Annotated in this window: 57 protein-coding genes, 2 tRNA genes and 2 pseudogenes (2 of these 61 running past the window's edge); 37 read left to right on the forward strand and 24 right to left on the reverse strand. The window is 63.1% G+C overall.

Features of this window, described 5'->3' with window-relative positions:
* Positions 1–542, reverse strand: the 5' portion of a protein-coding gene (gene gpmA / locus LUA85_RS14930) for a 2,3-diphosphoglycerate-dependent phosphoglycerate mutase (RefSeq protein ID WP_231471061.1). It extends 145 nt beyond the left edge of the window; only the first 542 of its 687 coding nucleotides appear in the window; the start codon lies at positions 540–542; its stop codon lies beyond the left edge, outside the window.
* A gap of 43 nt (positions 543–585) precedes the next feature.
* On the reverse strand, positions 586–777 hold the full coding sequence (locus tag LUA85_RS14935) for a hypothetical protein (protein ID WP_231471062.1): 192 nt from the start codon (positions 775–777) through the stop codon (positions 586–588).
* Positions 778–927: 150 nt separating this feature from the next.
* On the opposite strand from LUA85_RS14935, the gene LUA85_RS14940 reads away from it, so the two are divergent.
* A tRNA-Thr gene (locus LUA85_RS14940) sits at positions 928–1,002 on the forward strand.
* 18 nt (positions 1,003–1,020) lie between these two features.
* Here LUA85_RS14940 and LUA85_RS14945 read toward each other — a convergent pair.
* Positions 1,021–1,311, reverse strand: a complete 291-nt coding sequence (locus tag LUA85_RS14945) for a GNAT family N-acetyltransferase (protein ID WP_231471063.1) — start codon at positions 1,309–1,311, stop codon at positions 1,021–1,023.
* Between the two features lie 67 nt (positions 1,312–1,378).
* Here LUA85_RS14945 and LUA85_RS14950 point away from each other — a divergent pair, with 67 nt between their 5' ends.
* Both LUA85_RS14950 and LUA85_RS14955 read left to right on the forward strand, forming a co-directional pair.
* A complete protein-coding gene (locus LUA85_RS14950; RefSeq protein WP_231471064.1) occupies positions 1,379–2,395 on the forward strand; it encodes a low specificity L-threonine aldolase in 1,017 nt (338 codons plus the stop codon).
* On the forward strand, positions 2,392–3,315 hold the full coding sequence (locus tag LUA85_RS14955) for a DMT family transporter (RefSeq protein ID WP_231471065.1): 924 nt from the start codon (positions 2,392–2,394) through the stop codon (positions 3,313–3,315). Before LUA85_RS14950 ends, LUA85_RS14955 begins: the two co-directional genes overlap by 4 nt.
* Here LUA85_RS14955 and LUA85_RS14960 read toward each other — a convergent pair.
* Positions 3,225–4,067: an SDR family NAD(P)-dependent oxidoreductase gene (locus LUA85_RS14960; RefSeq protein ID WP_231471066.1), complete on the reverse strand. Its 843-nt coding sequence runs from the start codon at positions 4,065–4,067 to the stop codon at positions 3,225–3,227. The genes LUA85_RS14955 and LUA85_RS14960 overlap by 91 nt on opposite strands.
* 55 nt (positions 4,068–4,122) lie before the next feature.
* Here LUA85_RS14960 and pepN point away from each other — a divergent pair, with 55 nt between their 5' ends.
* The 3 genes from pepN to LUA85_RS14975 all read left to right on the forward strand — a co-directional run bounded on the left by pepN (position 4,123) and on the right by LUA85_RS14975 (position 8,209).
* Entirely contained in the window at positions 4,123–6,738 is a 2,616-nt protein-coding gene (gene pepN / locus LUA85_RS14965; protein WP_231471067.1) for an aminopeptidase N, read from the forward strand.
* The gene (gene pgeF, locus LUA85_RS14970) at positions 6,735–7,499 is read left to right on the forward strand and encodes a peptidoglycan editing factor PgeF (protein WP_231471068.1); all 765 of its coding nucleotides are present in this window, start codon (positions 6,735–6,737) and stop codon (positions 7,497–7,499) included. Before pepN ends, pgeF begins: the two co-directional genes overlap by 4 nt.
* A gap of 65 nt (positions 7,500–7,564) precedes the next feature.
* Complete coding sequence (locus tag LUA85_RS14975) at positions 7,565–8,209, forward strand: glutathione S-transferase (RefSeq protein WP_231471069.1); 645 nt, start codon at positions 7,565–7,567, stop codon at positions 8,207–8,209.
* Between the two features lie 341 nt (positions 8,210–8,550).
* Here the strand turns inward: LUA85_RS14975 and LUA85_RS14980 are convergent, their stop codons facing one another.
* The 3 genes from LUA85_RS14980 to galE all read right to left on the reverse strand — a co-directional run bounded on the left by LUA85_RS14980 (position 8,551) and on the right by galE (position 10,510).
* The gene (locus LUA85_RS14980) at positions 8,551–9,171 is read right to left on the reverse strand and encodes an HAD family hydrolase (RefSeq protein ID WP_231471070.1); all 621 of its coding nucleotides are present in this window, start codon (positions 9,169–9,171) and stop codon (positions 8,551–8,553) included.
* Between the two features lie 135 nt (positions 9,172–9,306).
* Positions 9,307–9,432: a type B 50S ribosomal protein L36 gene (gene ykgO / locus LUA85_RS14985; protein ID WP_011446910.1), complete on the reverse strand. Its 126-nt coding sequence runs from the start codon at positions 9,430–9,432 to the stop codon at positions 9,307–9,309.
* 73 nt (positions 9,433–9,505) lie between these two features.
* Complete coding sequence (gene galE, locus LUA85_RS14990) at positions 9,506–10,510, reverse strand: UDP-glucose 4-epimerase GalE (RefSeq protein WP_231471071.1); 1,005 nt, start codon at positions 10,508–10,510, stop codon at positions 9,506–9,508.
* A 116-nt stretch (positions 10,511–10,626) separates the two neighbouring features.
* On the opposite strand from galE, the gene LUA85_RS14995 reads away from it, so the two are divergent.
* Genes LUA85_RS14995 through LUA85_RS21620 form a run of 4 tightly spaced genes read left to right on the forward strand, consistent with a single transcriptional unit; the run spans position 10,627 to position 13,199 of the window.
* A complete protein-coding gene (locus tag LUA85_RS14995; protein WP_231471072.1) occupies positions 10,627–11,307 on the forward strand; it encodes a DUF4136 domain-containing protein in 681 nt (226 codons plus the stop codon).
* 10 nt (positions 11,308–11,317) lie between these two features.
* Positions 11,318–11,899: a DUF4136 domain-containing protein gene (locus tag LUA85_RS15000; RefSeq protein ID WP_231471073.1), complete on the forward strand. Its 582-nt coding sequence runs from the start codon at positions 11,318–11,320 to the stop codon at positions 11,897–11,899.
* Complete coding sequence (locus tag LUA85_RS15005; protein WP_231471074.1) at positions 11,896–13,026, forward strand: M14-type cytosolic carboxypeptidase; 1,131 nt, start codon at positions 11,896–11,898, stop codon at positions 13,024–13,026. The genes LUA85_RS15000 and LUA85_RS15005 overlap by 4 nt, the downstream gene beginning before the upstream one ends.
* Positions 13,027–13,070: 44 nt before the next feature.
* On the forward strand, positions 13,071–13,199 hold the full coding sequence (locus LUA85_RS21620) for a hypothetical protein (RefSeq protein WP_256448252.1): 129 nt from the start codon (positions 13,071–13,073) through the stop codon (positions 13,197–13,199).
* A 31-nt stretch (positions 13,200–13,230) separates the two neighbouring features.
* On the opposite strand, the gene arsC is transcribed toward LUA85_RS21620, so the two are convergent.
* Positions 13,231–13,572 (reverse strand): arsenate reductase (glutaredoxin), encoded by a 342-nt coding sequence (arsC, locus tag LUA85_RS15010; protein ID WP_231471075.1) that lies wholly within the window; start codon positions 13,570–13,572, stop codon positions 13,231–13,233.
* Positions 13,573–13,779: 207 nt separating this feature from the next.
* Between arsC and LUA85_RS15015 the strand changes: the two genes are divergently transcribed.
* A complete protein-coding gene (locus LUA85_RS15015; protein ID WP_231471076.1) occupies positions 13,780–15,855 on the forward strand; it encodes a TonB-dependent siderophore receptor in 2,076 nt (691 codons plus the stop codon).
* A gap of 126 nt (positions 15,856–15,981) precedes the next feature.
* On the opposite strand, the gene LUA85_RS15020 is transcribed toward LUA85_RS15015, so the two are convergent.
* The 5 genes from LUA85_RS15020 to LUA85_RS15040 all read right to left on the reverse strand — a co-directional run bounded on the left by LUA85_RS15020 (position 15,982) and on the right by LUA85_RS15040 (position 19,998).
* The gene (locus LUA85_RS15020) at positions 15,982–16,491 is read right to left on the reverse strand and encodes a (2Fe-2S)-binding protein (RefSeq protein ID WP_231471077.1); all 510 of its coding nucleotides are present in this window, start codon (positions 16,489–16,491) and stop codon (positions 15,982–15,984) included.
* An 86-nt stretch (positions 16,492–16,577) separates the two neighbouring features.
* Positions 16,578–17,273: an HPP family protein gene (locus LUA85_RS15025; protein WP_231471078.1), complete on the reverse strand. Its 696-nt coding sequence runs from the start codon at positions 17,271–17,273 to the stop codon at positions 16,578–16,580.
* 138 nt (positions 17,274–17,411) lie between these two features.
* A complete protein-coding gene (rpsI, locus tag LUA85_RS15030; protein WP_231471079.1) occupies positions 17,412–17,960 on the reverse strand; it encodes a 30S ribosomal protein S9 in 549 nt (182 codons plus the stop codon).
* Between the two features lie 2 nt (positions 17,961–17,962).
* Complete coding sequence (gene rplM, locus LUA85_RS15035; protein WP_231471080.1) at positions 17,963–18,442, reverse strand: 50S ribosomal protein L13; 480 nt, start codon at positions 18,440–18,442, stop codon at positions 17,963–17,965.
* Between the two features lie 491 nt (positions 18,443–18,933).
* A complete protein-coding gene (locus LUA85_RS15040) occupies positions 18,934–19,998 on the reverse strand; it encodes a COX15/CtaA family protein (protein WP_231471081.1) in 1,065 nt (354 codons plus the stop codon).
* A gap of 139 nt (positions 19,999–20,137) precedes the next feature.
* Here LUA85_RS15040 and LUA85_RS15045 point away from each other — a divergent pair, with 139 nt between their 5' ends.
* Positions 20,138–20,509, forward strand: a complete 372-nt coding sequence (locus LUA85_RS15045; RefSeq protein ID WP_231471082.1) for a MerC domain-containing protein — start codon at positions 20,138–20,140, stop codon at positions 20,507–20,509.
* Between the two features lie 40 nt (positions 20,510–20,549).
* Positions 20,550–21,542 (forward strand): sulfur carrier protein ThiS, encoded by a 993-nt coding sequence (gene thiS / locus LUA85_RS15055; RefSeq protein ID WP_305799992.1) that lies wholly within the window; start codon positions 20,550–20,552, stop codon positions 21,540–21,542.
* A 121-nt stretch (positions 21,543–21,663) separates the two neighbouring features.
* On the opposite strand, the gene LUA85_RS15060 is transcribed toward thiS, so the two are convergent.
* Both LUA85_RS15060 and LUA85_RS15065 read right to left on the reverse strand, forming a co-directional pair.
* A complete protein-coding gene (locus LUA85_RS15060) occupies positions 21,664–23,928 on the reverse strand; it encodes an NADP-dependent malic enzyme (RefSeq protein WP_231471083.1) in 2,265 nt (754 codons plus the stop codon).
* A 106-nt stretch (positions 23,929–24,034) separates the two neighbouring features.
* A complete protein-coding gene (locus tag LUA85_RS15065; protein WP_231471084.1) occupies positions 24,035–25,654 on the reverse strand; it encodes a hypothetical protein in 1,620 nt (539 codons plus the stop codon).
* A 164-nt stretch (positions 25,655–25,818) separates the two neighbouring features.
* Between LUA85_RS15065 and mutS the strand changes: the two genes are divergently transcribed.
* A complete protein-coding gene (mutS, locus tag LUA85_RS15070) occupies positions 25,819–28,395 on the forward strand; it encodes a DNA mismatch repair protein MutS (RefSeq protein ID WP_231471902.1) in 2,577 nt (858 codons plus the stop codon).
* A 144-nt stretch (positions 28,396–28,539) separates the two neighbouring features.
* Here the strand turns inward: mutS and LUA85_RS15075 are convergent, their stop codons facing one another.
* Positions 28,540–29,796 carry a NupC/NupG family nucleoside CNT transporter gene (locus LUA85_RS15075; protein WP_231471085.1) on the reverse strand — a complete coding sequence of 419 codons (1,257 nt, stop codon included), beginning with the start codon at positions 29,794–29,796 and terminating at the stop codon, positions 28,540–28,542.
* A gap of 87 nt (positions 29,797–29,883) precedes the next feature.
* On the opposite strand from LUA85_RS15075, the gene LUA85_RS15080 reads away from it, so the two are divergent.
* The 7 genes from LUA85_RS15080 (at position 29,884) to LUA85_RS15110 (ending at position 34,960) form a co-directional block, all read left to right on the forward strand.
* Complete coding sequence (locus LUA85_RS15080; protein WP_231471086.1) at positions 29,884–30,549, forward strand: queuosine precursor transporter; 666 nt, start codon at positions 29,884–29,886, stop codon at positions 30,547–30,549.
* A 55-nt stretch (positions 30,550–30,604) separates the two neighbouring features.
* On the forward strand, positions 30,605–31,513 hold the full coding sequence (gene argB, locus LUA85_RS15085) for an acetylglutamate kinase (protein WP_231471087.1): 909 nt from the start codon (positions 30,605–30,607) through the stop codon (positions 31,511–31,513).
* Between the two features lie 63 nt (positions 31,514–31,576).
* A complete protein-coding gene (locus tag LUA85_RS15090; protein ID WP_231471088.1) occupies positions 31,577–32,086 on the forward strand; it encodes a hypothetical protein in 510 nt (169 codons plus the stop codon).
* A gap of 140 nt (positions 32,087–32,226) precedes the next feature.
* Positions 32,227–32,526, forward strand: a complete 300-nt coding sequence (locus tag LUA85_RS15095) for a YggT family protein (protein ID WP_231471089.1) — start codon at positions 32,227–32,229, stop codon at positions 32,524–32,526.
* 27 nt (positions 32,527–32,553) lie between these two features.
* Positions 32,554–33,447 carry a bifunctional methylenetetrahydrofolate dehydrogenase/methenyltetrahydrofolate cyclohydrolase FolD gene (gene folD, locus LUA85_RS15100; RefSeq protein WP_231471090.1) on the forward strand — a complete coding sequence of 298 codons (894 nt, stop codon included), beginning with the start codon at positions 32,554–32,556 and terminating at the stop codon, positions 33,445–33,447.
* Between the two features lie 86 nt (positions 33,448–33,533).
* Complete coding sequence (locus LUA85_RS15105) at positions 33,534–34,334, forward strand: hypothetical protein (RefSeq protein WP_231471091.1); 801 nt, start codon at positions 33,534–33,536, stop codon at positions 34,332–34,334.
* Between the two features lie 5 nt (positions 34,335–34,339).
* Positions 34,340–34,960 (forward strand): MarC family protein, encoded by a 621-nt coding sequence (locus tag LUA85_RS15110; protein ID WP_231471092.1) that lies wholly within the window; start codon positions 34,340–34,342, stop codon positions 34,958–34,960.
* Positions 34,961–34,999: 39 nt separating this feature from the next.
* Here the strand turns inward: LUA85_RS15110 and LUA85_RS15115 are convergent, their stop codons facing one another.
* The gene (locus tag LUA85_RS15115; protein WP_231471093.1) at positions 35,000–35,629 is read right to left on the reverse strand and encodes an LON peptidase substrate-binding domain-containing protein; all 630 of its coding nucleotides are present in this window, start codon (positions 35,627–35,629) and stop codon (positions 35,000–35,002) included.
* 5 nt (positions 35,630–35,634) lie between these two features.
* A complete protein-coding gene (locus tag LUA85_RS15120; protein WP_231471903.1) occupies positions 35,635–36,531 on the reverse strand; it encodes a tetratricopeptide repeat protein in 897 nt (298 codons plus the stop codon).
* Between the two features lie 210 nt (positions 36,532–36,741).
* Between LUA85_RS15120 and LUA85_RS15125 the strand changes: the two genes are divergently transcribed.
* From LUA85_RS15125 to LUA85_RS15145, 5 genes are all read left to right on the forward strand, one after another.
* Positions 36,742–36,816, forward strand: a tRNA-Gly gene (locus LUA85_RS15125).
* Between the two features lie 637 nt (positions 36,817–37,453).
* Positions 37,454–37,618, forward strand: coding sequence for a hypothetical protein (locus LUA85_RS15130; RefSeq protein WP_006964003.1), 165 nt, complete (start codon positions 37,454–37,456; stop codon positions 37,616–37,618).
* 105 nt (positions 37,619–37,723) lie between these two features.
* Positions 37,724–38,203 carry a hypothetical protein gene (locus LUA85_RS15135; protein ID WP_231471094.1) on the forward strand — a complete coding sequence of 160 codons (480 nt, stop codon included), beginning with the start codon at positions 37,724–37,726 and terminating at the stop codon, positions 38,201–38,203.
* A gap of 379 nt (positions 38,204–38,582) precedes the next feature.
* Entirely contained in the window at positions 38,583–38,900 is a 318-nt protein-coding gene (locus tag LUA85_RS15140; protein ID WP_231471095.1) for a DUF736 domain-containing protein, read from the forward strand.
* Between the two features lie 165 nt (positions 38,901–39,065).
* On the forward strand, positions 39,066–39,230 hold the full coding sequence (locus LUA85_RS15145) for a helix-turn-helix domain-containing protein (RefSeq protein WP_231471096.1): 165 nt from the start codon (positions 39,066–39,068) through the stop codon (positions 39,228–39,230).
* A gap of 35 nt (positions 39,231–39,265) precedes the next feature.
* On the opposite strand, the pseudogene LUA85_RS15150 reads toward LUA85_RS15145, so the two are convergent.
* From LUA85_RS15150 to LUA85_RS15170, 5 genes and pseudogenes are all read right to left on the reverse strand, one after another.
* Positions 39,266–39,814: pseudogene (locus tag LUA85_RS15150) on the reverse strand (transposase); the annotation flags it as partial.
* A 67-nt stretch (positions 39,815–39,881) separates the two neighbouring features.
* Positions 39,882–41,411, reverse strand: a complete 1,530-nt coding sequence (gene ltrA / locus LUA85_RS15155; protein WP_008828485.1) for a group II intron reverse transcriptase/maturase — start codon at positions 41,409–41,411, stop codon at positions 39,882–39,884.
* A gap of 637 nt (positions 41,412–42,048) precedes the next feature.
* Positions 42,049–42,869: pseudogene (locus tag LUA85_RS15160) on the reverse strand (helix-turn-helix domain-containing protein); the annotation flags it as partial.
* Positions 42,870–43,163: 294 nt separating this feature from the next.
* A complete protein-coding gene (locus tag LUA85_RS15165) occupies positions 43,164–44,036 on the reverse strand; it encodes a nucleotidyl transferase AbiEii/AbiGii toxin family protein (RefSeq protein WP_231471097.1) in 873 nt (290 codons plus the stop codon).
* Complete coding sequence (locus LUA85_RS15170) at positions 44,029–44,715, reverse strand: hypothetical protein (protein WP_231471904.1); 687 nt, start codon at positions 44,713–44,715, stop codon at positions 44,029–44,031. The genes LUA85_RS15165 and LUA85_RS15170 overlap by 8 nt, the downstream gene beginning before the upstream one ends.
* Before the next feature lie 316 nt (positions 44,716–45,031).
* Here LUA85_RS15170 and trbB point away from each other — a divergent pair, with 316 nt between their 5' ends.
* From trbB to LUA85_RS15225, 11 genes are read left to right on the forward strand one after another with little or no spacing between them, the layout of a single operon-like run.
* Entirely contained in the window at positions 45,032–45,967 is a 936-nt protein-coding gene (trbB, locus tag LUA85_RS15175) for a P-type conjugative transfer ATPase TrbB (protein WP_371823695.1), read from the forward strand.
* The gene (locus LUA85_RS15180; RefSeq protein WP_006964034.1) at positions 45,964–46,296 is read left to right on the forward strand and encodes a TrbC/VirB2 family protein; all 333 of its coding nucleotides are present in this window, start codon (positions 45,964–45,966) and stop codon (positions 46,294–46,296) included. Before trbB ends, LUA85_RS15180 begins: the two co-directional genes overlap by 4 nt.
* A complete protein-coding gene (locus tag LUA85_RS15185; RefSeq protein ID WP_006964035.1) occupies positions 46,296–46,565 on the forward strand; it encodes a VirB3 family type IV secretion system protein in 270 nt (89 codons plus the stop codon). The genes LUA85_RS15180 and LUA85_RS15185 overlap by 1 nt, the downstream gene beginning before the upstream one ends.
* Positions 46,562–49,018, forward strand: a complete 2,457-nt coding sequence (trbE, locus tag LUA85_RS15190) for a conjugal transfer protein TrbE (RefSeq protein ID WP_231471099.1) — start codon at positions 46,562–46,564, stop codon at positions 49,016–49,018. Before LUA85_RS15185 ends, trbE begins: the two co-directional genes overlap by 4 nt.
* A complete protein-coding gene (gene trbJ / locus LUA85_RS15195; RefSeq protein WP_006964039.1) occupies positions 49,015–49,734 on the forward strand; it encodes a P-type conjugative transfer protein TrbJ in 720 nt (239 codons plus the stop codon). The genes trbE and trbJ overlap by 4 nt, the downstream gene beginning before the upstream one ends.
* Before the next feature lies 1 nt (position 49,735).
* Positions 49,736–49,990 carry a putative entry exclusion protein TrbK-alt gene (trbK-alt, locus tag LUA85_RS15200; protein WP_231471100.1) on the forward strand — a complete coding sequence of 85 codons (255 nt, stop codon included), beginning with the start codon at positions 49,736–49,738 and terminating at the stop codon, positions 49,988–49,990.
* Entirely contained in the window at positions 49,987–51,267 is a 1,281-nt protein-coding gene (gene trbL, locus LUA85_RS15205; RefSeq protein ID WP_231471101.1) for a P-type conjugative transfer protein TrbL, read from the forward strand. Before trbK-alt ends, trbL begins: the two co-directional genes overlap by 4 nt.
* 21 nt (positions 51,268–51,288) lie before the next feature.
* Positions 51,289–51,972, forward strand: a complete 684-nt coding sequence (gene trbF / locus LUA85_RS15210; RefSeq protein WP_017183341.1) for a conjugal transfer protein TrbF — start codon at positions 51,289–51,291, stop codon at positions 51,970–51,972.
* On the forward strand, positions 51,969–52,886 hold the full coding sequence (trbG, locus tag LUA85_RS15215) for a P-type conjugative transfer protein TrbG (RefSeq protein ID WP_231471102.1): 918 nt from the start codon (positions 51,969–51,971) through the stop codon (positions 52,884–52,886). The genes trbF and trbG overlap by 4 nt, the downstream gene beginning before the upstream one ends.
* Entirely contained in the window at positions 52,883–54,208 is a 1,326-nt protein-coding gene (locus LUA85_RS15220) for a TrbI/VirB10 family protein (RefSeq protein WP_231471103.1), read from the forward strand. The genes trbG and LUA85_RS15220 overlap by 4 nt, the downstream gene beginning before the upstream one ends.
* Positions 54,205–54,432, forward strand: coding sequence for a DUF2274 domain-containing protein (locus tag LUA85_RS15225; RefSeq protein ID WP_066283704.1), 228 nt, complete (start codon positions 54,205–54,207; stop codon positions 54,430–54,432). Before LUA85_RS15220 ends, LUA85_RS15225 begins: the two co-directional genes overlap by 4 nt.
* On the opposite strand, the gene LUA85_RS15230 is transcribed toward LUA85_RS15225, so the two are convergent.
* Positions 54,420–54,550, reverse strand: the final stretch of a protein-coding gene (locus LUA85_RS15230; protein ID WP_231471104.1) for a LysR family transcriptional regulator. Its footprint extends 766 nt past the window's final position; the window shows 131 of its 897 coding nt (coding positions 767–897); its start codon lies beyond the right edge, outside the window; it ends in the stop codon at positions 54,420–54,422. The genes LUA85_RS15225 and LUA85_RS15230 overlap by 13 nt on opposite strands.

The following is a 54,550-nucleotide window of genomic DNA, read 5'->3' on the forward strand; positions in this document are numbered from 1 at the left end:
TTGCCATGCGCCGATACGATCACGGTTTCCCCGGCTTTCAGCGCAGGCGCGATCTTCTCTTCCCAGCACGGCAGAACACGCGCGATCGTGTCCTTCAGGCTTTCGGTCGCAGGCACTGCAATCCCGGCATAGCGCGGATCGGACGCGAGATCGAATTCGCTGCCCGCTTCCAGCGGCGGCGGCGGAATGTCGAAGCTGCGGCGCCAGACTTTCACCTGATCGTCGCCATGCTTCGCCGCCGTCTCGGCCTTGTCCAGCCCGGTCAGGCCGCCATAGTGGCGCTCGTTCAGGCGCCAGTCCTTGTCCTCGGCCACCCACAGGCGACCGGCCGCTTCCAGCGCCAGATGCAGCGTCTTGATCGCGCGGGTCTGCAAGGAGGTGAACGCCACGGTCGGCAGCATGCCCTTGTCCTTGAGCAACTGGCCCGCGGCAAAGGCTTCGGCAGCGCCCTTTTCGGTCACGTCGACATCCCACCATCCGGTGAAACGATTTTCGAGGTTCCATTGCGACTGGCCGTGACGGATCAGGATCAGGCGGGGCATCGGGTCATCCTGTGCTGTTGATGAATTTCACCGCGCCCTAGCGTCACCCCGCCGACTTGGAAAGGCCGCTTTCCAGCGAACCGGCGGATTCGGCCGACGATTCGGCCTCACCCGGATCGGGGCCGCGCCCGATCTTGTCCAGCGCCCGCGCTTGTGCCTTGCGCCGCTTGAGGTTTTCGCGAAGACGCGCTGCCAGGCGCTCGTCCCGGCTCAATGAAGGTTTGGTCTCGGCCATCTCGCGTGGCACCCTGCCGTCCGCGCCAAAGTCGTGCAAGACTTAACCTTCAACCCCGCTTGACAAAGCATCCCCCCACCGCCATTAGCCCGCCCCTGCCCACCCCGCCCGTTCGCGGCCAACGGGGTCTGGCAGTTTTGGAAATGGTGTGCTGCTGTAGCTCAGTGGTAGAGCGCATCCTTGGTAAGGCTGAGGTCGGGAGTTCAATCCTCCCCAGCAGCACCATTTCCATCCCTCAAAAGTTCACGCCCGCAAGTCCGCCCATTCCGGGTGGCGGCGGAATGCGGCCTCGACGTAGCTGCACTGCGGCACGATCTTGTAACCAAACTTGCGCGCATCCTCGATCAGCGCCTCGACCAGCCTGGCAGCAACCCCGCGCCCACCGATCTCCGGCGGAACCAGCGTGTGGTCGGCGATCACCACATCGCCCTTCTGGCTGTAGGTCAGTCGGCCGATTGCTTCGCTCCCTTCGACTTTCGCGTGGTATTCGCCGCGCGCACCCTGATCGAAGTGGGTGATCACAATATCCGACATCGCTTATTCTCCTTGCCCCAACGTCCCTGCTTGACCCGTAACGCACCCACCGACATTGCGGTTTCCGATGAAATTCTTCTCCGACAATGCCGCCGCTGTCCACCCGCGCGTGTGGGAAGCCATGCACGCCGCCGATACACCCGATTCGGGTTATGACGGCGATGCCTGGTCGCGCGCGCTGGACGATGCCTTTTCCGACCTGTTCGGCACGGAATGCACCGCCCTGTGGGTTGCCACGGGCACCGCCGCCAATTGCCTTGCGCTGGCGGCCATGGTCCCGCCCCATGGTGGCGTGGTTTGCCACCGCGAGGCGCATATCGAAATGGACGAAGGCGGCGCACCGGGCTTCTACACGCATGGGGCCAAGCTGATGCTGGCAGAAGGCGAAGGCGCGAAGCTGTCGCCCGATGCCATCCGCGCCGTGATCGATCCCATCCGCGACGACGTTCACCAGGTCCAGCCCCACGCCATCTCGATCACGCAGGCGACAGAATACGGCCGGGTCTACACGCCGTCGCAAGTCGCCGAGATCGGCTCGCTGGCGCAAGGCCGTGCCCTTGGCCTGCACATGGATGGCGCGCGCTTTGCCAATGCCGTGGCGCATCTGGGCTGCCACCCCGCCGAACTGACCGCGCAGGCCGGCGTCGACGTGCTCAGCTTCGGCTGCGTCAAGAACGGCGGGATGAATGCCGAGGCGCTGGTGTTCTTCGATAGCGAACTGGCTGACGTGGTGCGCTATCGCCGGAAGCGCGCCGGACACCTGCAATCGAAGGGCCGCTACCTCGCCGCGCAGGTCCTCGCCATGATCGAAGGCGATCTGTGGCTGGAAAATGCCCGCGCCGCCAATGCCGCGGCCCAGGAAATCGCCAGCGCCTGCGGATCGCGCGTGTTTCATCCGGTTGAGGCGAACGAAATCTTCATGGTCCTGTCACCCGCGGAACAGGCCAGCTTGCGCCAGCAGGGCTTCGATTTCTACGATTGGACTGCCCCTGCAGGCACCCCCGGCGCGGCCAGGCTCGTCGCCGCATGGAACAGCGATCCGGCACACGTTGCTGCGCTATCCCGCGCGATCGCGGCATTATGAGCGAACAGGAGTTGCCCGGTCAGGCGCGCTTCTGGCAATGGAGCGTTGCGGGGCCGTTCATTCTGGTCGCGCTGATCTGGGGTTCGACCTGGCTGGTCATCAAGGACCAGGTCGGCAGCGTTCCGCCCAGTTGGTCGGTCACATGGCGGTTCATCGTGGCCGCTATCGGCATGGCAGTGCTGGCCTTTGTCCGGCGGGAATCCCTTCGCATAGATCGTGCCGGTCTGCGCATCGCCGCGCTGGTCGGCCTCACGCAGTTCGCGATGAACTTCCAGTTTGTCTATCGTGCCGAACAGCACCTGACATCTGGCATCGTCGCGGTCCTGTTTGCGCTGCTGCTGGTGCCCAATGCACTGCTGGCGTGGGTGTGGCTGAAGCAACCTGTGACGCGCGGATTCGCTGTCGGGTCGGCAATTGCAGGCGCGGGCATTGCCTTGCTTCTGCTGCACGAATATCGCATGGCGCCGCCTGAAGGCAAAGTCATTGTCGGCATTGCGCTTACCACCGCCGCCCTGTTCAGCGCCTCGACCGCAAACGTGCTGCAATCCAGCAACGGCGCGCGGCGCCAACCGATGATCCCGCTGCTCACGTGGGCCATGGTGATGGGAGCGACGCTGGACGGCCTGTTTGCGTGGGCTATCGAAGGCCCGCCGCAGTTCGATACCCGGCCCGGCTACATCCTGGGTGTGCTCTACCTCGGCCTGATCGGTTCGGTCGTCACCTTCCCGCTCTATTTCCGCCTGTTGCAACGTCTCGGAGCCGGTCGCGGCGCCTATAACGGCGTGCTGGTTCCAGTGATCGCGATGGTCCTCTCAACCCTGTTCGAGGGCTATCGCTGGTCGCTGCTGGCAGCCGCGGGGTCGGCGCTGGCGATGGTCGGGCTGGTCCTGGCGCTCAAGGCGCGCAAGCCCTCGCGGTAAGTCGGGAACGCGGGTCTCCAGCCAAGCAGGCGCCTGGCCTTGCCGTTCGCCACCCGCCGGTTCTCGGCATAGAACGCCAGTGCCATCGGGGAAAGGTCCGCCTGCTCCAGCGATTGCATCGGCGGTGGCGCGCGCCCCAGCAACCGCGCCGCTTCCTCGATCACCGTGTTCTGGCTGCATGGCAGGTCATCGGCCAGATTGTAGGCTCCGGCAGAGCCGCCGAACGATGCGATCACACCGCTGGCGATGTCGTCCACATGGAGACGGCTGAACACCTGATCGGGAATGGCAATGCGATGCGCCCTGCCCTCGATCACGCGATCCAGCGCGCTGCGCCCCGGACCGTAGATGCCGGGCAGGCGCAGCACCGTTGCGCCCCGCCCCAGCCACGCCAGGTCCGCAGCGGCGCGCGCCGTCCGGCGGCCCAGCCCGACTGGCGCACCCTCATCCACCCATGCCCCATCCGCATCGCCATACACCCCGGTGGAGGAAAGATAACCCATCCATTGCCCGCTAAATCCTGCGATATCAGCGCCATAGCGATCCAGCACAGGATCGCCCCCGCCGCGCATGGGCGGCACCGAAGACAGAACATGCGTCGCCTCGCCCAGCGCGGCGCGCACTGTCGCCTCATCGGCAAAGGCAATATCGCCCGCGCTTCCGGTTCCGCGCACAAGCCAGCCCATCGCGCGCAGCCGTCCCGCCAGCACTTGCGCCGTATACCCCATTCCGAAAATCAGCATCTGGTTCATCGAAAGACTCATAACCGCGATTGCCGCTTGGCGCACGGGTTCCTAAGTTGGGTACATGAACGATCTGTCCAGCGCACCATTCGCCCCGTCGCCCGTGATTCACCGCGCGGACTATCGCCCGCCCGAATGGCTGGTTCCCGAAATCGCGCTCGATTTCGCGCTTTCACTCGATGCAACGCGCGTCCAATCGGTGTTGAAAGTGCGCCGGAACCCCGCGGGCGCTGGCGCTTCACCGTTGCGCCTGAACGGCGAAGGCATTGAACCGAAGTCCATTTCTGTCGACGGCCACCCGCATAACGACTGGAGGATGGACGGCGCCGACCTCGTGATCGACCTGCCGGGGAACGCGCACGACGTGGGCATCGAGACGCTGGTCAATCCTGCCGCCAACACCCAGCTTTCAGGGCTTTACGCATCCAACGGCCTGTTGTGCACCCAGTGCGAGGCCGAGGGCTTCCGCCGCATCACCTTCTTCCCCGACCGGCCTGACGTGCTCTCGGTCTATTCCGTGCGGATGAGTGGCGAAAAGGCTGCGTTTCCAGTGCTTTTGTCCAACGGCAACCCGATAGCGTCGGGTGACGGCGGCGACGGTACGCACTGGGCGGAATGGCACGACCCCTGGCCCAAGCCGAGCTACCTGTTCGCCCTGGTCGCGGGCGATCTGGTGGCCAATCGCGATAGTTTCACAACGATTTCAGGGCGCAAGGTCAACCTTGCGATCTATGTCCGCGCGGGTGACGAAGGCCGCACCGACCATGCCATGCGCTCGCTCATCGCGTCGATGAAGTGGGACGAGGACGTCTACGGCCGCGAATATGACCTTGATGATTTCAACATCGTCGCGGTCAGCGATTTCAACGCGGGCGCGATGGAGAACAAGGGCCTCAACGTCTTCAACACGCGCTATATTCTGGCCGATCCCGAAACCGCGACCGATGGCGATTACGACGCGGTAGAGGGCGTGGTCGCGCACGAATATTTCCACAACTGGTCGGGCAACCGCGTGACCTGCCGCGACTGGTTCCAGCTAAGCCTCAAGGAAGGCTTCACTGTCCTGAGAGATCAGCAGTTCAGCGCGGATCGCGGGTCTGCGCCGGTCAAGCGAATCGAGGACGTGCGGATTTTGCGCGCGGCGCAGTTCCCTGAGGATTCAGGGCCGCTGGCGCACCCCATCCGGCCCGATTCCTATCAGGAAATCAGCAACTTCTATACGGCCACCGTCTATAACAAGGGCGCTGAAGTCATCCGCATGATGACCGTGCTGACCGGCATGGAGCGCTTCCTGAAAGGCACGACGCTGTACTTCGATCGCCATGACGGCGAAGCAGCGACTTGCGAGGACTTCGTTCAAGCCATTGAAGATGGAGCGGAAATCGACCTCAAGCAGTTCCGCCGCTGGTATGAACAGGCTGGCACCCCCAAGGTGGGCGTCACGATGGGGTATGAGGGAGGTAAGGTAACCCTTACCCTGTCTCAGACGATGAATCCCACCCCCGGCCAGCCGATCAAGCAGCCGATGGTCATCCCGCTGCGCACCGCGCTGTTCGACCGCGCTACCGGCAAGCATCAGGGTGAACAATTGCTGGTCCTCGACCAGCCCCAACAGACCTTCACTTTCGAAGGCTTTTCCGCGCTGCCGGTGCTGTCCATCAATCGTGGATTCTCCGCGCCAGTCGAAGTCACCGCCCCGATCACGGCGGACGATCTGGTGTTCCTCGCCGCGCACGATGACAATCCCTTCGCCCGCTATGAAGCGATGCAGCAGTTGATCGTGCGCCATCTGGTGGCCGCCATTTCAGGCGTCATGTCGGATGCAGAGCGCGCTGCCGGGCGCGGTGCCATCGGCGATGCGATGGGCGCGATTCTGGATGATGCCGCGCTGGACGATCTGATGCGCGGCGAACTGCTGATCCTGCCGGGTGAGGCCTATCTGGCCGAGCAACTGACCCGCGCCGATCCCACGCGTATCTTTGCCGAGCGCGAGGGATTGAAGCGCTGGCTGGGCGAGACATTGCAGGACAAATGGCTGGCGCTGCATGACCGTTGCAGCGCGGTGCCCTACAGCCTTGAGGCTGCCGCGCGGGGGGCGCGAAAATTGAAGACGCAGGCGCTGGTCTATCTTGCGCCCGCCCATCCAGCCGAAGCCGCGCGCCGTGCAAAGGCGCAGTATGACACCGCGACCAACATGACCGACCGCCAATCGGCGCTGATGGTGCTGTGCAGCCTGGATTGCCCGGAGCGCGAGGCTGCGCTGGCCGATTTCCATGCGCGGTTCGATGGCAACATGCTGGTGATCGACAAGTGGTTTTCGCTTCAGGCGGGATCACTGCACCCCCAGGCCACCGAGCACGTCAAGGCCTTGAGCCGGCATGGCGATTTCACCCTGACCAACCCCAACCGCGTCCGCGCGCTGTGGATGGCCTATGCCGTGAATGCACAGGCGTTTCACAAGGAGGGCGGGGAAGGCTATCGTCTGATCGCGGACCTGATCCTTGCGCTCGATCCGATCAACGGCAACGTGGCGGCGCGCTTCGTGCCCCCGCTGGGCCGCTGGAAGAAGGTGGACGAGGGCCGCGCCGCACTTATGCGCGCGGAACTGGAGCGGATTGCGGCTGAGCCTTCGCTTTCGCGCGATGTGCGCGAACAGGTGACCAAGAGTCTGGAGGGATGAGCGTCGAGGCGCTGACGCATCCTCTGCTGGCGGGCGCGGCGCATGGCTTTCTGGGTCGGCGTGGCGGGTTGAGCGCGGGGGGCCTTGCGGGGCTGAATGTCAGCTATAGCGAGGACGATCCGGCGCTGACCGCGCAAAACCGCGCGCTTGCGGTCCAGGCGGTGCTGCCGGGTGGCATTTTGCAAACGTGCTACCAAATCCATTCGGCCGATGTGGTGACAGTGACCGAGCCATGGACCGATATCGACCGCCCCAGGGCCGATGCGCTGGTCACCGATCGTCCCGGCATGGTTCTCGGCGTGTTGACCGCAGACTGCGCGCCGGTGCTGTTCCACGATTCCAGCGCGGGCGTTGTCGGCGCGGCCCATGCAGGATGGAAGGGCGCGTTCACCGGGGTCACCGATGCTACACTGGACGCGATGGAAGCCTTGGGCGCGACCCGCGCGAACATCGCCGCCGTGGTCGGCCCGTGCATCGCGCAGAAAAGCTACGAAGTGGACACGGCGTTTGAGACCCGCTTCCTCGAACAGTCGCCCGAAAACGAACGCTTCTTCCGCGCCGGGTCCGAAGGCCATGCGTGGTTCGACCTCGAAGGCTATGTCGCTTCGCGCCTGCGCGATGCGGGCGTCGGCAAGGTCGGCATGCTGGGCGAGGATACTTATGCGCAAGAAGGCCGCTTCTATTCCTTCCGCCGCGCCACGCACCGCCATGAGGCAAGCTATGGGCGGCAGATCTCGCTGATCGGGCTTGCCGCAGTTTGATGCCCATCCTCTACTCCGCCACCTCATGGCATACTGGGGCGGCGGATCGGGCTTGCCGCAGTTTGATGCCCATCCTCTACAGCTTCCGCCGCTGCCCTTACGCGATGCGCGCAAGACTCGCCTTGGCGGTGAGCAAGACACAATGCGAACTGCGCGAGGTGAAGCTTTCCGCCAAACCCGCCGCCATGCTCGCCGCCTCACCCAAGGGCACCGTGCCGGTGCTGGTCCTGCCAGACGGCACGGTGATCGACCAGAGCCTCGACGTGATGCGCTGGGCACTGGCGCAAAGCGATCCCGAAGGCTGGCTGACCCGCGACGATCCCGCGCTGATCGAACGCAACGACGGCGCGTTCAAGCACGACCTCGACCGCTACAAATACCCTGAGCGGCATGGCTCTGATGCCTTGGCGCACAGGACAAGCGGGCTGACGTTCCTGCGCGATCTGAACGCGCGACTGGCGATTCATGAGCAATTGTGCGGGGCGGCGCGCGGGCTGGCCGACATGGCGGTAATGCCCTTCGTCCGCCAGTTCGCCAGCGTGGATACGGCGTGGTTTGCCGGGCTTGATCTGCCGCATGTGCAGCGCTGGCTGGCGGGGCATGTGAAATCTGCGCTGTTCGCTGCGGTGATGGAGAAGTTCGCGCCTTGGCGGGAGGGTGATGTGGTGGTTTTGTTTGCGCCAAATATCTCGCTTGGAGTGCGCAGTTAAGGGGCGCTCAAAGGCAAAATTGCATTGGACGCGCAGTTAGATGATCCCCTGCTTCACGATGAGCTTGGCGGCTGGACCCCGACTTGAACCAATTGCCGCACCCTCCACCATCGTCGCCCCGGACCTGATCCCGGTGAGGCTGCACACTATCTGACGAACGGAGGTTCGCGCAAAGGCGCAAAGAGAATAAGGCGCAAAAGCTTGCCACTCTCGGCGAAGCGTTGATTTTCAAACCGAAGCTGAGCCGGGTACGAGATCGGAGGGACCTCTTCGCGCCTTCATCCCCTTTGCGCCTTTGCGCGAACCAAGTGCATCAACCCGAAGAACATCCTCCCTCCGGGTCAGCTCCGGGGCGACAGCAACAACCCCAGCCGCACCATCTCGGCCTCAAGCACCCCGGCGTCGCCCGCAAAATGAAATACCTGCCAACCCAGCCGCCGTGCCGTTTCCACGTTCGCCGCGCTGTCGTCGATGAACAGCATCGTTTCCGGGCTGCGGCCAAAGCGCTGCGCTGCCAGATCGAAGATGGCCTCGCCGGGTTTTACCAATCGCTCCACGCCGGAGACGACGATGTCGTGCATGTGGTCGAGGATCGGGAAGGTCGGGCGGAACAGGTGCCATGCTTCCACGCCGAAATTGGTGATCGCATATTGCGGTACACCTTGCGCGGCCAAGCGCTCAATCAGGGTGTGCGTGCCTGCGACAGGGCCGGGCAGGCAATCGAGCCAGTTTTTGGCGTAGAGCGCGATCAGATCGGCATGTTGGGGGAATTCGGCCTGGCGGGCGGCGACCATTTCGGCGAAGGGCACACCGGCGTCGTGCTGCATGTGCCACTGTTCGGTGACGACTTCGGCGACGAATCGCTGGCGCTCCACCGGGTCGGGAATCGCGTCCACATATATCAGCGAGAGGTCCCATTCGACCAGCACGCGGCCAATGTCCCAGACGACGGCTTCGATCATTTTCGTGCCCTGCAAACGACAGCGCCCCCGCGTTTCGGCGGGGGCAACGCGCCTCAACGTGGAGGCTTGCCGTGTTTCCGGTGCAGCCCCGCCGTCGCGAGACTGCACCGAAACTTGTTCGATCAGCGCGTCTGATTAACCTTGGCGCGCCTTGAAGCGCTTCTGGGTCTTGTTGATCACATAGACGCGGCCACGGCGACGGATCACGCGGTTATCGCGATGACGGTCTTTGAGCGACTTCAGGCTGTTGCGAATCTTCATGTCGAATCCCTTTGCCCGAAGCTGACCGGGCTGAAAACTGAAGCGTGGCCGTTAAAGAGGGCATGGACCCAAGTCAACCGCCCTTGCGAATTTCACCAAGCTTGCGCTCCCACGCAAGGGCATGGCTGACGATGGTATCGAGATCGGCATAGGCCGGTTGCCACGGCAGCGTGGCCTTGATCCGGCTGTTATCCGAAATCAACGCATCGGGATCGCCCGCGCGGCGGCCCTGCATGTTGCGCACGATCTTGCGGTTGGTGACGCGGTCCACCGCATCGAGCACTTCGAGGACCGAAAAGCCGCGCCCGTAGCCGCAGTTCATGGTGAGCGAGCGGTCTGGCGCTTCCACCAGCGCTTCGAGCGCGAGGACATGCGCAGCGGCGAGATCGGAGACGTGGATGTAATCGCGCACGCCAGTGCCATCTGGCGTGGCGAAATCGGTGCCGAACACGCCGACCGATTCGCGCTTACCAAGGGCGGCCTCGACCGCAACCTTGATCAGGTGCGTGGCACCAGCGGTGGATTGCCCGGTGCGCGCCTGCGGATCGGCGCCCGCGACGTTGAAATAGCGCAGGACGCAGAAGTTGAGCGGGTGAGCGGCAGAGACATCGGCCAGCATCGCCTCGGTCATCAGCTTGGACATGCCATAGGGATTGATCGGGCGTTGCGCACTGTCTTCACGCACGGGCGAGACTTCGGGGATGCCATACGTGGCGGCGGTAGACGAGAAGATGAAGTGCGGCACGCCCCCCTGCACCGCCGCTTCGATCAGCGCGCGGCTTTTGACGGTGTTGTTGTGATAATACTTGAGCGGGTTTTCGACCGATTCGGGCACGACGACGGACCCGGCGAAATGCATGATCGCCTTCACGCCCTGTTCGGCAATGATCCTTGCCACAAGCGCCGCGTCTTCAATGTCGCCCTGATAGAACGGGACGCCTTCGGGCACGGCAAAACGGAAGCCGGTGACGAGATTGTCGATCACGCAGACCGGCCAGCCTGCGTCCTGAAGCGCCAGTACGGCGTGGCTGCCAATGTAGCCTGCGCCGCCGGTGACGAGAACGGGAACCTTGGTCATCGACGTATTTACTCCGTGAGTTGCAGGGATTCGGGCGCTCGTGCGTTCATACCTGTGACAGCGCGGACCGGCTATTATCAGTCCGGGCCGTTATGGTGCTTAAGGGATAAATACGAATGAACGGCAAACTGCTTTCCTGCGCGGCCCTGATCCTGTCTGTGCCCATGATCACATTGGCGCAGCCTGTGCCCGGTGGCGGTTGGGGCGGCGGAACAATGATGGACCAGCGCTTGCGCGGGGATGACGGGCGGCGCGCCACCGAACCGGCCAGGCGCGTGGAGGTGGAAGCGTTTCGCGCCAGCGATGCAGCGGCGCTGCTGGGCAAGGGACCGATTACGGTGGCGGCGGCGCCGGGCGCGGAAGCCGAATGGAAGCTGCCGGTCTATGAAGCGGCGGTGATCGATCAACTGGCGAAGCTGGGGTACGATACGGCAGTGAACGGTGCGGAAGGCGGGCAGATTGCGCAGATCGGGATCACGCACGACGTGGTCGTGCCCGAAGAGGCCAAGCGAAAGCCGGTTTCCGGCGCGATGGAAGTGGGCGTTTCCAATCGCGGCAATTATACCGCAATGGCGCTGAACGTGGACCTTTCCAAGCCGCGCAAGGCAATCGTTTCCACGCGGCTGGACGTGCGGATTCGCGACAAGGCTTCCGGCCGGGTATTGTGGGAAGGCCATGCCGAAGCGCAGACGCGCGAGGACGATGACGGGCTGAACAATGGCGCGGTGGCGACGCGGCTGGCCTCGGCGTTGTTCGCACGGTTCGAGGATGCGACCGAGGTGGCTCCGGCCGGGTGAAGGATTTTTGATGAAACGCTTTATCTGCGCTTTTGCCACGGTGGCGCTCGCTTCTTCGCCCGCATTGGCGCGCCCTGCGCCAGTGGAGGTGACCCGCTTTCACACCGCGCAGACGCTGCCGCGGCTGAAGGGCGCAGCGGTGATCGTCGAGGCGGGTCCGGCGAGCCTTGAGGATAGCGTATGGCGCGATGCGGTGGCGCGCGAACTGGCCGCAGCAGGTTTTGGCAGCGCCACGCCAGGTGCGGCGGATGGCATCGCCGACGTGATGGTTGAGCGCGAGACGGTGCGGCGCGACAAGGCGCGCGGGCCGGTGAGCGTGGGTGTGGGCGGATCGACCGGAAGCTATGGCGGCGGCGTGGGCGTGGGGCTTGGCTTCAATCTGGGTGGCGGGCCGAAGGAAGTGGTGCTGACGCGGCTGTCCGTGCGCATCCGTGATCGTCTGACCGGCGAAGCGTTGTGGGAAGGCCGCGCCGAATTGCGCGAAAGCGCCAAGGCAAAGGACGCCGCCCCGGCGCTGGCCGCTCCCCGTCTGGCGCATGCACTGTTCGCGGGCTTCCCCGGAACGTCGGGTGAGACTATCACGGTGAAATGACCGACATCCGCATCAACGCCGCATTCGATTCCGGCAATATCGACGTCCTTTCCATCGCTGACACCACCGCACGGCTGGCGATCCGCAAGGACCGCCATTCCGATTTCTTTCAGTGGTTCCACTTCCGCGTCGATGGTGCGGCGGGGCGCGAACTGGTGTTGAAGATCACCGGACTTGGCGCATCGGCCTATCCGGGGGGATGGCCTGCCTATCGCGCGGCATTTTCGGAAGACCGCGAATACTGGGGCCGGACCGACACCACCTATGATGCAAAGGAAGACGACGGTACGCTGACCATCCGCCACACCCCGGCGGCGGGGACCTGCTGGTTCGCCTATTTCGCGCCCTATTCGATGGAGCGGCACCATGATCTGGTGGCGCAGACGGCGGCGTGTGAAGGCGTCGAATATCGCAATCTGGGCCTGAGCATCGAAGGCCAGCCGATCGATTGCCTGTCCATCGGTGAAGGGCCGAAGCAGGTCTGGCTCTATGCCCGCCAGCATCCCGGCGAATCGATGGCGGAATGGTGGATGGAAGGCGCGCTCGACATGCTGACCGACCCTGCCGATCCCCATGCCCGTGCGCTGCGCCAGCGCTGCCGCTTCCACATCGTGCCCAATGCCAACCCGGACGGGTCGTGCCGGGGACACTTGCGCACCAATGCGGCGGGCGTCAACCTCAACAGGGAATGGCATGAGCCAAGCGCCGAACGATCACCCGAAGTGCTGGCGATCCGCAACGCAATGGATGCCACTGGCGTCGATTTCGCGATGGACGTGCATGGAGACGAAGCGATCCCTTATGTATTCACCGCCGGGTTCGAAGGCATTCCTTCGTGGACCGAGACGCAGGGCGCAGGCTATTCCCGCTATCGTCAGATCCTTGAACGCCGCACCCCCGATTTCCAGACGAAGCGCGGATACCCCACCGCCGCTGCGGGCCGCGCGAACCTGACGATGTCCACCAATCAGGTGGCTGAGCGCTTCGGTTGCGTGGCGATGACGCTGGAAATGCCCTTCAAGGACAATGACGACCTGCCCTGCGCGGCGCAAGGGTGGAGCCCGGAACGATCGAAGCTGCTGGCGCGCGAATGCCTGGCGGCGCTGCTGGAATGGCTGGAGAACTGACCGGCTTTACCGCGTGTTAAGGAATTCGGGCGCATGAGACGGCCATGGCTCGCACTTTCGCCCTTTTCCACGCGCCGCCTGCATCACCGATGGTGCAGGACATTGCGCGCAAGCTGATCGTGCTCGGCTGCGCTGCGGCACTGATCCTCGCAGGCAAGCCACTGCCGTTCTGAAGGCGTGTCCAGCCGGGTTACGGCCCGGCGTTCAGAGAATTTCCAGCACCTTTTCCTTGGGACGACACAGGCGCGCGCCCTTGTCCGTTTCGACGAGCGGGCGCTCGATCAGCTTGGGTTCGGCAGCCATTGCGGCAAGCACTGTCGCATCATCGGCCTGTGGCAGCCCGCGTTCCTCGGCATCGGTGCCGCGCAGGCGAAGGCCCTGCTGGGGAGTGATACCGGCATCGCGATAGAGCTGGGCCAACTTCCCGGCGCTTGGCGGGGTCTTGAGATATTCGATCACGGTAACCTCGGCACCGGCTTCCTCCAGCACCGCCAGGGTATTGCGTGACGTGCCGCAGCCGGGATTGTGCCAGATCGTCGCCTTCATTGCTGCTGCTCCTTCATCGCCACTTCAGCCGGAAACCGTTCGCCCGGCTATGTAATGCGATTCGGTTTGACCGCAAGCACAGCCGGATCGGGATGCATTGATCCCTATCAAGGTTAATGCGAAAAATTCGCAATTAAATGCTTGCCTATGAGATTGCCTCGCAATACCGGCATTGTTGAGAATGATAATCGAAACCAGGGATTTGCCGTGAATCGCCCAATGTGCCGCTTTACCTGCCTGCTGCTGGCCGGAACCATGCTGGTCCCCACCGCCGCCGCCGCCGAAAACCTGATTCCCGAAGCCGACGCTTCCGGCACGGTCATTGTCGTTACCGGCACGGCGGATGGCTATCGCCCGGTCGATGCCAATGCCATCAAGACGCCGACTCCGCTGGTAGACGTGCCGCAGACGATCACCGTGCTGACGCGCGAGCAGCTTGACGATCAGGGCGTGACTCAACTGGGTGATGCGTTGCGCTATGTTCCCGGCGTCGTGCTGGGCCAGGGCGAAGGCCACCGTGACCAGATCACGCTGCGCGGCCAGAACACCACCGCCGATTTCTATCTCGACGGGCTTCGCGACGACACGCAATACTACCGCTCGCTTTACAACATCGAACGCGTTGAAGTGCTGAAAGGCGCCAATGCCTTGCTGTTTGGCCGTGGCGGCGGTGGCGGCGTGATCAACCGCGTGAGCAAGACGCCCGATCTTGACCGAGTGAAGGGCGAGGTCAACGCCAATGCAGACAGCTTCGGCGCCTTCGCGCTGGCCGCCGATTACAACCAGCCGCTCACGGAAAAGGTGGCAGGGCGGTTGAACGCGACATACGAAGAATTCGACAATCACCGCCAGAATTTCGAGGGCCGCTTCATCGGGGTGAACCCGACGATGGCGTTCGAGCCGGGCGATGCCACGCGCATCGAGCTGGCCTATAATTACGATGACGATCGCCGCACCACGGACCGCGGTGTGCCTTCGAAGAGCGGCAAGCCATTGACAGGGTTTGACGATACCTTTTTCGGTACGCAGGCGCTGAATGTGGCCACGGTCAAGGCGCACATCGCGCAGGCTCGCCTCGATCACGATCTCGCCGATGGCCTCAGCTTCAATATGCTGGGTCAATATACCCACACCGACAAGCTCTACGGCAATGTGTTCGCCGCAGGTGCGGTGAGCGCTGCCGACACCGTGGCGCTGTCAGGCTATGAAAGCGGTACGCTGCGCGACAGCTGGGTGGGCCAGGCGAATCTCGTGTGGACCGGTAACACCGGCGGCATCGGGCATACGCTGCTGGCAGGCGTGGAAGCGGCAAGCCAGGATACACACGCCACGCGCCGGAACACCAACGGTGCCACGATTGCGCTGGCCGAACGCATCATCATGCCCACCTTCACTTACGGTGCATTGGTGACCAACAGCCGCACCGATGTGCGTACCCTGTCGGCCTATGTGCAGGATCAGGTGGAGCTTGCCCCGTTCCTGCAACTGGTTGCAGGGGTGCGGGTTGACGAGTTCCGCATCGAAGGGCGCAACGCCATCAACGGCGTGGCGGCAAGGCGCACCGACACCAAGTGGTCGCCCCGCTTTGGTCTGGTGGTAAAACCGCGCAAGGAAATATCGTTCTACACCAGCTTCACCCGCAGCTTCCTGCCCCAATCGGGCGACCAGTTCGGCGCACTGGATGCGACGCAGGCAACGCTGGCACCTGAGCAGTTCGAAAACCTTGAGGCAGGCGTGAAGTGGGACATCAACCCCGCCCTCGCCCTCACCGCCGCCGCTTACCGGCTGGATCGCGACAATTCGCGCTTCAATAATCCGGTGACTGGCCTGCCCGAACTATCGGGGAAGACCCGGACCAAGGGCGTCGAACTTTCGCTTGCAGGGCGTATCCTGCCCGATTGGCAGATGAGCCTTGGCTATACCCTGCAAGATGGCGAAGTGCGATCGGCCACGACCGCCGCGCCTGCGGGACGCAAGCTTTCGCAATTGCCGCGCCACCAGTTTGCGGCGTGGACACGTTATGACCTGTCACGCCGGATCGGGCTTGGCCTCGGCGTGACGCATCAATCCGACAGCTTCGCCACGATCAGCAACGGCGTGATCCTGCCCGCATTCACGCGGGTGGATGCGGCGGTTTTCTATGACCTTTCGGATCGTTTCTCGATCCAGCTCAATGTCGAGAACCTGACCGACACCGACTACTTCCCGGCGGCGCACACCGATAACAACATCTCGACCGGAGAGCCGATCAACGCACGGATTTCGATAAAGGCAAAGTTCTGAACGGTCCCCACGGCGTCCTTTTCCGGTCCCCCATCCCTCCTGCCGAAAGAGGGCGCCACCCCCTTGGTGTCAACGATAGTCGCGTTCGTTTCGAGCGGTGCCTTGAAACAACGGGGTGGGCTGGATTCAGCCTGCCCCCGGCGTGACGATAGCCGGCGGCGGGGCCGCGCTGAGCGTTTCCTCGCCGCGCATGACACGGCCGGCGCGCTGGATCGCGCGGATCAGGCGAGGATAAACGCCGCAGCGGCAGATATTGGTGATCGCGCGGGCAATGTCATCGTCCGCAGGGCTGGCATTGCTGGCCAGCAACGCGGCAGCGGCCATGACGATGCCGGGGGTGCAGAACCCGCATTGGACTGCCTGTTCGGCAACCAGCGCCTGCTGCACCGGATGAGATCGATCGGCGGACAGGCCTTCGATGGTGGTGACATTGCGCCCCTCGGCCTCGCCCAGCAGAAGTGTGCAGCTTGGCATCGCCTGACCATCGACGATGACCGTGCAGGCGCCACATTCACCCGTGCCGCAGCCATATTTGGTGCCGGTCAGGTTTGCCGCATCGCGCAGCGCCCACAGCAGCGGCGTATCGTCTTCAAGGCGATACTGGACAGGCTGGTTGTTTACGGTGAGGCGGGCCATCGCCTGGCTCTAGCCCATCGCAGCGCGCAATCAATCCCGGCAAATGGTCAGGACCATCCTGATCGCAGCGCCAGAACCCGCACGGGCTATTTCCGGTCATCGGCCCAGCGGCGCAGCACCCGGCGCTCCACGGCCCGAAACAGCGAATCGAGGTCCTGGCGATTGACGTCGAGGACTTCATCCCATTCCTCCAGCACAGCGTCGAGATCGGCCGTTTCATACATGCCTGCCCAGGTACCGGGGGGCATCGGCGGGGCCTGCGCGGGAACGTGTGGCCATGCGTGGCCGGTGAGGTTGTTGTAAAGCCAGCCCGCTGCGATCAGCGCGATCACATTGAGCAGGAGCGGAAGCAGCAGCGCCAGCCAGCCGCCATCCGGCGCCGTCGCGGCAAGGACACCCACCACCGCGCAGGCACCGCCGGGGGGATGAAGGCAACGGGCAGAGGTCATCACGGCAATGGCCAATGCCACGGCCAGCCCCGCCGCCAGCATCGGTGTTGTGACCAGCTGACCGACCGCAAGGCCGGTCAGCGCAGAAAGCATGTTGCCGCCGAGCACTGACCACGGCTGGGCCAGCGGGCTGGCAGGCACGGCGAACACCAGCACGGCGGACGCGCCGACCGGGGCGACGATCCACGGCCAGTGCCACGCGTGGGGCAACGAAAGCCCCAGCGTTGCGGCCAGTGCGATGCCGACAAGCGCCCCTGCCGCACCGCGCGCCCAGCCCAGCCGTCCCCCGAACCGGAGCTGGCCCAGCGCAGTCGGTCGTGGAAACTTGAACATCGGACGGCATCCTCAAAGTTTGCGCGCTCTTTCAGGCGCGGTTGCTTTGCGGGCAAGGAAAAAGGGGCCAGCCCGAAGGCCAGCCCCTTGATTTCGTTCGACCTTGCGGGTTTCGACACGCCGCTGGCCGAAGTGCGATTAGCGCTTCGAGAACTGGAAGCTCTTGCGCGCCTTGGCCTTGCCGTACTTCTTGCGTTCCACGACGCGCGGATCGCGGGTCAGGAAACCGGCAGCCTTCACGGCGCTGCGCAGTTCGGGTTCGAACTTCGACAGGGCCTGGGCGATGCCGTGCTTTACCGCGCCGGCCTGGCCCGAAAGGCCACCGCCCTTGACGGTGCAGACGATGTCGTACTGCTCTTCGCGACCGGCAACCTGAAACGGCTGGTTGATCACCAGACGCAGGGTTGGGCGGGCGAAGTATACGGCCTGGTCACGGCCATTGACGGTGACCTTGCCCGAACCGGGCTTCAGCCACACACGGGCAACGGCGTCCTTGCGGCGACCGGTTGCATAGGAACGGCCCTGCGCATCGACTTCGCGATCGCGGATCGGTGCGGCTGGACCGGTGCGGATGACCGGAGCGGCAACTTCGCCGTCTTCGGCAGGAGCCGAAGTGACAGCTGGAGCAGCAGCGGTCAGATCCTTGAGATCAGCCAGGCTAGAGACGGTGTTTTCGGTGTCGGCCATGATTATGCACCCACCTTGTTCTTGCGGTTCATCGAAGCGACGTCGAGCGCCACTGGCTGAGTGCCTGCATGCGGGTGTTCAGCGCCGGCATAGAGGTGAAGAGCGCGCATCTGCGCACGGCCCAAGGGACCACGCGGGATCATGCGTTCGACCGCCTTTTCAATCACACGCTCAGGGAAACGACCGCTGAGGACCTTGTCCGCAGTCACTTCCTTGATGCCGCCGGCATAACCGGTGTGCTTGTAGTAGATCTTGTTCTTCAACTTGTTGCCGGTCAGGCGCACCTTGTCGGCATTGATCACCACAACGTGATCGCCGCAATCGACGTGAGGCGTGAAGCTTGGCTTGTGCTTGCCGCGCAGACGATTGGCGATGACGACGGCCAGACGGCCAACCACCAGACCTTCGGCATCGATAAGATGCCACTTCTTCTCCACCTCGGCCGGTTTGATCGACCGGGTGACCTTGCTTAGTGCCTTCATGGCGCTTCGGTTCCCTGGATTTCAGTACACCGGACGCGGCAGGCGGAGACCTGTGCATCACGGCGAGGAAGCGCGCCTCTGTTGCATATGCCCGCCAGAGTCAAGTAAATCGGGGCGTTTTGATGGAGGTAAAATAATACCGTCGTGTTTTACGGTGTGGTTGAGCGGCGCCAAAATCCGATTTTCGGCCGCTATAGTATATCTGGAAAAACCAGAATGGGAGCGTCTTGGAACAGCTACGTCCAGCGGCGGGTAAGGGCCATGACAATCCTCCAGCAAGCGCGCTTTCGCCATCAATGACGCAGTGGCTTGCAATACCCCATCACCACAGCCTTCGTCATCCTGAACTTGTTTCAGGATCCATCTATCAACGCTCACTGCAATTCGTGGAGAGAAATGGATCCTGAAACAAGTTCAGGATGACGGGTTTGTAGTTTTCGATGCCGATCTAGAAATTAGCCGAAAAAATTCAGCATGATCGGTGTCAGCACTCACAGTCCAGCGCGCTCCCGGCCACCCACCACATGCGCGCTCCATACCGTTGCCATCACCAGCAGTGCGCCGACCAACTGATGCAGCACGGCAATCCATAGGGTGACGCCACTCCATACGGTGAGGATGCCGAGGAGGACCTGGGTGCCGAAGACGGAGTGGAGGACCACGGAGGCTTTGCGGTTTATCGGACGCACGGCTCTGGCGAGGACGACCAGCACGGCGACGACCACCCATGCCCACCAGCGGTGGATGAAGTGGACGAGGAACGGGTCTGATAGCAGGGCGTGGGCCGCTCCCTGTGTCCAATCGACGCCTGCGGGGTAGAAACTGCCTTGCATCAGCGGCCAAGCGTCCATGCTGAACCAGCCGGCGCCCGCCGATGTGCCCGCGCGCATGCCCGCGACGAGCGCGCCGTAGAACAGTTGCAGGATGAGCGCAGCGATGGCGAAGGCGCCGAGGCTGGTGAGCCTCGCGCGGCGCTCTCCCTTGGCCAGCGCGAGCAGATCGAGCGCGGTCCACACCAACCCGCCCAGCGTGAACAGCGCGACGAGCAAGTGCGCGGCGAGGCGGAAGTGGCTGACTTTCACATCGTTGACGATGCCCGATTTGACCATCCACCAGCCGACCGCGCCTTGCGCCGCGCCCAGTGCCAGCAGCGCGAGGAGGCGCGGCTTGTAGCCTTGCGGGATGCGGCCCTTGATCCAGAACCATGCCAGCGGGGCGGCGAACACGAGGCCGACCGTGCGGGCGAGCAGGCGGTGGACCCATTCCCAGAAGAAGATGAACTTGTACGTTTCCAGCGTCATGCCCGCCGGACCGTTGATCAACTGGTATTGCGGCGTGGCGCGATAGGCGTCGAATTCAGCCTGCCACTGCGCAGCGGTGATCGGCGGGATCGTGCCTGTCACCGGCTTCCATTCGGTGATCGAAACCCCTGATTCGGTCAGCCGCGTAATGCCGCCGACCGCGACGATGGCCAGGACCATCAGGGCGACGATAAACAGCCAGCGCGCAAGGGCTTTGGCATTGGTTTTCAGGGGCTGCGAAGGGGCATCTGACATGCCGGCGGCACTGCTCCTGCGCCCATAAAAGCGCAAGAGGCATTGTTTGCCGGGGCTGCATGGCTCTTTGGGCAGGGTGCGCGAATTTCAGCATAGGCACCCTTGCGCAATGATACAGTATAACATACATGAGTGCGCGATGAGTGACGCCATGCTTGCCTTGCGCGCCCGGCTGGACCGGATCGGGGTGCTCCTTTCGGGGCTGTGCCTGATTCATTGCGTGGCCGGGCTGTTCCTTGTGGGCCTGCTGGGTGTGGGCGGCGGCGTACTGCTGAACCCGGACATTCACCGTTGGGGCCTGATGTTCGCGCTGGTGATCGGCGCGGCGACCATCGGCATCGGCGCGGTGCGCCACGGGCGGTTCCTGCCGCTGACGATCGGCAGCACCGGGCTGTGCCTGATGGCGGGCGCGGTGGCGGTGGGCCATGGCAATGCCGAAGTCGTGCTGACCGTTATCGGCGTGGTGCTGGTGGCGGGGGCACATATCCTCAACATGCGGCGCGCGCACTAGTTGGCTTGCACCCTGCCCTGCCCTCGTTAAAGCGGGCGGCATGACCATGACACTTTCTCTGACCGTCAATGGCGAACCCCGCCGCGCTGCGCCCGGATCGATTGCCGATCTGGTGCGCAGCCTTGAACTGGACCCGACCAAAGTGGCAGTGGAACGCAACGGCGAGATCGTGCCGCGTTCCACGCTGGCAAACGTCCAGATTGCGGAGGGCGACGTTCTGGAAATCGTGCATTTCGTGGGTGGAGGACAAACCGACGTGACGACTAATGACACTTGGACGGTTGCGGGCCGGACTTTCACTTCGCGGCTGATCGTGGGCACCGGCAAGTACAAGGACTTCGAGCAGAATGCGGCGGCTGTGGCGGCTTCGGGCGCGGAAATCGTGACCGTGGCGGTGCGCCGGGTGAACGTGTCCGATCCCAAAGCGCCGATGCTGACCGATTTCATCGATCCCAAAAAGATCACCTACCTGCCCAACACCGCCGGGTGCTTTACCGCCGAAGACGCGATCCGCACTTTGCGGCTAGCGCGTGAGGCGGGCGGCTGGGATCTGGTGAAACTGGAAGTGCTGGGCGAGGCGCGCACACTGTACCCCAACATGATCGAGACGATCCGCGCGACCGAAGTTCTGGCGAAGGAAGGCTTCGCGCCGATGGTCTATTGCACCGACGATCCGATTGCGGCCAGGCAACTGGAAGATGCCGGCGCCGTGGCGGTGATGCCGCTGGGCGCGCCAATCGGGTCGGGCCTTGGCATCCAGAACCGCGTGACCATTCGCCTGATCGTGGAAGGGGCCAAAGTGCCGGTGCTGGTCGATGCGGGCGTGGGCACCGCGTCCGATGCCGCCGTGGCGATGGAACTGGGCTGCGACGGGGTGCTGATGAACACCGCGATTGCCGAAGCCAAGGACCCGATCCGCATGGCCCGCGCGATGAAACTGGCTGTGGAAGCGGGGCGCCACGCCTATCTTTCGGGCCGGATGGGCACGCGCAAATATGCCGATCCGAGCAGTCCGCTGGCGGGGTTGATTTAATTTAGGGATAGAAGTGCCCGCCCCTAGCCCCTCCCGCAAGCGGGAGGGGGGAAGAAAAGGGGCGATGTCACTCCCCTCCCGCTTGCGGGAGGGGTTGGGGGTGGGCCTTCGGGGCCTTAACTCAGCCCACGATCCCTGCAGCCGCCAGCACTGCCAGCGTCAGGATGTCCGGCGCGATCGAGGTCATCGCGGCGATCTGGACGGGCTTTTCCATCCCGATCAGCATCGGGCCGATCACGGCATTGCCCGCCAGTTCGCGCAGCAGTTTGGCCGAGATGTTGGCTGATTGCAGGCCGGGCATGATCAGCACGTTGGCAGGCCCGGACAGACGGCTGAACGGATAGTTGGCCATGACCTTTGGATTCAGCGCCGCGTCGGGGGCCATTTCGCCTTCGTATTCGAAGCCGGGATCTTCGGCATCGAGGATGGCGACGGCACCGCGAATGGTATCGAGCCAGCGACCGTAAGGGTTGCCGAAGGTCGAGTACGACAGGAACGCAACGCGTGGTTCGTGGCCCATGCGGCGGGCCACGGCAGCGGTTTCCCTGGCGATGTGCGCAAGATCTTCCGCAGAAGGACGTTCGTTCACGGTCGTATCGGCCAGGAACACGGTATAGTTCTTGGCGACCATCAGGTGAATGCCGAACGGCAGATGGCCGGGCTTGGGTTCAAGCACCCGGCGCACTTCCTTCATCGACTGCGCAAACGTGCGCGTCATCCCGGTGATCAAGGCATCGCCGTGGCCCAGCGCCACCAGCAGCGACGCGAAGACATTGCGGTCCTGATTGACCATGCGCTTGACGTCACGCTCCATATACCCGCGACGCTTGAGCTTTTCGTAAAGGTAGGAAACCATTTCGGGCACCAGCGGCGACACCGCCGAATTGTGAATCTCGTAGGATTCAGGCTTGCTAACGCCCAATTCGGTGAGCAGATCGAGAACGCCCTGGGTACGGCCGACAAGCACGGGTGTACCATAGCCGAAATCCTTGAACTGGATTGCGGCGCGCAGCACCACTTCGTTCTCAGCCTCGGCAAAGACGACGCGCTTGGGATTGTCCTTGGCCGTGGCGAAGACATTGGTCAGCACCGAGGTGGTCGGGTTGAGCCGGGCCTTGAGGCTGTTGCGATAGGCGTCGAAATCCTCGATCGGCTTCTGCGCGACGCCTGAATCCATCGCGGCCTTGGCAACGGCGGAGGAGACGACTTCCATCAGGCGCGGATCGAACGGCGCGGGGATGATGTAATCGAGACCGAAGGTGTGGTTCATGCCATAGGCGGCGGCCACTTCCTCTGGCACGGGTTCGCGCGCCAACTGGGCGATCGCCTGCGCGGCGGCAATCTTCATTTCCTCGTTGATCGCGGTGGCGCGCACGTCGAGCGCGCCGCGGAAGATGAACGGGAAACCAAGGACATTGTTGACCTGGTTGGGATAATCCGACCGGCCCGTGGCGACGACGCAATCGGGACGAATGGCCTTGGCATCCGGCGGCGTGATTTCCGGGTCCGGGTTGGCCATGGCAAAAATGATCGGCTGGGGAGCCATCTTCGTGACCCATTCGGGCTTCAGCGCACCAGCGGCGGACAGGCCGAGGAAGATGTCTGCACCATTGAGCGCATCTTCAAGGCTGCGCGCTTCGGTATCCACCGCATGCGCGCTCTTCCATTGATCTAGGCCACCTTCGCGACCGCGATAGATCACGCCCGAACGATCGCACATGATCACATTGTCATGGCGGACGCCCATCGCCTTGATCAGCGCGGTGCAGGCGATGGCAGCGGCGCCCGCGCCATTGACCACGACCTTCACGTCTTTCAGTTCGCGCCCGGTCAGATAGCAGGCATTGAGCAGGCCGGCGGCGGAAATGATCGCGGTGCCGTGCTGGTCATCGTGCATGATCGGAATCTTGAGGCGTTCCTTCAGCGCCTGCTCGATGATGAAGCATTCGGGGGCCTTGATATCTTCAAGGTTGATGCCGCCGAAGCTGGGTTCCATCAGGGCCACGGCTTCGATGAACTTGTCGGCATCTTCGGTATCGAGTTCGATATCGATCGAATCGACATCGGCAAAGCGCTTGAACAGCACCGCCTTGCCTTCCATCACCGGCTTGGAGGCCAGCGCGCCAAGATTGCCCAGACCCAGGATGGCCGTGCCATTGGAGATGACCGCAACAAGGTTGCCCTTGGCGGTATATTCATAGGCATCCGACGGATTATCGGCGATGGCGCGAACCGGCACGGCAACGCCGGGCGAATAGGCCAGCGACAGATCGCGCTGTGTTGCCATCGGCTTCGATGCGATGATCTCGATCTTACCGGGGCGGATCGTGTTGTGGTAGAACAGCGCCTCGCGCTCGGTGAAGCGGACGTTGCTTTCCTCAGACATGGTATCCCCCGTCAATCTTGCGCAATCTGCGTTCGGCAGTGTCCGACCTTGGCCGCTACGTCAAGGCAGGTAAGGGCCTGGTTGACGATAGGGTCCCATCAGCTTCTCAGAAATCGCGGGGCTTCCACGTGGGAATGCCGAGGCGTCGCACCTTGAACAGCAGGCTGCGGTCCTCCTGCCAGACGAGTTGCAGGCGTGGATCTGCCCGGCGCGGCAGACCCGTATCGATCAGCCAGACGTAATCGACGCGTTCGATCGGCGCGAACTTCAAAGCATTGTCGACCGTGCGCCGCCAGCCACCGGAGCAACGGGCGGACCATACGAATTCCGAAGGGTCGGCCGTGAAATTGCGGCCCGGACGGAAGCGCGGCACGACCATGTGCAGGCCGGGGACGGCCCAGTTGTCGTTGACCCAGGCCTGGCGGTACAGGCTGGCAAGGCTGGCAAGGTGATCGCGGCGGGTATTGCGCCACGATTCATCAAGACAGGTATGTTCGACGAAGGCGAGCACACGGCTGCCGGGTTCGACGTGAGTCAGCGCGGAAAGCTGCTTTTTGTAGTCATCGGCGTAGCCGGCAAAACTCCACGCCGTAACCGACAGGCGCACCGCGAGCAGGCCCATGCCGCTATAGGCCACCCACCTGGCCCATTCGGGCTTGCGCGCGCGGCTCCAGTCCTGAAGGCCGAGGCCGAGCATGGCGGCGACCGGAAGCAGGCGAATGTCGACGAAGGACGATCCGTTGATATCGCTGGGAATGGCAAGGAACAGCACGAAAACCGCCAGCGCAGGCAGACCCTGCCGCCAGCGCCAGCGCGCACCAAGCAGCGGGCCGACAAGGACCAGCAGACCGGCGATGATCGATGTGCCGAAATCGAGCAGTTTGGACTGATCGCGCAGGGTCAGCACGAACGACCATGCCTTCTGATCCCAGCGCCAGATGTTGATCGATTTGGTTTCGGGCGAGAATGCCTTCCACAATACGATGGTAACGACCGTGGCAAGCAACGGCCAGCAGGCCTGCCACAGGCGCAAGCCGATGGCTTTCCAATCGAGCGTTTTCAGCCATTCACGATTGGTGAGATCGCGCCAGCGCCAGCCTTCGGGCAGTTCGTCCATCGCGCGGCCAAATGCGTAAGCGCCGACCAGCAGCGCCAGCAACAGCCCGCCGATGGCGTGGCACAGCATCGCGACCGGCTGCGCCACGATCAGCATCGCGGCGCGAGCGCGCGGGTTGCGCTTTTCCAGCCAGAGCGAGGCCCCGAACGCGGTCAGCGCCAGGCCGGTGGCGAGAATGTAGTTGAGGAAGCCGGTCAGCAACGGGAAACTGAACACGAACATCAGCGACCATGCCGCCGCGTGTCCGCCCCTGGGATTCAGCATGCGGATGGTCCACAGGCAACCGCCCGCGAACAGCCCGGTGGCCAGCACCGTGCTCCACCACCCGGCAGCAAGGATGCCGAACTGCGCGCCCAGCACCTTCATCAGCACACCACCGCCGATGTTCAGCGTGAACACCCATTTCCAGGTGAAATACTTTTCGAGCGGGTTGCCGGGGCCGGCCGCTTCGATGGCGGCGGCGCCCATGTGGCCGGGAATGTCGATCAAGGGCGGGACATCGACCAGCGCAAAGGGCAGGCAAACCAGCAACACGCCAATGATGATGCCGGGGCCGGACAGCCACGGCAGCGCCCCGGCGCGCGCCCACAGGGCCTTGATACCCTGCACCCAATCCTTTTCGCGGACTTGCGTCAAACCGACTATACCCCCCACAAGACCGGACCCGTCTCCAGCCCTGTAGCGCGGAGTTGCGGATATCCGGTGTTGATGGTTTGAGAAACACGCGAGGCTGGTCTAGCCACAGCTTCGTGACCCTTAATGCCCCAACTCCGATGATGGCGCAATATCTTGCGCTGAAACAGCAGGCCAGCGACTGTCTGCTGTTCTATCGCATGGGCGATTTCTTCGAACTGTTCTTCGACGATGCAAAAGTGGCGGCGCAAGTGCTCGACATCGCGCTGACCAGCCGGGGCGAACATGGCGGTGTGCCGATTCCGATGTGCGGGGTGCCAGTCCATTCGGCCGAGGGCTATCTTGCCCGGCTGATCCGCGCAGGCTGCCGCGTGGCCATTGCCGAACAGGTGGAAACGCCCGAAGAAGCGAAGAAACGCGGCGGTTCCAAGACGCTGGTAGCGCGCGATATCGTGCGCTTCGTGACAGCGGGAACCCTGACCGAGGAAGCGCTGCTGGAGCCGCGCCGGGCCAACGTGCTGGCGGCGGTCTGCGAGGTGCGCGGTGCCATCGGGGTGGCGGCTTGCGATATTTCGACCGGACGGATGGAACTGGAGGAATGTGCCCCCGACCAGATGGGTGCGGCGCTGGCACGATTGGGGGCTACAGAGATTGTCGCGCCCGAAAACTGGGACCAGGCCCCTGCGGGTTGTGTTTACAGGCCGAATCGGTCTTTCGGCAGCGATGAGGGCGAGGCGCGGCTGAAAGCGGTACACGGCGTGACCACGCTGGATGGTTTCGGCCAGTTCAGCCGCGCGATGCTGGCAGCGGCGGGCGGGCTGATCGGCTATCTCGATCATGTGGGCAGGGGCACTTTGCCGCTGCTGCTGCCGCCGGTGGCCCGTGAGACGGGCACGCACATGGCCATGGACGAGGCCACGCGGGCGAGCCTTGAAATCCTGACCAGCACTGGCGGCACACGGCGCGGCAGTCTGGTGGAGGCGATCGATCGCTGCGTTACCGGCGCGGGCGCACGGCTGCTGGCCGAAGACTTGTCCGCGCCATTGACCGATTCCCGCAGCATCTACCGGCGGCTGGAACTGGTCAGCTGGCTGCATGACGATCCGCTGCTGCGCGGCGATATTCGCGCCGTGTTGCGATCCCTGCCCGATGTGGGCCGCGCGCTTGGGCGGGTTGTGGCAGGGCGGGGAAGCCCGCGCGATCTGGGGCAATTGCGCGACGGGCTGGCCGAAGCACGGCGGCTGCATGACATGCTGCGGGCGCGGGCAGACCGCCCTGCCCCGCTCGATGAATTGCTGCCTGCGCTTTCGGGCCATGGGGCGCTGGTCGATCTTTATGCCCGCGCGCTGGTGCCTGCGCCGCCCACCGAACGATCGCAGGGTGGCTTTATTGCCGAGGGCTATGACGCGGGGCTGGACGAATTGCGCCGCGTTTCAGGCAATTCGCGCCGGGCCATTGCGGCGCTGGAGGCGAAATACCGCGACGAGACCGGGGTGGCCGCGCTGAAGATCCGGCACAACGGTGTGCTGGGATACTTCATCGAGGTGCCGGCAAAACATGCCGACCGGCTGATGGCGCCCGATTCGGGCTTTACTCACCGCCAGACGATGGCGGGCGCGGTGCGGTTCAATGCGCTGGCGCTGCATGAGGAGGCCAGCCGCATCGCCGAGAGCGGCGGGCATTCGCTGGCGGCGGAAGAGGCGCATTTCGAAGACCTTGTCGGCCACGCGGTGCGCGCGAAGGAAGCGATTGCGACGACCGCTGCGGCGCTGGCGCGGATCGACGTGGCAGCGGGACAGGCCGAGCGCGCCGCCGAGGGCGGCTGGGCACTGCCGCGCGTAGTGGATGAGCCGTGCCTTGAGATTACGGGCGGGCGGCATCCGGTGGTGGAAGCCGCGCTGGCCAGCCGGGGCGAACGGTTTGTGGCCAATGACTGCCGACTCGCGCCACAAGACCGACTCTGGCTGATCGGCGGGCCGAACATGGGCGGTAAATCGACCTTCCTGCGCCAGAACGCGCTGATCGTGCTGCTGGCGCAGGCAGGCGGGTTCGTGCCTGCCCAGACCGCGACGATCGGCATGGTGGACCGCCTGTTCAGCCGCGTGGGCGCTTCGGACAATCTGGCGCGCGGGCGTTCGACCTTCATGGTCGAGATGGTCGAGACTGCCGCGATCCTTGCGCAAGCGACCGAACGCAGCTTCGTGATTCTTGACGAGGTGGGGCGCGGAACTTCGACTTATGATGGTCTGGCGCTGGCTTGGGCGGTGGCCGAAGCAGTGCATTCGATCAACCGCAGCCGGTGCCTGTTTGCCACGCACTATCACGAACTCGCGCGGCTGGCGGAAAGCTGTGATTCGCTGTCTTTGCACCATGTTCGCGCGCGTGAGTGGAAAGGCGATCTGGTGCTGCTGCACGAACTGGCGGAAGGTCCGGCAGACAAGTCCTATGGCCTTGCCGTAGCGCGGCTGGCGGGTGTGCCCGCACCCGTGGTGAAGCGCGCCAAGTCTGTGCTGGATAAGCTGGAAAAGGGCCGCGCGGCGACCGGAGGCCTCGCCGCCGGGCTGGACGACCTGCCCCTGTTCGCCGCCGCCATCGAGGCTGCCGAGGAGAAGGTCGATGCCTTGCGCGAACGGCTGAACGGGCTGGATATCGACGCGCTTTCGCCGCGCGAGGCTTTGGATTTGCTCTATCAGTTGAAGGCGCAGGCGAACGGGTAGCGCTTTGGCAATTCGACGTTGCAAGCTCACCCCCACCTCCTACCGCTTGCGGGAGGGGAGCGAGACTTGGGTCACGAAGTGGCCTTAGTCGCAGCGGGGTGGGCGTGCTCCGGCCGCTTTTGTGAACAGAAGCAAGCGCCAAGCCTAGAGACTCAGGAACATCCCCGCCAAGGCGGCGCTCATCAGATTGCTGAGCGCGCCTGCGGTCAGAGCGCGAAGGCCCAACTTGGCGATGATCGGGCGCTGGTTGGGGGCAAGTCCGCCGGTGACCGCCATCTGGATCGCGATCGAGCTGAAATTGGCGAAGCCGCAGAGCGCGAAAGTGACGATGGCGACGGTGTGGGGTGAAAGCCCGGTGTCCTTGCCCAGTTCGATGAAAGCGACGAATTCGTTGAGCACGATCTTGGAGCCGAACAATCCGCCCGCCTGCATCGCTTCGGCCCAGCCATCCGCGCCAAGCAGATAGAACACCGGGGCGAAGACATAACCCAGGATCATCTGGAATGAGAGGTCCGGCGCACCGAACCAGCCGCCGAGCCAGCCGAGAATGCCGTTGGCCAATGCCACCAGCGCGACGAAAGCGAGCACCATCGCACCGACCGCGACGGCAAGTTTGACGCCGGTCTGCGCGCCCTGGCTCGCCGCCATGATGATGTTGGCGGGGCGTTCTTCGTCATCGGAGGCAAGCCGCGGCGCGACATGCGGGTTGGGCAAGGCTTCGTCGGCCACTTCCGTTGGCACGGGCGGTTCATCGGGCATGATCAGCTTGGCCATGAGGATGCCGCCGGGGGCCGACATGAACGCGGCGGCGACCAGATAATCGATGCGGATGCCCATGCTGGCATAGGCCGCTAGGATCGTTCCCGCCACGCCTGCCATGCCCACGGTCATCACGCAGAACAGTTGCGAGGGATTGAGCGCGGCCAGATAGGGCCGGATCACCAGCGGGGATTCGCTTTGCCCCACAAAGATATTGCTGGCCGCGCACAGCGATTCCACCTTGCTGATGCCGGTGACTTTTTCCAGCGCGCCGCCGATCCAGCGGATCACCAGCTGCATCACGCCGAGGTAATAGAGGATCGAGATGAGCGCGGCGAAGAACACGATCACCGGCAGCGCCGATATGGCAAAGCTGGTGCCGCCGATGGCAGGGTCCGCCAATGGACCGAACAGGAACGATACCCCCGCACGGGCAAAGCCGAGCAGGCCTTCGACGCCGCTGGCCGCGCCTTGCAGCATGCGGTTGCCGAACGGCACATAAAGCACGAGCGCGGCAAAGCCTGCCTGAAGCGCAAAGGCGGCAGCCACCACGCGCAGCCGGATCGCGCCGCGATTGGAGGACAGGGCAAAAGCGATTGCAAGAATGAGGAGCATGCCCAGAAGGCTGAAAACGACACGCATCGGGTGGGACGGCTCCGCAAGTGAAATGGTTTCAGCCGAATCTAATAGCGAATTGGCGCGGGGTTAAAAGCGCGCTATCGGCCCTTGATGCACGATAACGCCGCTTCAGCGCCCGCAATCCCCCGTTCCCTGTTTGCCGTATCGCTGCTTTATGGCGGAATGTGCGTGTTGGCAGGTGTGCTGGGGGTGAAACTCGCCGCGCTTGGCACCTGGCCACTGCTGGGCGATCTTGCGGTGGAATCGGGGATTTTCGCGTTCCTGCTGCTGGTGGTGATGGCAAGCGCGACCGCCGAACTGTTCGGCCAGGATGTGGCGAACAGGCTGGTGCGTTTCGGCTTCGTGCCGCTGATCGTTTCGATGATCCTGCTGACGCTGGTGATCCGCGTGGTGCCCCCCGCCCCGTTCTGGAGCGATCAGGACGCTTTTGCGCGCCTGCTTGGCCAGGGCGCGCGGATGCAGTTCGCCGGGCTGATTTCCTATGGCACTTCGCAGACGCTTAACGTCTTCCTGTTTTCGCGCATTGCGGGCGGGCGCGGGCGCTTGCTGATGCTGCGGGCATGGCTCGCCTCCATGCTGTCGCAAGTGGTCGATACGGTGCTGTTCATCACCATATCGTTCTACGGACAGGATCTGCCGATCGTTTCGATCATGGAAGGGCAGATCATTTCCAAGCTGGTACTCTCGACGATCATGGTGCCCCCGCTGATCTGGGTGTTCGTGAAAGCGGGCCAATGGCTGGACCGCCCGGCCTGACATTGAAGCACCACGAATATTGGATTCCGCACACTTTGCGCGTAAGGGCGCGGCCATGACTCAGAACCACGATCCCGCGATGCTCGCCAAGGCGGAAACGCTGACCGAAGCGCTGCCCTATCTCCAGCGCTATGCCGGCAAGACCTTCGTGGTGAAGTATGGTGGCCATGCGATGGGCGATCCCGAACTCGCGCAGGACTTTGCCGAAGACATCGTGCTGCTGAAGGCGGTGGGCATCAATCCGGTGGTGGTCCACGGCGGCGGCCCGCAGATCGGGCGGATGCTGAAGGCGCTGGGCATCGAATCGCAGTTCGTGGATGGGCTTCGCGTCACCGACAAGCAGACCGCGGAAGTGGCCGAAATGGTGCTGGCGGGCGCGATCAACAAGGAACTGGTCGGCTGGATCGCCAAGGCGGGCGGCAAGGCCATCGGCATTTCGGGCAAGGACGGCGGCATGGTCATTGCCCGCAAGGTCCAGTCGAAGAAGGCTCCCAAGGCGATTGCAGGCGACGATGGCGAAGCGCTGGTCGTCGATCTCGGCTTCGTGGGCGAACCGGCGCGGATCGATACCACGGTGATCGACACCATCGTCAACGCAGGGATGATCCCGGTGATCGCCCCGATCGGCGTGGGCGAAGACGGCGAGACCTACAACATCAACGCCGATACCATGGCTGGAGCCATCGCCGCTGCACTGGGTGCCGCGCGCATGTTCCTGCTGACCGACGTGCCGGGCGTGCTCGACAAGGACAAGAACCTGCTGACCGACTTGCGCCCCGCGGACATCAAGCGGCTGGCCGAGGACGGCACGATCAGCGGCGGGATGATCCCCAAGCTGGAAACCTGCGTTCACGCGGTAGAGGCCGGGTGCGAGGCGACGGTCGTGCTGGATGGCCGCGTACCGCACGCCATGCTGCTGGAGATCTTCACGGCGCAGGGCGCGGGAACGCTGATCCGGGCCTGATGACTTTGGTCTGACTATTCGGGGAACCGAAGGAACCGATGGGCGTGGCGATCGTCAGTGCCCATGATCCGTTTCCGTGTTGTTGTGCTGGCATCCAGCCTCGTTTCCCTGGGCGCCTGCCAGCAGGGTCCATCCTCCACCGCCCCGGAAGTGGCCGCCAGCGATGCGCCGACGACCGTGGCTGTGGCAAAGCCCGTGCCCCGCATCGCCGGGCCGGGGCTGCCGTCGTTCTCGCGCGACCCCGCCGAAGCGCTGGCCGGTTTTGCTTCGTCCATCGAAGCGCGCGACTGGAAGGCCGTGCGGGCCTACTGGGGCGAAAAAGGCACCGGCAGCGGGCTGGATGAAGCGGCCTTTGCCCGAAAGTGGGACGTGCTGGCATCGCCGATAGTGACCATTGGCGAAGGTGTGCAGGAAGGCGCGGCGGGATCGCTGTTCTACACCGCGCCGGTCACCATCGTCGATGGTGACCGGACCATCCGGGGCGGCATCACGATCCGCCGGGTCAATGACGTGGACGGCGCATCGCCGGAGCAATTGCGCTGGCACATCGAGAGCGCGACGCTCGACTTCTGAACACCCGCTGCGCTTGCCATAATCGGAGGCAAGGCATACGAAGCGCGCGGAACCGCATGGCGCATTCCCCCGCGGCCCCTTGTGGCCTTGGGAGAGGGTCGGCTAGGAGCGTAGGTTCCCGACTTTAAGGATGACGCGCCATGTTTCTCTACACATTGATTTCGATGATCAATTACCTTGTGAACATCATCGTCATCGTGGTGATCGTGCAGTTCGTGCTGAGCCTGCTGATCTCGTTCAACGTGGTGAACATGCATAACAATGCCGTGGCAGCGATCTGGAAGGCGCTGAACGCGATCCTCGAACCGCTGCTGCGCCCCATCCGCAAGATCATGCCCGATACCGGCGCGATCGATTTTTCGCCGATGGTGCTGATCATCGGGCTTAACCTGCTGATGATCCTGTTGAGCGGCATCGCCGCCTCCAGCGCGGGCATTTGAGATAATTCTTCGGGACGGGATGAACTGATGACTGCTGCCGTGATCGACGGAAAGGCCTTTGCCGCGGGCCTGCGGGCGCGTGTGGGCGATCTTGCCGCCACCTTCGAAGCCAAGGCCGGGCGCAAGGCGGGGCTGGCCGTAGTGCTGGTGGGGGAAGACCCGGCAAGCCAGGTCTATGTCCGGTCCAAGGGCAAGAGCACGGTCGAGGCGGGAATGAACAGCTTCGAGCACAAGTTGCCCGTCGATACGTCAGAGGCCGATCTGCTGGCCGTGGTCGAGGCGCTGAACGCTGATCCGGCGGTGGACGGCATCCTCGTCCAGTTGCCCCTGCCCGCACATATCGACGAGCAGAAGGTGATTGCCACGATCACCCCGGACAAGGACGTGGACGGCTTCCACGTTATCAACGCAGGTCGTCTCGCGGTGGGCCAGCCGGGCTTTGTGCCCTGCACCCCGCTGGGCTGCCTGATGTTGCTGAAGGACCGGCTGGGCGACCTTTCGGGCCTCGACGCAGTGGTGATCGGGCGGTCGAACATCGTCGGCAAGCCGATGGCACAATTGCTGCTGGCCGAAAGCTGCACCGTGACCGTGGCGCACAGCCGCACGAAGAACCTTCCCGAAGTGGTGAAGCGCGCCGACATCGTGGTGGCTGCCGTGGGTCGCCCGGAGATGGTCAAGGGCGACTGGATCAAGCCCGGTGCCGTGGTGATCGACGTGGGCATCAACCGCGTGCCAAGCGCCGTGGAGGGCAAGACGAAACTGGTGGGCGATGTGGACTATGCTTCGGCGGCGCAAGTCGCTTCGGCGATAACCCCGGTGCCGGGCGGCGTCGGTCCGATGACGATTGCGGTGCTGCTGCGCAATGCACTGGTTGCAGCCTATCGCAACGCCGGGATGGAACTGGCCGCAGACGCGATCTGACCTGCGCGGTTCCGCCCATTTCATCCTTGTGGCGGCAGGGCGGGTCCGGGGTGGGCATCGCGCTGCGGCTCGGTTAGACAGGGCCGATGAAGCGCCTGATCCCCCCCGCCCTGATCCTCCTTGCAGTGTTCTGCCTGTCGGCTCCTGCCCTTGCCCAGCCCGCGCCTGGCGCGGGGCAACGTCCGCAGCGGGCCTATGCCAATCCCAGCGCGCTGATTGCCGCCGACATCGCCTTTGCGCGTCTCGCGCGGGAAAAGGGGCAGTGGACCGCATTTCGCGAAACGGCGGATGAAGCGGCAGAGATAATCGAGGGCCAGCGGCAATTTGCGAAGGTTGCACTCAAGGACCGCAGGAACCCGCCTGCGCCGATCCGGTGGGCACCCCAGTCCGCCTGGATCAGTTGCGATGGCAGCGCGGGGCTGACCTATGGCGGCTGGCAAGGGCCTTCGGGCGGAAACGGCGAATATGTCACCGTGTGGCAGCGCCAGTTCAAGGGCAAGATCGACTGGAAATGGGTGCTGGAAGATGGGCAGGACCTGTCCGAACCGCTGCGCGCAGTCGATTGGGCCGAGGGCAAGGTTGCCGATTGCGCCGCACGTCGCCGTCCAGATGGCGAAATTCCCCCGCAGCCGGGAAGCAAGCGTGAACGCAAGGAAGACAGCAAGCTGCCGCCGATGCGTCCGCTTGCCGGGCCGATACCGGCAGCCGAAGCGCCAGCCGGTTCCGACAGCAAGGACGGCCAGTCACGCGATGGCACACTGGCATGGCGTTCCATCGTAATGCCCGATGGCAGCCACCGCTTTGCCGCATGGCTGTGGAAAGACGGCGCGATGCAGCAAGTCGTCTCGCGCACGTTTTCGCCCTCTGGCAAGCCCGCAGGAGCCTGATCGCCATGTGGCAGCTGTTTCTATCCGCCTTCGTCACGCTGTTCGTGGTGATTGATCCGCCGGGCTGCGCCCCGATCTATGCGGGCCTTACCGCCAACGCGACCGCCAAGCAGGCGTTCAGCATGGCTCTGCGCGCCTGCCTGATCGCCACCGGCATCCTGCTGGTTTTCGCGCTGTTCGGCGAGGACCTGCTGGGCGCGCTGCATATCGAACTCGACAGCTTCCGCATCGCTGGCGGGATCATGCTGTTCCTGATCGCGCTCGACATGGTGTTCGAAAAGCGCACCGAACGGCGTGAGGAACGCGCGGAAAAGGTCCGCACCGCCCAGCCGCAGGTGGAGGACGTTTCCGTCTTCCCGATGGCCATGCCGATGCTGGCAGGCCCCGGATCGATCGCGTCGGTCATGCTGCTCACCGCGCGCGCCAATGGCACCACCGAAACGGCGGTGATCCTCGGTGCACTGGCGGTGGTGATGGTCCTGAGCTTCGTGGCGCTGGTCGGCGCCCGCCCGATCATCCGTGCGTTGGGATCGCAGGTAGAGGCGGTAATCACCCGCCTGTTGGGCGTATTGCTGGCAGCGCTTGCCGCGCAATTCGTGATCGACGGGATTCAGGCGCAGTTCTGATAGCGACCAAGCCCTTGGCCGATGCCAGGGGCCGCACCATTACTGAAGCGTCACCCGCCCGCCATCGTCATTGTCGCGCTTGCCGAAGAACTGCATCAGCTGGACCAGCAATTCGCAGCGCGCGGCCAGTGTATCGGCTTCGAGCAGCGCCTGCTTGGCGGCGGCATCGAACGGCGCGATCTGCGATACGCCATTTATCAACGACATGTCATCGAGCCGCCCGACCGAATCCCAATCGACCGAATAGCCCTGCGCATCAGCAAATTTGCGCGATTCCTGTTCGAAAGAGGCGCGTTCGACAGCGCTCAGCGCTTCATCCATGTCATCGGCCAGCAATTCCGCCTCGACCTGCCGGAAAGGCGTGGTCACATCCAGTTCGCGAATGATGCGGAAGCGCGAAATGCCTTCGAGAACCACATTGTAACGGCCATCGTCGAGGGCTTCGACATCGACGATCTTGCCCACGCAGCCGATGTGGAACAGCGGTGCCCCTTCGACCGGAGCCTGCGGCTGGATCATCGCAATGCGTCGATCGCGCGCGAGCGAATCGCTGACCAGCGCGCGATAGCGCGGCTCGAAAAAGTGCAGCGGCAATTGCAGGCCGGGATAAAGCACGGCGCCGGTCAGCGGGAAGATCGAAAGGCGCGTGGTGTTTGCAGGAGCGCCCATCTGGCTTATCCGAACAGCACGGTGGAAAGCTTGCGACGGGTGGCTGAAACCCATGAATCTTCGAGACCGACCGCCTCGAAGATCTGGAGAAGCCGGGCCTTGGCTGCACCATCGTTCCATTCGCGATCGGCGGCGATCATCGCCAGCAGCTTTGTCGCCGCATCATCGCGTTGACCGCTGGCGTAGAGCGCATTGGCGAAAGCCAGTTGCGCGTCCATGTCCGCAGGGCGCTCTGCCGCCGCAGCGCGCAACGCAGCCAGTTCTGCCTCCTCAGGCACATCGTCGGCCAGCGCGAGCGCGGAACGGGCCTGCGCAACGGCTGGATCAGCGGCGATCTTCGGATCGAGGGCATCCAGAACGGACTGCGCTTCATCGCGCTGCCCGGCAACGATCAATGCGCGCACCAGCCCCGCATGGGCCGGGGCGCTGTCCGGCGCGATTTCAGTGATCTGGGCGAATATGCTCGCGGCGCGATCGCCATCGCCTTCGCCAAGGACGTCCTCAGCCATGGCCAGCAACGGGGCGATATCCTGCGCAGGCGCAGCCGCCTGAACCGGCAGCTTGGCGAGCAACTGGTCAAGCGTCTGCTTCAGCTGCGATTCGGTACGTGCCGGGGTAAGGTCGGCCACGGGCTGGCCCTGGAACATGGCATAGACCGTGGGGATAGAGCGCACCTGGAATTGCGCGGCGATGAACTGCTCCTCATCGACATTGATCTTGGCCAGGACCACGCCCCTATCGGCATATTCTGCAGCGACTTTTTCAAGGACCGGTGTCAGTGCCTTGCACGGGCCGCACCATTCGGCCCAGAAATCGAGGATGACCAGTTGCGTCATCGAAGGTTCGACAACATCCTTGCGGAAGCGGTCTACCGCCTTCTGTTCATCAAGGTTGAGCCCCATGCTGGCCAAGTCACGTCTCCGGCAAATCTTGCTGCGTTCAGGTTGCCCGCACCATGTGGGATGCAGACGCCGTTCGGCAAGAGCAAACGGGCTTTTGCACGAGAGACTTATGCGCAGTGCATTTTAGCTGTTGCGCTTATCCTGAGTCGCGGTTAGAGGCCCCCACACCCCAGCCGGACGGGGCCTCTCCATCCGGCCAGAAACGCACGAGCGGGCGTAGCTCAGGGGTAGAGCACAACCTTGCCAAGGTTGGGGTCGAGGGTTCGAATCCCTTCGCCCGCTCCAGTTTTCTCCCAGAAAATCAACGATTTCGCCGACCGGCGACCGTTGAAATTCTGGAGACAACGCCCCGCCGAGACCCCCATTGTCTCCATATTGTCTCCAATTTTGGTACAGGTTGGGGCGTCGTGGGGAAAGCCGGTCGTAGCTCGTGAATTTTGAGCCCCCTTTTTGCACCTAAATTGTCGATCGATGTCGCCCGAACTTGCGCCTAGCGTTCGGTGTGAAACGGCTCATCTCGCTGCTAGCAGTCGGGCGCCTTGGCCGAGGGGCAGCGTGCTGCGCCAGAACAGCGCAAGGTAAAGTCTTTTTCGGATCGCCGAAGTCGCACATATCGATATTGCCGGCCGCGTAGTGCCTGACCGATCTTGAGAAACTGGCCGTCAACGGCGGATACCTGAAGAATATGTCACCGCCGGAATCTGACTGGCGCAATTGGCATAACTCGAACCGCCGCAGAACCACTCGCTCGCATTAGCCGCTGATCCCTGGGCTCGAAGCCTGTCCTCCTTCAATCAACCCGTGAAGGGTCCGCTACGCGTGCGCGTGCGGCCGCAGCTTTGCTGCGGTGATTGCGGCCAGCCCCCGGCCTGTGGGGCGACTGTCGAGCGGGGTGGTCCCGCTCCTAGGCAGGAGCCGCAACATGCCACTGGCAACCGCACAATCGCTTGGCTGGAACCTCTCCCGGACGCTGATGACGGTCATCGTCCTCATTGAAACCAATCAAGGCTACTTCGTCATCCCCGCTGACGAATTTGATGGCGACCCCGAACAGGTGGTTCGCGAATATGACCCCTTCAGCCGCTAGTCTCAGGCACATTTCGCCTTTTCGGCCTGCACCCTGCCGTGCTATTCTTGCACCGCAGATTGCGCTGAGGTGGTGGTGGCGAGCGCGTCCAGACAAGGGACGCTTATGACCATTTTTCTCATCCTCGGGGCTGTTGCTGGCCTGTATGTACTCGCGCTACTCTTCCGCCTCGCCAGCTACGCGCTGCCTGTTTATGCCGGGCTCACTTGTGCTTTCCTACTGCTCGGCCATGATGTTGGCTATCTCGGAGCAATCCTGGGCGGACTGGCGGCAGGCATTGCCACGCTTCTGATTGGGCAGGGCCTCATTGCCTTTATCCGCTCCCCCATGCTCCGTGCCGGGATCGCGCTCCTCTTTGCCATACCCGCGGGCTTCGCCGGTTTTCAGGCCGCGCACGCCCTTGGATCACTGGCAACGGACAACAGCATGCTGCTAGCGATCCTTGGATCCATCGCTGCTATGGCGACATCCCTCTCGGCATGGCGAAGCGTGACGATGTCGGAGCGTGATACGCACGTCACCTCAAAGTTTGCCAGTCCCGTGGGTGGGCAAGCCTCTACAGGCCAATCCATGTCGGCCGAGTGATGGCGTGAGGGGCCAATGCCGCCGGTCCAGTCGCTTCCTTTGCTTGGCCGATTTTGCACCGAAGGTTCATGGCCTGCGTTCACCCGAGCCAGTGCATCCGATCAGCATCTGGCGTCCTTCCCGGCAGAACCGACCAGTACGGCCTCTTTCGATCCGCGCCCATGTCAGCCAGACGCTTCGCTTGGCAGGCTTGCCGCAACGGTGCTTGCCGAACTTTCTTCCCCCGGCGTTCCGCCGTTCCTCGCGAGACAAGAAAGCCCGGCCACACCGTCCTTCGCTAACGCTGCGGGCTGACGCTGCGGCGCCTGCCACTGGCTGACCCTTATCCGCGCATCGAGGCCGCACTGGCGCGGTCCCGTCCAACGGAAAGGAAATACCCATGGCAAAGATCGGCAACTTCAAGATGATTTCGGGTGAACTCCGGGGCCAGATCGTTACTCTCGCCCTTCAGGCCAAATCGGTCAGGATCGTCGCGGAAGAGAACACCAGCGGCAATGCCCCCACCCACCGCGTCCTCATCGGCGAAGTCGAAATCGGCGCAGCCTGGAAAAAGCACACCCAGGACGACCGGCCGTACCTCTCGGTGAAGCTCGACGACCCCAGCTTCATGGCGCCCATTTTCGCCCAGCTCTTCGAAGCCGAGGACGGAAGTCACGATCTGGTCTGGAACCGCCCGAGCCGCCGCAACGACCATTGAATCGGCCAAGTCATCGCCCGGGTCACACCGGGCGATGACGAATCCCTAGTATATTGGGTGGCAGTATATTAGGGTTACGCCGACCCACGAAGCATGAGGCTTCGGGAGATTTTTGGGACGAATTTAAGGCGATTGCGACACGCCAGTGGGCTTTCGCAGGAGGAATTGGCGCATCGTGCCGGAATCAACCGAAACTATGTCGGCCTTCTCGAACGCGCAGCCAATTCGCCGACGCTCGACACGATTGAGCGACTCGCACAAGAACTTGCCGTCGATCCCGTGCGATTTTTCTGTCCGTCGTCAGAACATTCGGCACAACTCGCGGCGTAAATTAGCGGAGTGCGGACCTCGTCTGGGGGTTGATGTTAGGCGGCGAGCTTGCGGTGTTGCAAGCGCCGATGTTCGATGGTCTGTCGCTTGATCCTTTCGCGCTGTTTGATGATGGCTGGAGCCCTGCCGAAGTAGGCATCGGCGGGCGTCACGTTGTTCAGGCTCTCGTGGTAACGCTGGTGGTTGTAGTACTCGACGAAGGCCTCGATTTGGGCTTCGAGGTCGCCGGGCAAAAAGTAGTTTTCCAGCAGGATGCGGTTTTTCAGGGTTTGGTGCCAGCGCTCGATCTTGCCCTGGGTTTGCGGGTGCATCGGGGCACCGCGCACGTGGCTCATCTTCCGGGCCTCAATGTATTCAGCCAATTCGCCGGCGATGTAGCTGGGGCCATTATCCGACAACAGCCTGGGCTTGTGCAGCACCGTGGCGCTGTCGCAGCCCGATGCGCCAAGGGCCAGGTCGAGCGTGTCGGTCACATCCTCGGCGCGCATGTTGGTGCACAGTTTCCAGGCGATAATGTAGCGCGAGAAGTCGTCGAGCACGGTCGACAGGTACATCCAGCCCCACCCGATGATCTTGAGTGGAGTAGGAAGCGCATAAGCGCTTCCCCTCCCCGAACCGTACGTGCACCTTTCAGCGCATACGGCTCTCTATTCAACCTTGGTCCAAGGCCATGGCGACATCACGATAGCGGGAGGTGACGGTGTTTCGGAGCTCGTCCCGATAGATGTAGGGATTTCGCTCCGGATTCCGCCACCGGAACTGCATCTTCTGGCTTGTGACCAGTCGTCGCAGCGCCTTGCCGACGGCATTGCCCTGATTGCTTCGACCGTAGACCAGCCACGTCTTCGATTGGCCGGTTTCCGGCATGCGGTACCATTTACGCATCAAAGGCTTGATACGGGACCGGTACTTCTGCGCCAACCAGTGCGCCATTTTCCAGAACACGACGGTGTCGATGCGCCGGAATGTGCGCGCCGTGAAGTCGGTGAACCTGTAGAACGCAGCCCATCCCGCCAGCTGGCGGTTCAGACCGTCGATCATGTCCACCGCGGCAACCTCATGATTGCCGGAGAGAGCCTCGACCAATCGGCGAGCGAAGGTCTTGGCCTTCTCCTTGGGTATCGTTGAGACCACGGACATGCGTCCGCTCGATCCCCGCCTGCGGATAATCCGGTGCCCGAGGAACACGAACCCGTCGTCGACGTGGGTGATATGGCTCTTGTCCATATTCAACGTCAGCTTCAGGTCGTCTTCCAGAAAGGCCCGGCATTCCTCGCGGATGGCCTCGGCATGTGCCTTGGTGCCCTTGACGATGACAACGAAGTCATCGGCGTAACGGCAGTAGGCGACAGCAGGTTTCCATTGCCGGTTCTCGCGAACCGTGATGGGGCGCCCCTGCTGGATGCCGAAGTTCCATGCCCAGCGATCCTTTCGCGCCTTGTCGCTCAGGTATTTCGCCTCCAGCCACGCATCAAACTCATGGAGCATGATGTTGGACAGGAGCGGCGACAGCACGCCGCCTTGCGGTACACCTTCGCTTGAGGCGACGAACAGGCCACGGTCGACGTGGCCCGCCTTCAGGAATCGCCAGAGCAGATCAACAAACCGATCATCCCGGATTCGCCGCCGAACGCAGCGAAGCAGAAGCCGGTGGTGGACCGTATCGAAGTAGCTCGCCAGATCACCTTCGATGATCCAGCGGCCCCGCGCTCCGGCACCACTATCCTGCAACTGTATCTTCACGGTCCGGACAGCGTGATGCACGCTGCGTTCCGGCCTGAAGCCGTAGGAGAGGCGATGGAAGTCGCTTTCCCAGATCGGCTCCATGGCCATCAGCATCGCGCGCTGGACGATGCGGTCTTTCAGGGTCGGGATACCAAGTGGTCGTTTCTTGCCATTGGCTTTCGGGATATAGATTCGCCTGACCGGCTGCGGGTGATAACTCCCCGTCAGCAAGTCCGTTCGCAGACTGGCCAGCTGTTCTGCCAGTACGGCCTGCATCCGTCGCTTGTCCATTCCGTCGATGCCCGGCGTATTGGCGCCACTCGACGCCAGCACGATCCGAGCCGCCTCGGCAAGCCACGCCCGATCGGCAATGAGCCGGAGAAGGCGATCGAACTTGCGGTTCTGGTCGCTCTCGGCCCACGTCGCGAGCTTGTGCTGCATTTCGCTGATTATCAAAGGTCTTCACCTCGTTTGGTCAGGTAGTTTGCACTTCAAGCTGATTGAACTGTCCCCCTTCGCCATGTGACAGGCTTTCCCTGTCGCGGACTACTACGGGGACTCCGCCAGCACGGTGGACATCGGGGCCAACTCCCTTGGCATTCCATCATGCCTTCCCTCGTTCATATGCTGGACTTTCGCGCGCTGGGGAGGCTGCCGGTCGCAGTCCTTGTCCTTGCGTCCCGCAAGTCGATGCCGATGCCATGGCCTGGCTGCATTCTCTCCATGGCTCCATGCGGACGGGCTACATTTCCGGCCACATTCGGATGTCGCCGACATACGTCTCCGGCGCCATCATCAGCATTCCGCCTGTTAAGCCGTGTAGGCGAAGGCGACATTTCAGCCCTCGGATGCGGATTAACCGGTTCGTGTTCCTCAACCTTCCAGCGCTACAGCCTCGGGGACCATCTCGGCGTAACGGCTTCGCCTCAATCCCCTTTACCTGCGGGCTACGTCACCCTGCCAGTTGACGGCAGGTCACCGCCGCTTGGGCTCATGCCCCCTCACAGCAGAGGGCAAGGCATTCGTTCAGTTCCTCCTTTCTCCTTTGCATTCCAGTCATATGCACCCCGGACCATCCGGGACGAGGCGCACAGTAGGTAAAATCAGTCTGCCACATCTCGTTTACCCGCGTGGTCTTGGTGTGGAACTGATCGGCGGCCTTGATCACGACATAGGCCGGGCTGGTGATCAGATCGTGGGCCTTCAACAGACGGTAAACCGTGGCTTCCGACACGAAGTAGCGCCTCTCATCGGTAAAACGCACCGCCAGTTCCCGGGGGCTTAGCTCGGACTGCCCCAGCGCCAGCTCGATGATCTGATCATGGATGTCAGGCGGGATCCGGTTCCACACCCGGCTCGGTGTCGATGGCCGATCCTCCAGCGCCTCCGGGCCGCCTTCGAGGAACCGGTCGTACCAGCGGTAGAAGGTCCGACGGGCAATGCCGAGCTCGTCCAACGTGTGCTTGGCTGGTAGGTGCGATTGCTCGACGATCCGGATGATCTCGAGCTTCTCCGATGCTGGATACCTCATTCGTCGTCGCCCCCATCCGCGATCATACTTTTTTTGAGCAGACGGTTTTCGAGCGTCAGGTCGGCAACGCATTCCTTCAGGGCACGGGCTTCGCGGCGCAGGTCCTGCACCTCGCCGGTGGTTGCGGCACGGGCAGTGTCGCCAGCCAGGCGACGCTTGCCCGCTTCCATGAACTCCTTCGACCAGGTGTAATACAGGCTTTGGGCGATGCCTTCCTTGCGGCACAGCTCGGCAATGCTGTCCTCGCCGCGCAGGCCATCCAGCACGATCCTGATCTTGTCTTCGGCCGAGAAGTGCCGACGGGTCTGCCGCCGGATGTCCTTCACCACCCGCTCGGCAGGGGCCTTCATCGGCGATTTTTTTAAGGAGTGTTGGGGCTTCATCTTCGTTCCTTCGTCACTACGACGAAGCCCCAACACTCCTTAAATCACAACCTCAAATCTGTGCCATTGGTGCTGACGGGGAACACTCGCCCCTCTCGCCAATGGTCACGGTCACGAGGTCATGATCGTGGACGATAACATGCAGTTGCAAGGCATCGTTACCCAAACGGACATCATTGCCAGTTTGATAACAAAAGCGGTCACGCTCAATGCAAAATGAGGGTTGTCACCTTTGGCTGCCGCTTCGGAGGCAGCCAAGCGCGACGCTCCACGGATACCCCGCCATGTCGGCTTTTAGGCTATAGCTTGGCTGTCAGACGCCGCGACCAGCTTATCGACCTTGGCCAGGAAAAAGCGCTCACTCCACAGATCAACCGATTTGAGATCGGCAGGACGCAGGAAGCGCTCAACATCCTTTGCTGCTTCCTTCCACTCGATCCGAGTGATTGGGCCAGAAAGCGCAGCCTTCAACCATGCCATGTCGACGAGGAGCGACCCGTCACCGGCCCATGGTCCTGCCTGAACAAGCGCGTTTTGCAAAAGAACGAAATTGGGTTCGAGCCCACGCGAAACATACCAGGAGAAGTCGAACCAGTCGCGACCTTTGAGGAATCCCCGGCATAGCAGGGCGTGAATCTTCAGCGCGAAATTGGAAGCCAGATCCTGGTGGCGCACCTCATAATCGGCTGGAAAATCAAGATAGGTAGTTGCCTCGCCCGATCCTGCGGGCGGGTTCACATCAATTTCCAGCTTGATCTTGATCGCCTTGCGATGGCCGGTGCCTGCGAATGACAGGTCGAGCTGGCTGGCGATGGAATCGTCCTTGAGCAGCGCTTGGCGAATGGCCGTATCCATACGCGGCTTTGGCTGCGCTTCCAGTGCCAGCCCGAACTGGCCGAACACCTCGGTCATCCCCTCGAGGTAAGGGGACCAGTCGAAGTCCATGTTCGGCATGCGCAGGAGAAAGTCCAAGTCCTCGGAAAAGCGTGGCAGGCCGTGTAAAATGCGCAGGCTGGTGCCGCCTTGGAACAGGGCGCAATCGAAGAAATCGGAGCGCCACAGCGCGTATAGCGCAATCTCCTGGAGGATCTCCTTGAGCGCGTTTTCCTCTTCAAGCGCATTGGTGGCGCCATAGCGGCCGAGCTTTTCCTTGATGATGTCAATCATGCAGCGATCCCCTGCTTTGAGCCCGTTTTGTCGTCAGAACCACATCTTCAAGCTCGGAAAGGAAGGCTTTCACTGCCTTGTGCTTGTAGACCGACTTCACTGCGGCAAAGTCCGTTTCCGTCAACGCCAGAAGCGCCTCGTCATCGATCCGCATGCCACTGGTCAGCCAATCGAGGCCAGACCATTCCACCTTGCGCAGGGCGACAAGATCCATAAGGGCGCGCAGCGGCCTAGCGACAAAGGCGGTGAGCTTGTCGAAGGTCACCCGTTCGACGCCGCCAAGGAAGCAATAATCAGCAATGGCCAGCGGATGATATTTGAAGGAGCCGAATTCGGTGGCCGGGATCTCCAGCGTTTTACGCCCCGGCGTCACGCTGGCAGTGACAAGCACGGCTTCAGGAATCCAGCCATGGTAAGCCAGCGCGCTTTCAAAGGAAATATAGCTCCCGGGAAGCAAAGCCTGCGCCACCGCGAAGGGATGCACAGGAGCGCTTCGATGCGCCTTGGCAAGCGTATAAACCCCGCGCTTCAGGCGAATGAGTGACCCGTCCTTGAGGGCGCGGTTGACGAGGCCATAACGCCGCGCATCGCCTCCCCCCAGCAGTTCGCTGAGCTGGCGTTCGTTGAAGACCCGATCGCGCAGCGCGCTTGCGGATACCTGTTGCGCTAGGCTGGACATAAAATTCTCAATACTTCCTAATAATGAAAGTTTCAAGAATTTCTCTATCTCCGCCTTTGCGCACCGTTCGCGCTGCAATTGACTCCCTCAGGCGTGCGTCGGCGGCGCACAGGCCATCGTCAAAGCACTGCGAACTACGCCCCTCCCTGTTTTTCTATCCCCCACTGCTACGACGCTAAATCCTTGTTGAATTAGCCCCTTTTCTGCGTCTCTTACTCGTCCCCGTCGAGCCGGACGATCCTGTCCCGCTCCCGAAGCGGGGTATCCGATGGGCGCTGAGCCAGTCCGAATTGAAGCACGTTCACGCGGCGCACGCATGCTGCGCACGGCGATGGGCGCATCGATCGCGACCTGGCTGGCCGACCCGCAGGTCATCGAGATCATGCTCAATCCGGATGGACGCCTGTGGGTCGACCGGTTGGGCATCGGACTGTCCGATAGTGGTGAACGCCTTACCGCAGCCGATGGTGAGCGCATCATCCGATTGGTTGCCCATCATGTGGGTGCCGAAGTTCACGGCGATGCACCGCGCGTGTCAGCGGAGCTGCCGGAAAGCGGAGAACGGTTCGAAGGCCTCCTGCCACCGGTGGTGGCGGCTCCCACCTTTGCCATCCGCAAGCCCGCCGTCGCGGTGTTTCTGCTCGAGGACTACGTCAGCACAGGAATCATGTGCGCAACTGAAGCCGACAGTCTTCGTTCGGGCGTTGCAGAGCGGCTGAACATCCTTGTCGCCGGGGGCACTGGCACCGGCAAAACGACGCTCACGAACGCCCTGCTCGCCGAGGTCGCCAAGACCACCGACCGGGTCGTTCTGATCGAAGACACCCGCGAGCTCCAATGCCGCGCGCCAAACCTTGTGGCGATGCGGACCAAGGATGGCGTGGCCTCACTCTCTGATCTGGTCCGCTCCAGTCTTCGCCTTCGCCCTGACCGGATTCCGATTGGCGAAGTGCGCGGTGCCGAGGCGCTTGATCTCCTCAAGGCCTGGGGCACCGGCCACCCCGGCGGGATCGGGACGATCCACGCCGGAAGCGCGATTGGTGCCCTGCGGCGGATGGAACAGTTGATCCAGGAAGCAGTCGTGACTGTTCCGCGCGCCCTGATCGCCGAGACCATCAACCTCATTGCCGTGCTGGTGCGCGATGGCACCGGGCGGCGTCTCGCCGAACTGGCCCGCGTCGACGGGCTCGACCCGGTCACCGGCGACTATCGCCTGATTCCCGCCACCCAAACCCAAGGAGACTCCCTATGATCCATGCCCTTCGGCGCGGCACCAATCGCGCTGCGCTCGCTGCTACCGCTGCTTTCGTGATGGTGGCCACTGCCACCCCGGCGCATGCCGGCGGTTCGTCGATGCCGTGGGAAGCTCCGCTGCAGTCGATCCTCGAAAGCATCGAGGGGCCGGTCGCCAAGATCGTTGCGGTGATCATCATCATCGTCACCGGCCTAAGCCTGGCCTTCGGCGACACGTCGGGCGGCTTTCGCCGCCTGATCCAGATCGTGTTTGGCCTCTCCATCGCCTTTGCCGCATCGAGCTTCTTCCTGAGCTTCTTCAGCTTCGGCGGCGGGGCGCTGATCTGATGACGTCGGCAGACGACATCCCCGGCTTCTATGCCCCGGTCCACCGCGCACTGGCCGAGCCGATTCTGCTCGGCGGTGCGCCGCGCGCACTCGCTATCGTCAATGGCACGCTGGCGGGCGCAATTGGTCTCGGCTTGCGGCTCTGGCTCGCTGGCCTTGCCATCTGGGCAATCGGCCATGTGCTTTCGGTTTGGGCTGCACGCCGTGATCCGCAGTTTGTAGATGTCGCGCGCCGCCATCTCAAATATCCGACCTGGGTGCGGCCATGATGTCGCTTCAGGAATATCGGACCAAATCCGCCAGTCTCGCAGACTTCCTCCCCTGGGTCGCACTGGTGGGGCCGGGCGTGGTGCTCAACAAGGACGGATCGTTCCAGCGGACAGCGCGCTTTCGCGGTCCCGATCTCGACAGTGCCACGCCCGCTGAACTCGTCGCCGTCACCTCCCGGCTCAACAATGCCCTGCGGCGGTTGGGCTCGGGATGGGCGGTTTTCGTCGAAGCGCAGCGCACCGCGGCGCAAGCCTATCCGCAATCGCGCTTTCCCGATCCCGTATCGGCGCTGGTCGACAGGGAACGCCGCGAACAGTTTCGTGAGGAAGGCGCGCATTTCGAAAGCGGCTATTATCTGACGCTGCTGTGGATGCCCCCGCCCGAGGAAGCCGCCCGTGCAGAAGGTTGGCTCTACGAAGGCAAGGCGTCGACCGGGGTCGACCCCAAGGAACTCGTCAAATCCTTCGCCGATCGAACCGACCGCGTGTTGCATCTGGTTGAGGGATTTATGCCCGAGGCAGCGTGGCTCGATGACGCCGCCACGCTGACCTATCTCCACAGCACGGTATCAACCAGGAAGCAGCGCGTTCGCGTGCCCGAAACGCCGGTCTATCTCGACGCGCTGCTGGCCGATGAGCCGCTGACCGGCGGTCTCGAACCCATGCTCGGCGCCCATCATTTGCGCACGCTCACCATCACCGGCTTTCCGACGGCGACCTTTCCCGGTCTGCTTGATGAGCTCAACCGGCAAGCCTTCCCTTACCGCTGGTCGACGCGGGCAATCATGCTCGACAAGACCGACGCCACCAAGCTGCTCTCGAAAATTCGGCGGCAATGGTTCGCCAAGCGCAAATCGGTCGCCGCCATCCTCAAGGAGGTGATGACCAACGAGCAGTCGGTGCTGATGGATTCGGACGCCTCGAACAAGGCGGCCGATGCTGACATGGCGCTGCAGGAGCTTGGCGCAGATCATGCCGGCATTGCTTATGTCACTGCGACGGTCACGGTCTGGGACCGCGACCCGGCGCTGGCGGCGGAGAAGCTGAGGCTGGTCGAAAAGGTCATCCAGGGCCGCGACTTCACCTGCACGATCGAAGGCATGAATGCGCTCGAGGCATGGCTCGGATCGTTGCCCGGCCATGTCTACGCCAATGTCCGGCAGCCGCCCATTTCCACTCTCAATCTCGCCCACCTGATCCCCCTGTCAGCGGTATGGGCGGGAGCGGAACGGGACGAGCACTTCGGTGACGCCCCCTTGCTTTACGGCAAGACCGAAGGCTCGACCCCGTTCCGCCTTTCCCTTCATGTCGGCGATGTCGGCCACAGTCTGATCGTCGGCCCGACCGGTGCGGGCAAATCCGTGCTGCTGGCGCTGATGGCGCTGCAGTTCCGGCGCTACAAAGGCAGCCAGATCTTCGCTTTCGATTTTGGTGGATCGATCCGCGCTGCTGCGCTCGGCATGGGCGGCGACTGGCAGGATCTCGGAGGCGCGCTGTATGCCGAGGAAAGCGACAGCGATGCCGTCGCCCTGCAACCGCTTGCACGGATCGACAACGCCGGCGAACGCGCCTGGGCCGCCGAATGGCTGGCGGCGATGCTGGCCGGTGAAGGCATGGTGATTGACCCTGCAACCAAAGAGCATCTCTGGTCGGCCCTGACATCGCTTGCGTCCGCTCCGCCTGCCGAACGCACACTCACCGGCCTCGCGGTCCTCCTTCAATCCCAGGAATTGAAGCAGGCACTAGCCCCGTATCTCATCGGCGGTCCATGGGGACGGCTGCTCGATGCGGAACAGGAACGTCTGGGTGAGGCGTCTGTGCAGGCTTTCGAAACCGAAGGTCTGATCGGCGCGTCATCGGCCGCAGCTGTGCTCGCCTATCTGTTCCACCGGATTGAGGGGCGGCTCGACGGCTCGCCGACGATGATCATCATCGATGAAGGCTGGCTCGTGCTCGACAGCCCGGCCTTCGCCGCGCAGCTGCGCGAATGGCTGAAGACGCTGCGCAAGAAGAATGCGAGCGTCATCTTCGCGACCCAGAGCCTTGCCGACATCGAGACGTCGGCCATCGCGCCAGCCATCATCGAAAGCTGTCCGACGCGAATCTTTCTGCCGAACGAGCGCGCGGCCGAACCGCAGATCGCACGGGTCTATGAGCGGTTCGGCCTCAATGATCGCCAAATCGAAATCCTGAGCCGGGCTACCCCGAAACGCGATTATTACTGTCAATCGCGGCGCGGCAACCGGCTATTCGAGCTGGGCCTGGGCGATGTCGCACTCGCCTTCAGCGCCGCCTCTTCCAAAACCGATCAGATCCGCATCGCCGAGCTTGTCGCCGCCCATGGCCGCGAAGGCTTTGCAGCGGCCTGGCTCCAGAACCGCAGCCTCGCATGGGCGGCCGAGCTGCTTCCTCCCCCGCCGCCCGCACTAACGGACAAGGAAAACCGCCCATGAAAATACCCGTCCTCCGCCGCGCTCTCATGGCGACGGCGATCGCCACTTCGTTGGTATCAGGCACCATGATCGCCGCGCCAGCGCAGGCCCAGTTTGGCGGGATCGTCTATGACCCCAGCAACTACGCGCAGAACGTGCTGACCGCCGCCCGGACGCTGCAGCAGATCAACAACCAGATCCAGCAGATCCAGAACCAGGCGACCAGCCTCATCAACGAGGCCCGCAATCTTGCCAGTCTGCCGGTCTCGACGATCCAGACGCTTCAGCAACAGGTCGACCAGACCCGCCAGTTGCTGAATCAGGCTCAGCGCATCGCCTATGACGTGACCGACGTGCAGCAGGTGTTCAACGGCCGTTACAAGGGGGCTGCACTGACCGGCGGGCAGGCCCAGATGGTCGCTAACGCCAATGCGCGATGGCAGGACAGCGTCGGCGCCTTCGAAGACGCCATGAAGGTTCAGGCCGGGATCGTCGGCAATCTGGGTGCGACCCGCAGCTCGATCACGACACTGGTCGGCGCCAGCCAGTCAGCGACCGGGGCATTGCAGGCTGCACAGGCCGGCAATCAGCTACTGGCTTTGCAAACCCAGCAACTGGCCGATCTGACCGCCGCCATTGCGGCGCAAGGCCGCGCGCAGTCGATCGAGGCCGCGCGCAATGCCGCGACCGAGGCCGAGGGCCGCGAGCGCTTTCGCCGCTTCCGGACCCGGAATTGACATGAGCCGGTCGGTCAAGCTGGCGGCAGCCGCTGCTTTTGGCGGCTTGCTGATCGCGGTCGCGGTTGTTTCCGCAACGCGGCCGCCGGCTCGGCACGACGCAACGACCTATGTCGCGGACGACACAGGTTCTCCGAACCCTCACGCCGCAGAACTCAAGCGCTGCAGCACGATCACCATTCCGGAATCGGGATGCGATGCGGTCTGGGAAGCTGAGCGCCGCCGATTTTTCCATGGAAGGGACCGGCAGCCATGAATGATACCGGCGTCATCGACCAGTTTCTGACGGTCTTCACCCAATATATCGACAGCGGCTTCGGCCTGCTCGGCGGTGAGGTCGGCTTCCTTTCGACCACCCTCATCGTCATCGACGTGACCATAGCCGCCTTGTTCTGGGCCTGGGGCACCGACGAGGATGTGCTGCAGCGCCTGATCAAGAAGACGCTCTACATCGGCACTTTCGCCTTCATCATCGGCAACTTCTCGAATCTCGCTGGCATTATGCTCCAGAGCTTTGCCGGGCTTGGCCTGCAGGCCAGTGGCAGCGGCATGGCGATCGGCGATTTCATGCGCCCCGGCGTTGTGGCCGCAACCGGTCTTGATGCCGGACAACCGCTGCTCGACGCCACCGCCGATCTTGTCGGGCCGGTGGGTCTGTTCACCAATTTCGTGCAGATCCTGATCCTGCTGATTTCGTGGCTGATCGTCGTCATCGCTTTCTTCGTGCTGGCGATCCAGGTCTTCGTCACCATCATTGAGTTCAAGCTGGTGACGCTTGCAGGCTTCGTGCTGCTGCCGTTCGCCTTTTTCGGGCGCACCGCCTTCATGGCCGAGCGCGTCCTTGGCCACATCATTTCCTCCGGCATCAAAGTGCTCGTGCTTGCCGTCATCACCGGCATTGGCACGACCCTCTTCACGCAGTTCATCAATGCCGGACTCGGGGTCGAACCCGACATCCAGCAAGTCATGGCGATTGCGCTCGCGGCCCTGACCTTGCTCGGCCTCGGTATCTTTGGTCCCAGCATCGCCAACGGCATTGTCTCGGGCGGACCGCAGCTTGGCGCAGGCGCGGCAGCAGGTACGGCGATCGCCGCTGGCGCAACGATTGCGGGCGGTATCGCGGGTGCCAAGCTCGCCGCAGGTGCCGCTGGCTCAGCCATGGCTGGCACGGCCATGGGCGGTGCTCGCGCGGCAGGCGGCGCATCGGGTGCCTATGCAGCCGGAGCCGCTGGCAAAACCGGACGGGCTGCGGCTGCTTCGGGTCTCGCCAACGTCGCAAAATCAGCCGCAAGCAGCGCAGCGTCACCGCTTCGCCGGGCCGCGGACAGCCTCAAGGCGAACTATGCCGCTGGCAAGGCCGGGACGCCTGCCAATGCGGCAGCGACCGGCGCCGCCGATGGCCCTCCTGCATGGGCCACCGCGATGAAGCGGCGTCAGGCCATGACGCAGGGCGCCAACATGGCCTCGCATACCCTCAAGGGCGGTGACAGCCACGGCGGCGGCTCTGGCCCTGACATCTCCGACAAAAGCTGAAACTTCCGAAAAGGATCCGACATGTTTCGACGCCCCTCTATCCGCTACGGGACCAGTCCCGAGCCCGTCACGCCCTATCAACGCGCCGCACAGGTCTGGGACGACCGCATCGGTTCAGCCCGGGTGCAGGCGAAAAACTGGCGGCTCGCCTTCTTCGGCTGCCTTGCGCTTTCGGGAGGGCTGGCAGGCGGTCTCGTCTGGCAATCGGCGCGCGGCACGATCACGCCCTGGGTGGTCGAGGTCGACAAGCTCGGCCAGGCACAGGCCATCGCGCCCGCTGATGTCGATTATCGCCCGACCGACCCGCAGATGGCGTTCCACCTTGCTCGCTTCATCGAACAGGTGCGCGCCATTCCCGCCGATCCGATCGTGCTGCGGCAAGACTGGCTCAGGGCTTACGACTTCACCACCGACCGCGGCGCGCAGGCGCTCAATGACTATGCGCGGGGCAACGATCCCTTTGCCCAAGTCGGCAAGGTGCAGGTCGCGGTCGATGTGTCGAGCGTTGTTCGGGCCTCAAATGACAGCTTCCGCGTCGGCTGGACCGAGCGGCGTTACCAGGATGGCGCCCTTCTCGAGACTTCGCGCTGGTCAGCGATCCTGACCACCGTCGTGCAGCCACCACGCACCCCCGATGCCCTGCGCAAGAATCCGCTCGGCCTGTTCATCAACGCCATCAACTGGTCAAAGGAGCTTAGCCAATGATCCGCCCGACGCGCGCCCTGCGCACATCCATTATGCTCTCAGCGGTAACGCTGCTCTGTATCCCTGCTCAAGCCATGGCGCACGAACAGCGCGGTCAGCCGCATGCAATTCCTGCCGCATCGGCGCAGACCGTTGAGCCTGCCGACCCGCGCACCCGTGTTGGTAGGGCCAACGCCGCAGCGCGCGTGGAACCGGAGCGTACCAGCTATTTCAATGCCATCCAGCAATATGCCTATACCGATGGAGCCCTGTTCCAGATTTACACCGCACCGGGGCAGATTACCGACATCATACTACAGGAAGGCGAGGAACTCGTCGGACCGGGGCCGGTCGCATCGGGCGATACGGTCCGCTGGATCATCGGCGACACGGTAAGCGGGAGCGGATCATCGCGCCGCGTTCACATCCTCGTCAAGCCGACGCGGGCCGACATTCGCACCAACCTCATCATCAATACCAATCGCCGCACCTATCATCTTGAACTCAGCGCGACGAACTCGACCTATATGGCCGCAGTCTCCTGGACCTATCCGCAGGACGCCTTGATCGCCCTGCGTACTGTCGAGGCCGAGCGTGAACGCACGGCTCCGGTGGCGGCGGGAATCGATTTCTCAAGCCTGAACTTTCGCTACCGCATTGCGGGCGATCGCCCCGGATGGCGGCCAGTACGGGTGTTCGATGATGGCCGGCAGGTGTTCATCGAGTTTCCGGTCGACATTGCGAGCGGCGATATGCCGCCGCTGTTCGTGATCGGCGCGGACCAGGCAGCTGAGCTCGTGAACTACCGTGTTCAAGGCCGGTATATGGTTGTCGACCGGCTGTTTGAGCGTGCGGAATTGCGGCTTGGCGCAGGTAGCAGCGCCAAGCAGGTTCGCATTGAGCGTGAACGCGCACGCCGCCGGAGCCGCTCATGAACACGCGACCGCAGGATGATGGCGTGCCACCGGTCTCCAACCGGATTGTTGAGGCTGAAGTAGAGACTGACATTGAAACTGACGTTGTGGTCGAAGCCGAAGGCGATGAGCCTGACGACGAGCGCCCGGTTGCACCGGCCAACCCCGACGGTTTTCGCCTTGGCGGGGAACCGCCGCGCGTCATGCGCTTGTCGCGCAAGGCACTGGCAATCCTTGGCCTCCTCGCCAGCGTCGGGATTGGCGGTGCGCTGATCTACGCACTTCAGCCCAAGAACCACGCGCCAGCCGAGAATCTCTACGACACGAACAGCCGCAACCGCGCGGACTCGGTCAACGGTGCGCCTGCCAACTACGGCGACGTGCCCAAGTTGGGGCCCGCACTTCCCGGTGATCTCGGCGGCCCAATCGTTGCCGCGCAGCAGCGCGGGCAAAATGTCCCGATCCCGCCCATTGGCACCGCCCCGGCCGCAGGACAGCCCGATCCGCGGATTGCCGCCGCCGAGCAAGCGCGCGAACGCGCGGCGCAGGAGCGTGACAGCGCCCGGACCAGTCGCCTGTTTCTTACCGGAGAGACCGGAACGACCGACAATCGGTCTGCAAGCGCAGTAGGGCCAGCGCCATCAGCTTCGATACCAGGTGCCGATCCAGCTCAACCGTCTGCAGCAACAGCCACGTCAAGCCGCCGCGCATTTCTCGGACAGCGCGGCAACCGCAGCACGGAAAGCCCTGAGCGCATCATGCGCCTTGCATCGCCTTACGTCGTGCAGGCCGGAAGCGTGATACCGGCAGCGCTCATAACCGGCATCCGGTCCGACCTTCCAGGTCAGATCACAGCGCAGGTTACACAAAACGTCTACGACAGCCCCACCGGCCGGATCCTCCTGATCCCCCAAGGCTCAAGGCTGATCGGTGAATATGACAGCGACGTAACCGCCGGACAGAACCGCGTGCTGCTGGCGTGGGACCGCCTCATCCTTCCCGGAGGTCAATCGATCCTGCTTGATCGCCTGCCCGGCGCTGATGCTGCCGGTATGGCCGGCCTTGAAGACCAGACCAACTATCATTGGGGCAACATGCTCCAGGCCGCGCTCATTTCGACATTGCTGGGCGCTGGTACGGAGCTCATCTCGAACGGTGACAGCGATCTCATTCGGGCGCTGCGTTTCGGCACGCAGGACACCATAAGCCAGACAGGCAGGCAGGTCGTGCAGCGGCAATTGAACGTGCCACCGACACTGACCGTGCGCCCCGGATTTTCGCTGCGCATCATCGTGACGCGCGATCTGGTGTTCGAACCTGTGCCTGCCGGAGGAACGCGATGACCCGTCTCAAACTGGCTGATCTGGCCGATGAAAAGCCGGTGCGGCTGACCTTGGAGCTCTCTGCACGGCTTCACCGCGATCTGGTGGCTTATGCGCTCGCCGTAAACGGCGGGGATGCCAAAGGTGCGCCGACCACCGAGCGGCTTATTCCGCCCATGCTTGAGCGGTTTATCGCAACTGACCGGGCTTTTGCCAAAGCCCGGAAGACGCCTCAGACGGGGTAACGCTCGTTGATCAGGGTAAAGAAGCGTTGCAGCGCCGGATTGTCATTGTCTTCGCGCCAGTAAACCGAGAATTCGAGGCGCGTCGTGCCGTTCTGATCGTGGATATCGCGGAAATGGA

Source organism: Novosphingobium sp. CECT 9465, assembly GCF_920987055.1.
GTDB lineage: Bacteria > Pseudomonadota > Alphaproteobacteria > Sphingomonadales > Sphingomonadaceae > Novosphingobium.

What these genes read in the sequence shown, in the direction of transcription:
- trbL (WP_231471101.1), top strand. Translation starts at nt 49,987, where the DNA reads ATGAATGATACCGGCGTCATCGACCAGTTTCTGACGGTCTTCACCCAA.
- LUA85_RS15220 (WP_231471103.1), top strand. Translation starts at nt 52,883, where the DNA reads ATGAACACGCGACCGCAGGATGATGGCGTGCCACCGGTCTCCAACCGG.
- LUA85_RS14945 (WP_231471063.1), bottom strand. Translation starts at nt 1,311, where the DNA reads ATGTCGGATATTGTGATCACCCACTTCGATCAGGGTGCGCGCGGCGAA.
- LUA85_RS14960 (WP_231471066.1), bottom strand. Translation starts at nt 4,067, where the DNA reads ATGAACCAGATGCTGATTTTCGGAATGGGGTATACGGCGCAAGTGCTG.
- LUA85_RS15185 (WP_006964035.1), top strand. Translation starts at nt 46,296, where the DNA reads ATGACGTCGGCAGACGACATCCCCGGCTTCTATGCCCCGGTCCACCGC.
- LUA85_RS15140 (WP_231471095.1), top strand. Translation starts at nt 38,583, where the DNA reads ATGGCAAAGATCGGCAACTTCAAGATGATTTCGGGTGAACTCCGGGGC.
- galE (WP_231471071.1), bottom strand. Translation starts at nt 10,510, where the DNA reads ATGACCAAGGTTCCCGTTCTCGTCACCGGCGGCGCAGGCTACATTGGC.
- trbB (WP_371823695.1), top strand. Translation starts at nt 45,032, where the DNA reads ATGCTGCGCACGGCGATGGGCGCATCGATCGCGACCTGGCTGGCCGAC.
- LUA85_RS15130 (WP_006964003.1), top strand. Translation starts at nt 37,454, where the DNA reads ATGCCACTGGCAACCGCACAATCGCTTGGCTGGAACCTCTCCCGGACG.
- trbG (WP_231471102.1), top strand. Translation starts at nt 51,969, where the DNA reads ATGATCCGCCCGACGCGCGCCCTGCGCACATCCATTATGCTCTCAGCG.
- folD (WP_231471090.1), top strand. Translation starts at nt 32,554, where the DNA reads ATGACTGCTGCCGTGATCGACGGAAAGGCCTTTGCCGCGGGCCTGCGG.
- trbF (WP_017183341.1), top strand. Translation starts at nt 51,289, where the DNA reads ATGTTTCGACGCCCCTCTATCCGCTACGGGACCAGTCCCGAGCCCGTC.
- LUA85_RS15165 (WP_231471097.1), bottom strand. Translation starts at nt 44,036, where the DNA reads ATGATTGACATCATCAAGGAAAAGCTCGGCCGCTATGGCGCCACCAAT.
- LUA85_RS15105 (WP_231471091.1), top strand. Translation starts at nt 33,534, where the DNA reads ATGAAGCGCCTGATCCCCCCCGCCCTGATCCTCCTTGCAGTGTTCTGC.
- LUA85_RS15090 (WP_231471088.1), top strand. Translation starts at nt 31,577, where the DNA reads ATGATCCGTTTCCGTGTTGTTGTGCTGGCATCCAGCCTCGTTTCCCTG.
- LUA85_RS14955 (WP_231471065.1), top strand. Translation starts at nt 2,392, where the DNA reads ATGAGCGAACAGGAGTTGCCCGGTCAGGCGCGCTTCTGGCAATGGAGC.
- LUA85_RS14975 (WP_231471069.1), top strand. Translation starts at nt 7,565, where the DNA reads ATGCCCATCCTCTACAGCTTCCGCCGCTGCCCTTACGCGATGCGCGCA.
- LUA85_RS14995 (WP_231471072.1), top strand. Translation starts at nt 10,627, where the DNA reads ATGAACGGCAAACTGCTTTCCTGCGCGGCCCTGATCCTGTCTGTGCCC.
- rpsI (WP_231471079.1), bottom strand. Translation starts at nt 17,960, where the DNA reads ATGGCCGACACCGAAAACACCGTCTCTAGCCTGGCTGATCTCAAGGAT.
- LUA85_RS15170 (WP_231471904.1), bottom strand. Translation starts at nt 44,715, where the DNA reads ATGTCCAGCCTAGCGCAACAGGTATCCGCAAGCGCGCTGCGCGATCGG.
- LUA85_RS14980 (WP_231471070.1), bottom strand. Translation starts at nt 9,171, where the DNA reads ATGATCGAAGCCGTCGTCTGGGACATTGGCCGCGTGCTGGTCGAATGG.
- LUA85_RS15120 (WP_231471903.1), bottom strand. Translation starts at nt 36,531, where the DNA reads ATGGGGCTCAACCTTGATGAACAGAAGGCGGTAGACCGCTTCCGCAAG.
- thiS (WP_305799992.1), top strand. Translation starts at nt 20,550, where the DNA reads ATGACCATGACACTTTCTCTGACCGTCAATGGCGAACCCCGCCGCGCT.
- LUA85_RS15025 (WP_231471078.1), bottom strand. Translation starts at nt 17,273, where the DNA reads ATGTTCAAGTTTCCACGACCGACTGCGCTGGGCCAGCTCCGGTTCGGG.
- LUA85_RS21620 (WP_256448252.1), top strand. Translation starts at nt 13,071, where the DNA reads ATGGCTCGCACTTTCGCCCTTTTCCACGCGCCGCCTGCATCACCGATG.
- trbJ (WP_006964039.1), top strand. Translation starts at nt 49,015, where the DNA reads ATGAAAATACCCGTCCTCCGCCGCGCTCTCATGGCGACGGCGATCGCC.
- argB (WP_231471087.1), top strand. Translation starts at nt 30,605, where the DNA reads ATGACTCAGAACCACGATCCCGCGATGCTCGCCAAGGCGGAAACGCTG.
- LUA85_RS15000 (WP_231471073.1), top strand. Translation starts at nt 11,318, where the DNA reads ATGAAACGCTTTATCTGCGCTTTTGCCACGGTGGCGCTCGCTTCTTCG.
- LUA85_RS15045 (WP_231471082.1), top strand. Translation starts at nt 20,138, where the DNA reads ATGAGTGACGCCATGCTTGCCTTGCGCGCCCGGCTGGACCGGATCGGG.
- LUA85_RS15005 (WP_231471074.1), top strand. Translation starts at nt 11,896, where the DNA reads ATGACCGACATCCGCATCAACGCCGCATTCGATTCCGGCAATATCGAC.
- LUA85_RS15020 (WP_231471077.1), bottom strand. Translation starts at nt 16,491, where the DNA reads ATGGCCCGCCTCACCGTAAACAACCAGCCTGTCCAGTATCGCCTTGAA.
- LUA85_RS14950 (WP_231471064.1), top strand. Translation starts at nt 1,379, where the DNA reads ATGAAATTCTTCTCCGACAATGCCGCCGCTGTCCACCCGCGCGTGTGG.
- LUA85_RS15080 (WP_231471086.1), top strand. Translation starts at nt 29,884, where the DNA reads ATGCACGATAACGCCGCTTCAGCGCCCGCAATCCCCCGTTCCCTGTTT.
- LUA85_RS15110 (WP_231471092.1), top strand. Translation starts at nt 34,340, where the DNA reads ATGTGGCAGCTGTTTCTATCCGCCTTCGTCACGCTGTTCGTGGTGATT.
- trbE (WP_231471099.1), top strand. Translation starts at nt 46,562, where the DNA reads ATGATGTCGCTTCAGGAATATCGGACCAAATCCGCCAGTCTCGCAGAC.
- LUA85_RS15225 (WP_066283704.1), top strand. Translation starts at nt 54,205, where the DNA reads ATGACCCGTCTCAAACTGGCTGATCTGGCCGATGAAAAGCCGGTGCGG.
- LUA85_RS15060 (WP_231471083.1), bottom strand. Translation starts at nt 23,928, where the DNA reads ATGTCTGAGGAAAGCAACGTCCGCTTCACCGAGCGCGAGGCGCTGTTC.
- trbK-alt (WP_231471100.1), top strand. Translation starts at nt 49,736, where the DNA reads ATGAGCCGGTCGGTCAAGCTGGCGGCAGCCGCTGCTTTTGGCGGCTTG.
- LUA85_RS15075 (WP_231471085.1), bottom strand. Translation starts at nt 29,796, where the DNA reads ATGCGTGTCGTTTTCAGCCTTCTGGGCATGCTCCTCATTCTTGCAATC.
- LUA85_RS15115 (WP_231471093.1), bottom strand. Translation starts at nt 35,629, where the DNA reads ATGGGCGCTCCTGCAAACACCACGCGCCTTTCGATCTTCCCGCTGACC.
- LUA85_RS14935 (WP_231471062.1), bottom strand. Translation starts at nt 777, where the DNA reads ATGGCCGAGACCAAACCTTCATTGAGCCGGGACGAGCGCCTGGCAGCG.
- ykgO (WP_011446910.1), bottom strand. Translation starts at nt 9,432, where the DNA reads ATGAAGATTCGCAACAGCCTGAAGTCGCTCAAAGACCGTCATCGCGAT.
- arsC (WP_231471075.1), bottom strand. Translation starts at nt 13,572, where the DNA reads ATGAAGGCGACGATCTGGCACAATCCCGGCTGCGGCACGTCACGCAAT.
- LUA85_RS15135 (WP_231471094.1), top strand. Translation starts at nt 37,724, where the DNA reads ATGACCATTTTTCTCATCCTCGGGGCTGTTGCTGGCCTGTATGTACTC.
- mutS (WP_231471902.1), top strand. Translation starts at nt 25,819, where the DNA reads ATGATGGCGCAATATCTTGCGCTGAAACAGCAGGCCAGCGACTGTCTG.
- pgeF (WP_231471068.1), top strand. Translation starts at nt 6,735, where the DNA reads ATGAGCGTCGAGGCGCTGACGCATCCTCTGCTGGCGGGCGCGGCGCAT.
- rplM (WP_231471080.1), bottom strand. Translation starts at nt 18,442, where the DNA reads ATGAAGGCACTAAGCAAGGTCACCCGGTCGATCAAACCGGCCGAGGTG.
- LUA85_RS15095 (WP_231471089.1), top strand. Translation starts at nt 32,227, where the DNA reads ATGTTTCTCTACACATTGATTTCGATGATCAATTACCTTGTGAACATC.
- LUA85_RS15180 (WP_006964034.1), top strand. Translation starts at nt 45,964, where the DNA reads ATGATCCATGCCCTTCGGCGCGGCACCAATCGCGCTGCGCTCGCTGCT.
- LUA85_RS15040 (WP_231471081.1), bottom strand. Translation starts at nt 19,998, where the DNA reads ATGTCAGATGCCCCTTCGCAGCCCCTGAAAACCAATGCCAAAGCCCTT.
- pepN (WP_231471067.1), top strand. Translation starts at nt 4,123, where the DNA reads ATGAACGATCTGTCCAGCGCACCATTCGCCCCGTCGCCCGTGATTCAC.